We start from the raw sequence: 56263 nt of genomic DNA, 5'->3' as shown, positions 1-56263 counted from the left end.
CTTCCAGCGCGCGTGCGCGGCCTGGCGCTGCTGTGCCCATTTGGTGACGGATCGCTGAACCTGCCCGAGCATCGAGCGGTGCAGCAGGACGCCGACGCATATGAAGACCTCGAACCCGAGCATCGAGACGGATTCGACGGCTACTTCGTCGTCAGGACGCGCGCCATGGCCCGCCGGTATCGAGACCACGTGGCACCCGGCGCCGCGCTCGTCGACCAGACGGCTCTCGAGCGCATCTTTGGTCGATGGAGCGTCGACGTCAGAACGGAACCCTTCCACGTTCCAACCCTGATCGTCGCGGGTCGACAGGACGCGACAGCGGGCTACGCGCACGCGACAGCCCTGATGGAGAGGTACCCGCGGGCCACTCTGGCGGTCATCGACGGCGCAGGCCACGCCCTGATGCACGAGCGCCCGCAACTCCTCGGAGTACTCATCGAAGACTGGCTGGACCGCGTCTCACGTCGCGACGCCTGAGGCATCCGTGGAATGAACGAGCACCCGCCTACCACAACCTCGCGCGGGTTACCCAGGGGGCCTCGTTCTCTGGACTCCCTCAGTGACCGAACAATAGACTCGCACCGTACCTCCAACCCCAACCGAAGGTGAGCCGATGCGGGCACGCTCGATCTGGGGCGCTGTGACACTCGCGGTCGCCGTCGTCCTTGGAACCCCAGCTCTTGCGTCTGCAGCTGAGCCCGTCATCCTCGGTGATTCGCGGGTCGTCGATGACTCGGGCGTTCTCGATTCGAGCGGAACCCAGTCGATCGAGACTGCAATCGACACACTGCGCTCCGAAACGGGCGCCGACCTCTGGGTCGTCTACGTCGACACCTTCGAAGACCCGAGCGACGCCGCCGAGTGGGCCAACACCACGGCGGAAAACAACGGGCTCGGTCCGAACCAGTACATCCTCGCGGTCGCCACAGAGGCCCGTGTGTACTACCTCTCCGGTGACTCCGGTGGACCGGTCACCGACGAACAGCTGGGTGAGATCGAACAGCGCCTCGTCCTCCCCGAGCTCTCCGACGGCAACTGGGCAGGCGCGGGCGTTGCCGCCGCCCAGGGGCTCACCAACGCGATCAACGGAGATGCCGTGACGGATGCCGTTGGCACCGGTGGTGGCGGCGGCCTGTCCGGCGGCACCGTCTGGATCATCCTTCTCGTCATTGCAGCGATCGCTGTGGTCCTGGTCATAGTCCTGATGCGGCGCCGTAAGAAGACCCCGGCCGTCGATCCGCGCGCTGGTGAGCCAGCCGAACTCGCGGCGATCTCCACCGAGGACCTCGATCGCCAGGCCGGCAGCGCCCTGATCGAAACCGACGACGCCGTGCGTACAAGCGAACAGGAACTCGGCTTCGCCATCGCCCAGTACGGCGAAGAGTCGGCGGCTAAGTTCCGTGAGGCCATCGCGACGGCAAAGACCACCCTCTCGCAGGCCTTCACGATCAAGCAGCGTCTCGACGACGCCGAGCCCGACACGGAGCAACAGGTTCGCGCCTGGAACGCCGAGATCATCCGCCTCTGCGCGAGCGCCAACGACGCCCTCGATCGCGAGGCTGCCGCATTCGACGAACTGAGGCAGATCGAAAAGACTGCACCGGATGCCGTCAAGCGGCTTCGCTCCGAACTCGAGCGTGTCTCTCAGCGCAGGCCCGCTGCAGAGGCAACGCTTTCCACGCTCTCGGGCCGCTATAGTCCCGCCGCTCTCTCGGCTGTCGCCGACAACGTGGAAGAGGCCGACGAGCGGCTGCGGTTCGCAGCGACAGGACTCGATGCCGCGGATCAGGACCTGACGGAAGGCGACCTCTCAACCGCAGCCGTCGGCATCCGTGCTGCCGAAGAATCGATCGAGCAGGCGGGAATCCTCCTCGACGCCATCGACCACGCTGCGGCTGACCTGGCTAAGGCGGAGGAATCGATCCGCGCCCTGGTCACCGAGCTCGAGAACGACCTGCAGCTTGCCCGCTCGCAGCCCGACCCGGAGGGTTCTCTCGCGAACGTCATCGGGGCAACAGAGGGAATCCTCGCCGAGCTCGGTGCCGATCGTTCGGCGGGCCCATACTCGCCTCACGAGCTCGTCCAGCGACTCGAAGCAGCGGATTCGACCATAGACAGCGTGCTCACCCAGGTCCGTGACGCGGAAGGCCAGCGCCGGCGCACGCAGTCGATGCTCCTGCACTCCCTGACGAGTGCACAGGATCAGGTCGCGGCAGCGCAGGAGTACATCACGACCCGGCGTGGCGCGGTCGGTGCCGAGGCCCGCACGCGCCTCGCGGAGGCGGAACGCAACCTCGGCCTCGCCATGCAGTCACGGGAATCCGACAGCGAATCTGCCCTCATCTACGCGCAACGAGCCAACGAACTCGCCCGGCAGTCGATGCAGTACGCCCAGAACGACGTCAGTGGCTACGGCACAGGTTTCGGTGACGTGATGGGTGGTGGCGGCAGAGGCTCGAGCGACGGCTCGATGGGTGCGATTCTCGGCGGCATCCTCATCGGTCAGGTGCTCGGCGGTGGCGGCGGCGGAATGTTCGGCGGCGGCGGCGGCGGCATGTTCGGCGGGGGCGGCGGAAGCTCGCGCGGCCGTTCCGGTGGTGGCGGGTTCGGTGGCGGCGGCTTTGGCGGCGGACGCTCGAGCGGTCGCAGCGCGGGAAGTTTCGGCGGGAGCGGTTCACGCTCCCGACGAGGAGGCGGCCGGTTCTAACGGCTCGCTTCATGACATCAATCGATCGGAAGGAAGAACTATGACCAAGCAGTCAATCTTCGGGCGCATCGCCCAGCTGGCGAAAGCGAACATCAACGCTCTCATCGACCAGGCAGAAGACCCGCAGCTCATGCTCGACCAGATGGTGCGCGACTACACCAACAGCATCGCTGAGGCCGAGAGCGCCATCGCCGAGACGATCGGAAACCTGCGCCTCCTCGAGGAGGACCACGCCGAAGACGTGCGTGCGGCAGGCGACTGGGGCAACAAGGCACTCGCCGCGAGCCGCAAGGCAGACGAGTACCGTGCGGCGGGCAACAGCGCAGACGCCGACAAGTTCGACAACCTCGCGAAGGTGGCCCTGCAGCGCCAGATCACCTCTGAGAACGAGGCGAGGATGGCCGAGCCGCAGATCGCGTCGCAGACCCAGGTCGTCGACCAGCTCAAGAACGGCCTCAATGGCATGAAGGGCAAGCTCGAGCAGCTCAAGTCGAAGCGCAGCGAGCTCATCGCCCGCTCGAAGACCGCCGAGGCCCAGAAGAAGGTCGCGGATGCCGTCAAGAGCATCGACATCATGGACCCGACCAGCGAGGTCAGCCGGTTCGAAGACAAGATCCGTCGCGAGGAAGCCAAGGTCCGTGGCCAGCAGGAACTCGCGGCCTCCAGCCTCGACGCCCAGTTCGAGTCGCTCGAGGACATCGGCGAAATGACCGAGGTCGAGGCGCGGCTCGCCGAACTGAAGTCCGGCGGCTCGCGCGCCGTCTCGGGCAACTCAAGCACACCCGCCGTCACACAGGGCGCGCCGTACACCCCGGGTGAGTAGCACGTCACCCGCCGCGTAGCTCGCGGGATTGACAGGTAATCGCACGGTTATCAGGCCGGTTCTCAACGACTGGTCCTGATAATCGTGCGATTTCCTGTTAACCGTGCGCTGCGGCATCCGTCGTCGCCAGCCACCGCTTGCAGAAGAACCCGGTGAGCGGATACCGGGACGCGCGAGGTCAGGAACGCTGCAGTTGAACGCGGGTCTCGGCCGCGAGGCCGTCGAGCAGGACGCGGAGCTGCCCGGTGGGCGCGAGGAGGCCCTCTGGATGCCACTGCACACCGGTGATGGGCAGCGACTCGTGTTCGATGGCCTCGATGTGGCCGTCGTGCGCCCAGCCCACAGCGGTCAGGCCATCGCCGAGCCGGTCGGCGACCTGGTGGTGCGCGCTCTGCACGAGGATGTGCTCGCGACCGAAGCGCTCGGCGATCCTGGACCCGCGCTCAAGGCGGACCGGGTGCTCGACCAGGGCGTACTCCACCGGAAGATCGGTGACGCGGTGTCCCGGCGCTTCAACGTGCTGCAACAGAGTGCCGCCGAGCGCGACGTTGATGACCTGGTGCCCGCGGCAGATGCCAAGCACCGGCGTCCGCGTTGCGGCGGCGCGACGAACAAGTTCGATCTGTGCGGCATCCGCAATTTCGAAGTGATGGCTTTCGCCCTCGTAACCGCGTTCGCCGTCGTAGAACTGGGGATCGATGTCTTCGCCGCCCATGACGATGATGGCGTCCGCGGAGTCGGCCGCATCGAGCAGCCCGGTGACTCCGAGGTCGGCGGCGGACAGCTGCGTGACATCCCAACCGGTCTCGCGTGCCTCGTGGGCCGCCCGGTCGATCATGGTCCGCACGTAGGCGTCGTACTCGGGAGCGTTCTCGCGGCGAGTGGTGACCTCGACGACAACGAGGCGCGCAGCGGCGTCAGACACGGCGGCCTCCTTCGGGTTGTGGTTCCATTCTGCCCTCTCCCCGAGAGAAATACCGTATGCCGGTGCAACACCGCGCAACACACCGGTAAGCGCAGGGGTCTCGGCAAAACCCGATCCGCTGCCGGATACTAAGAAAATGGCGACTTTCATGGTGGTGCCCGCGTGGCAGGGTTCCGGTTCTTCCCGAGCGATGCGACTCATCGATGGTGCTGACGCAATCGGCGGCGACCTGCCATCCACGGCGACGGTTCGAGTCGAGGTTCCCGTCGAAGCCGGCGAATCGCTCGACACCGGAGTACACCGGCTCTCATCGCTCCTCGTCATCCGTGAACACCAGCTTGCCGCCCTCCGCGAGGCGACGGGCCCCGTGATCACGATCGGCGGAGGGTGCGCTGTTGCCCTCGCCTCGATCGAATACGCGGCAGCGGACGGCGATGTCTGCGTCCTGTGGATCGACGCCCATTCCGACCTCAATGACGCCGTGTCGTCACCATCCGGTTCGTTTGACGGCATGGTGCTGCGCTCGCTGCTCGGCGAAGGTATTCCCGAGCTGGCATCAACCGCTCCGCTGGACCCCTCACAGGTCGTCATTCTCGGCGCACGCTCAATGGACGATGCCGAGCAGGTCGTGATCGACGAACGCGCGATCCGGATGCTGTCTGTCGACGACTGGACGCCGGAATCCGTGATCGAGGCGGTTTCGGCATCCGGAGCATCGAAGGTCTTCATTCACATCGACCTCGACGTGCTCGACCCCGCTGACATCGCGGGCACATCGTGGGCTGAGCCGTTCGGCCTCCCTGCGGCACACCTCGTTGACCTCATCGGCGCCGTCCGCGGTTCGTTCGAGCTCGCGGGTGCCACGATCTGCGGCTTCGCGCCGTCAAGCCCGGAACGAGCGGTCGACGACCTGCCCACAATCCTGCGAATCATTGGAGCACTCGCGCGCTGACATTCCGCAGCGCGGGTGGTGACCGGTAGCCTCGGGTCATGACTGAGAAGCAGTACGACCTCATCGTCCTCGGGGCAGGACCGGTGGGTGAGAATGTCGCTGACTACGCGACGAAAGCTGGCCTCACGTGCGTGATCGTCGAGCGCGAACTTGTCGGCGGGGATTGCTCATTCTGGGCGTGTATCCCCTCGAAGGCGCTGCTGCGGCCGCCGTCGGCCCGTGACGCTGCACTGCGGGTGGCCGGGTCGAAGCAGTCCGTCACCGGACCACTCGATGTCGCTGCGGTGCTCGCACGCCGCGACTCGTTCGTGAGCGACTGGGACGACACCGGCTCACTGCCCTGGCTCGAGAGTGCGGGGATCGACCTCGTTCGTGGGCACGGCCGGCTCACGGGAGTGCGCACCGTCGAAGTGACGACGGATGCCGGCGAGACCGTCGTTCTCGAGGCCAGGCAAGCCGTCGCTGTGTGCACCGGGTCCGACGCGCTGATCCCCCACATTCCCGGCCTTGCCGAGGCGAAACCGTGGACGAGCCGCAACGCGACAAGCGTGAAGGACGTGCCGGAGTCGCTCGCCATCATCGGCGGCGGAGTGGTTGCCGCAGAGATGGCTACCGCGTTCATCGCGCTCGGGTCGACGGTGACCGTTATCGCCAGAAGCGGCTTGTTGTCCGGACTCGAACCGTTCGCGGGCGAAGCGGTGACGATGCGGCTTCGCGCCGACGGCGCCACCGTGCTCCACGGTGCACCCGTCGGGGTCAGCCGCGACGACGACGGCCGGGCGGTCATCGAGTTGGACTCCGGCGAAACCGTGACGGCCGCCGAGGTTCTCGTCGCGACGGGCCGCACGCCACGAACGACAGAAATCGGGCTCGAGACCGTCGGGCTCACCCCGGGTGATTGGATCGGCGTCGACGATTCGCTCCGTGTCGACGGTGTGGATGGCGGCTGGCTGTACGCGGCGGGTGACGTCAACCACCGCGTGCTCCTCACCCACCAGGGCAAGTACCAGGGCCGGGCTGCCGGGAAGGCGATCGCCGCCCGCGTTCGCGCGCCGGAAACGCAGGCCGAACCGTGGGGCGACCTGGCGGCATCCGCTGATCACGAACGTGTGCCGTCGGTGATCTTCAGCGAGCCGCAGGTGGCGACCGTTGGACTCACCGCTGCCGCGGCGGAGAAGGCCGGCTACCGCACGCGCGTCGTCGACTACGACCTCGGTGCTGTGTCAGGCTCGGGTCTCCACGCGGACGGGTACGAGGGCCACGCGCGGATGGTCGTGGACGAGAACCGAGGCGTTGCGCTCGGGGTGACCTTTGTGGGGCAGGATGTCGCGGAGCTGCTGCACGCAGCCACCATCGCTGTGGTCGGCGAGGTGCCGCTCACCCGGTTGTGGCACGCGGTGCCCGCGTTCCCGACGATGAGTGAGATCTGGCTTCGGCTGCTCGAGACCTACCGGGCCGGAGAGTGACGGGCGTGGGTTCGAATTCGCTGTTCAGCCGCGCCGGTTATCTGTACGCGACCACCGTCGGCTTCGTCTGGGGCTCGATTTGGTCGACGGGAAAGATCACGCGCCGCAATGGGCTCTTCGTCTTCACCGGGATGCCGAAATGGACCTTTGGCCGAGGCGGCTCGTGTGTCGGCGGGTGTTACCTCACCGACCGAAACGTGTCGGCCGATGTGCTCGAGCACGAGGCGGTGCACAAGGAGCAGTGGCAGCGATACGGGATGGTCTTCCCGATCCTGTATTTCTTCGCCGGGCGGGATCCACTCAAGAACCGGTTCGAGATCGAGGCAGGGCTCGAGAAGGGCGGTTACATCCGGCGCCCTTCGGCCGGGCGTACCGCCGCTGGACGCGTGGCCGCGGGGAATCCCGCCGGTTCTCGTACCGGGCAACCCGCTGCTGGCCGCCCTGCCGCCAAGGGAAAGTGAGGTGCTGGAAGTGATCGTGGCTGAGCCGACGCCCGTGGTCGTGCTCGTGCTTGCGGCGGTTGCCTCGCACGCGGTTGCGTCGCAGGCAGAAGGATCGTGAGCATGGAGCTGGGCGTCTATACCTTCGGGGACATTCCGCTGAACCCCGAATCCGGGCAGCTGGAGTCCGCCGAACAACAGCTCAGGAACACGATCGACCGCATCAGACTGGCCGATGAGCTCGGCCTCGACTGGTTCGGAATCGGCGAGCATCACCGCCCGGAATACTCGATCACATCGCCGGCGACGGTGCTCGCGGCGGCGGCATCCGTGACGAAGAACATCAGGCTCTCGAGCGCCGTGACCGTACTCTCCACGGAAGACCCGGTTCGGGTGTTCCAGCAGTACTCGACGATCGATCTCCTCACGGGAGGCCGGGTGGAGATCGCGGCCGGTCGCGGGTCGTTCATCGAGTCATTTCCGTTGTTCGGTGCCGACCTTGCCGACTACGACGAACTCTACGAGGAGAAGCTCGGGCTCCTTCTCGAGATCAACGCTCACGAGCGAGTGACCTGGCACGGCAAGTACCGGCCAGCACTCACCGATGCGCTCATCCTGCCTCGGCCTCATTCGGGCAAGCTCGACATCTGGATCGCCACTGGTGGAAACCCCGAGTCGTCGATGCGTGCCGGGTACCTCGGGCTCCCGATCAACTACGCCATCATCGGCGGTTCACCCGAGCAGTTCGCGCCACGTGCCCGGCTGTATCGCGAGGCGGGAGCGGCGGCCGGCCACGCGGCATCCGACCTCAAAGTCGCCGTCTCAGGCCCGGGATTTGTGGCGAAGTCGAGCCAGGAGGCGAAGGATACGTTCTTCCCGTACTGGCACAGATCGATGACGGCGATCGCGGCTGAGCGCGGTTTCACGGCGCCGAGCAGGCTGGGGTTCGACACCCAGACGGCGCGCCGTGGCGCGATTTTCGCGGGAAGTCCGAACGAGGTGGCCGACAAGATCATTGCGCTTCACGGTCACCTGGCGCACGATCGGCACGCGCTGCAGATGGACTGGTCTGGTCTCCCTCACCCTCTGGTGATGGCCTCGATCGAGTTGCTCGCGACCGAGGTGCTCCCGCAGGTGCGGGCCGAGCTGGGGTAACGCGTCGTTGGCGGGTGGGTCGCCTGAGGTTGTTGTCGCGCGCGTCAGTCCAGGTCGTCGGGGTCGCGACCGGTGCGCTCGCCCGACTCGAGGGTCGCGATGCTCGCGAGGTCTTCGCCGTCGAGTTCGAAGCCGAACAGCTCGATGTTTTCGGCTATCCGCTCGGGAGTGACAGACTTCGGAATGACGACGTTTCCGAGTTGCACGTGCCACCGAAGCACGACCTGCGCGGCAGTGACGCCGTGCTTGTCGGCGATGGCGTCGAGGGTCGGGTTCCCGATCACGCGACCGCGCGCGAGCGGCGACCATGCCTCGGTGAGGATGCCGTGGGCCGCGTTGAATTCACGCGTCGCCTGCTGCGGGAGCCACGGATGCAGCTCGATCTGGTTGACCGCGGGGACGACATCCGTTTCTGCGAAGAGCCGCTCCAGGTGGTGCGGGTGGAAATTGCTGACGCCGATGGACCGAACCCGGCCGTCGGCCTGGAGGCGCTCGAGTGCGCGCCAGGTGTCCACGTAGCGGTCCTGGGTCGGCGCGGGCCAATGGATGAGGTAGAGGTCGAGGACGTCCAGTCCGAGCAGGCTCATGCTGGTGTCGAACGCCCGGAGTGTTTCGTCGAAGCCCTGGTCGGTGTTCCAGACCTTGGTGGTGACGAAGATCTCATCGCGGGCAATTCCCGAGCGGCGAACGCCCTCCCCCACCTCGGCTTCGTTGGCGTAGAGAGTGGCGGTATCGATGTGCCGATAGCCGTCTTCAATGGCGGTCACGACGGCATCCGCTGTTCGTTCACGAGGAACCTTGTACACCCCGAAGCCCACCTGGGGGATGCGGCGGCCATCATTGAGCGTGAGGGCGGGGACTGTGCGGGGATCCATGGGTCCATTATGGTCGCGCCGGTGGGAGGGTGGGCAGTGGAGTGAGATTCTGCGGGGAGCCTTTTGTTCTATTTTTGTCGGTCTTGATTTGAAATATCTTCGAACGTATCTTCCAATTTGGCGGATCGCTTGGTAAAATTGAGCATGGTTCAGATCTCGGGGCAGGTTCGCCAGGTCGCACTCGACGTGTGCGATCGAATCGCTTCGCTTGAGGCCACTCTCACGCCTCGGTCGGTTAGTGCGGTGTCTGACGCTGGCCCTTCCGGTGTCCCCCGCTCGGCGTTGACTGGTGCTGCGCTGCCCGGTACGGCGCTACCCAATACGGCGCTGCCCGGTACGGCGCCATCGAACGATGATTCCCTGACCGCCGCTGCCCGCCGGTCAGGTTGCGATGAACCCGCACCATTGTCGATCCTCATTGACCGGGCCAGCGACGCCGAACTCCAGGATCTTCTGCGTGATGCGTCACGGTTGCGGTCCGAGGCGGATGCCGTGGTCGCCGCGACCGCCGGGGTGGTCGCGAAGCGTTCCGCTCGTGAGCTCGGTTACTCCGGGTTGGCCAAACGTAACGGCGATCACAATGCCGTCGACATGGTGCAACGACTGACCGGATCCACCCGGGTTGAAGCGGTCCGCCAGGTGAAGCTCGGTGAAGCGATGGGCGAGGCGGATGCCGCCACCCATCCGATCGGCAGCGGCGGCTCGGGCGATGGCCTTTTCGATGGCCTCGGTGGGCTTGATGGCGGCCCGGGCACAGGTGACGGCATCGACGGCGGACGAGATGGTTCCGTCGGTCGCGATGGTGTGGACGCAGGGCCCGCGGCCACGCGACCGGCACCCGAGGTGCCGTGGCATGAGCCCCTCACCCGTGCGGTCCGCGACCGGATCCTCAAGCCTGAAGCGGTCACGATCATCATGCGAGGCCTGGGTGAACCCAACGAACGGGTCAGCGCCGACGACCTCCGGATCTCGGCGGAACAGATCCTCACCGACGCCGTCGGCACCAACGCCGACGAGCTCGGCCGGCGGGCCCGGTTCCTCCGTGACCAGATCGACCCGGTTGGCGTCCGACTCCGCTGGGATCAACACTTCGAGAACCGCAAATGGCGCTTCTCCCGCTCCGCCGACGGCGTGAGGACCGCGTGGGTCGAGTTCGACGACGAATCAGCGGCATACATCGACCAACTCGTCGGCGCTGGAATGCGACCCCGCCGTGGCGGCCCCCGCATGATCGACCCCGCCGACGCCGAACGCGCGCAGCGTCTCATCGACGACCCCCGCAGCAACGACCAGCTCGTGTTCGACCTCCTGATGGCGACCCTCAAAGCCGGTGCCGAAGCCGACCCGAACACAGCATTCGGCAACCGCCAGCCCGGAGTCCGGATCGTGATCACCCAGGACCAACTCGACACCCGCGACGCCGACGGCCACCTCACCGGCACCGGATTCAACGAAGACACCGGAGAAGCCATCCCCGGCAACATCATCGAGCGACACATCTGTACCACCGGCACCCGCCCGGTCCTCGTCGACCAGAACAACAACCCCCTCGACGTCGGCCGCGAACAACGTCGCTTCACCACCAAGCAACGCATCGCCCTCGCCATCCGTGACGGCGGCTGCGTCTTCGAAGACTGCACGAGACCCCCGTCGTACACCGAAGCCCATCACATCAACGAATGGGCCGCCGACCACGGACTCACCAACATTGCCGACGGAATCCTCATGTGCCGCGAAGACCACATGCTCATCCACAACACCGGCTGGAAAATCATCCGCAACGGCACCACCTACTCCGCCATTCCACCCAAAACCCTCGACCCCGAGCAAAAAGCACGCCCCCTCCGCAGCCGTTCCGCCCTCAAACAACCCCCGCCCCGCGCACTCGAACAACGAAAACAACGCGCCATCGAGGCCGGGCAAGCGGCGAGTAATGACGGCAGCGCAGACGACAGTGTGAGCGCCACGGGAGGTGCGGGACACACGGGAGGCACGGCCGACCGGATCAGCTCGAACCGGAGCGTCGGTGCTTCGCCGCCACCACCGACCCCATCACCACCGCCCCCATCACCACCGCCATCAACCCCGTCGGCATCGGCATCGGCATCGGCATCGGCATCGGCATCGGCATCGGCATCGGCATCGCCATCGCCATCGCCATCGCCATCGCCATCGCCATCGCCATCGCCATCGCCATCGCCAGAGTCTGCCCAGTCCAAGACACCATCGGTTGCCACGTCGCCCCAGCCTCGCGAACGACCACCGATTCCACCCATTCCACCGGCGGCACCATCCCGGCAGGCACCGGGATCACCTGCGGGGCCCATGTCTCCTTCGGGCTCGTCGCGGCCCGCGAACCGAGACCGAACGGCTGATCAATCCCAATCCCCACGCCGCCGCGAATCGAGTCAACGGGCTATGGAGACCTGGTATGTGCCACCGGACTAGACCAATCGTCGGCCGCAGCCATCGACCGAACGCGCTCGAGGCTCTGACCCAGAGCAGGCCAAGCCGAGCAAGCCACGCCGGATTGGAGCAGACGTGACCAAAGCAGACGGACCAAAGCAGACGGACCGGACCAGACAAAAGCGGACGGCCAGAACCCACTCCACTCCGACGCAGACCGGCAGGACCGGGCCGGACCGGACCGGACCGGACCGGACCGGGGATGTTAGCGCGAAACGCCCAGGCGGTACGCGGGTGGCGTCTGAATCACGTCGGCCGCAACACCAAGAGAGGTCGTAAGGTACTCGTGAGCTTCCGCAACACCGCGATAGTGGCCACCGAGCCAAATCTGCGCCTCTTCGGGATCGCTGCACAGCATCTCGCCAGCCCACGCCCGAACGGCCCGCGAAAAGGCCTCACCCTGAGCACAACCGGCGCCAGATCCGGGAACACCCGAACGACGCGACCGGGGCAACCACGTCACTGTCATCCGCGGCGGAACATCCAGCGAACCGATCTGATCTTCGGATTCGACCTCAACGAACACCCGACCGGTTGCACACAGCGGAAGAGTCGACAGGACCGCCTCAAGCTCGGGAAGGGACGATTCGTCACCGGCAATCAGAAACTGAACACGGTGCTTATGGTTCGATTCGTTCACCTTGTGACCGGCGTGGTCGGTGCGGCGCTGTACTGTCATGTCCCTCTCAGTATAGGCAAGCCTTACCTTAACCACCAGACAGTGCAGCGCCTCCCCAGCCGGTTCTCAGTGGGCTCCGGCGTGAGTGTCGGGCCCTCCGGCCTGACTCCGTTCCGGAGCGGGTTGGGTTGCGGGTGCTTCGCGGGGATTGTCGGGTGAACCAGAGTGAGCCGAGCCCGCCGATTCGGCAGACACCGGATCGACGAGGTAACGACTCGTCACTGCAATTCGGTTGAACGCATTGATCGACACGATCACCCAGGAGAGTGCAGCAAATTCCTTCTCGGAAAACACAGCTCTCGCTGCTTCGTACACCTCATCGGGAACATGACCATCCGAAATCAGCGTCATCGCTTCGCACAGGGCAAGCCCAGCACGCTCACGCTCGGAATACAGGCCAGCCTCCCGCCAGGCGGAAAGAACGGTGAGCCGTTCGGTCGTCTCACCGAGCGCGAGGGCCTTCTTCGTGTGCACCCGAAGGCAATACGCACACCCCGTGATTTGGGATGCGCGCATCTGCACGAGTTCTGACAACAGCGGCTCGATCCCATTGTCCCGAGCGACCTGGCCCACCTCCGTGGACAGCGCCGCCAGCTTTTCGTACACAGACGGAAACGTCTTGGAGAGGTGAACCCGCGCAGCTTTAGTCATCTGTCCATCATGATGCAGGAACGCTGGAGTGTCACAAATGTCACACAAACACCTACCCGCAGCCGTAGGAGCTGCGCACCGCACGTTCCGGCCACGGAGTGCACAAGCGAAGGCGTGGCCAGCGGCTCACCGGTTCGCGAAAGCTGGACTCCGGTGCTGCCACCGGATCCGGCGCTCCAACTGGGCTCCGATCGACAGCAGTGTCGCCTCACCGCCGGGCCGTCCGATCACCTGCACTCCCATCGGAAGCCCTTCACTGGTCTCCGAGATCGGAAGAGTAATCGCGGGCAACCCGGCTACATTGACGAATGACGTGAACGGCGAGTACTCCACCTGCTGCCAGAAGTTCTCGTCAGGATCCTCCAGATCATACGAACCAACCGGCCTCGGCAGCTGACCGAGCGCGGGCGAGATCACTGCATCAAACTGCGAGAACTGCGCAATGACCGAACGCTCGAATCCGCTCATGATCGACAACGTCTCCATCACCTCCCTGGCCCCGATCTGACGACCGCCGCGCACCAGCTCGGCCGTCACGGGCTCGAGCAACTCGAGACTGTCGTCGGACACCGGGATCGTCGCGGCCGAAATCTGCCACAGACGCCGGAACGCATCGGCGTAAACGCCACCGTGTGAAAGAACAACCTCTTCCATGCCGTGTCCGATGGACGACAATTGCGCCAGCGCAATATCGAGGGCTGCGGATGCCTCCGGCGCGATGACGATGTCCCTCGCGTCGTCAAACGGGCTGTTTCGAAGCACGCCGATATTGAATCTGCCCTCACCCCGCACCGCAGCACCGAGCAGATCACCGTCGTTGTCGTCGGGCGCCCGCAGGGTGAAATGGTGATCGATGCGGCCATTGCGACGCGCGATCATGGCGTCAAGCAGGAGCGCAGCATCCGCGACGCTGCGGGCGATCGGCCCCTTGACGGCCAGCCCGCCGACAGAATCGATACCGGAACCCGCCGGAACAAGACCGCGAGACGGCTTGATTCCGACCAGACCACAGGCCGCAGCGGGAATCCGAATGGACCCTCCCCCATCACTCCCCGGCGCAAAGGGCAGCAGCCGGGCAGACACCGCTGCAGCAGCCCCTCCGCTGGACCCGCCGGCACCGAGCGACAGGTCCCACGGGTTCCGTGCGGGCGGGGCAACACGGGACTCCGTGTAGCCGTACATGCCGAACTCCGGGGTATTCGTCTTGCCGAGACTGATCGCTCCCGCGTCGTCGAGCACCTCAACGATCTCGTCGGATCGGTGAGAGATAGTCCCCGTGAACGCCTTGGAGCCAAAGCCCGTTTGTACCCCGCGGCGCTGGGTCAGGTCTTTATCAGCGGTCGGCAGGCCCCACAGCGGACTGGTCCGTGACACGACAGACTCGAGGGTCTCTGCCCGCCGGATCGCGGCATCCGCTGTCACCGTAACGAACGCGCCCAGGTCGGGGTTGAGCCGCTCGATCCGTTCGAGGTAGTGATTCACCAGCTCGCGCGGTGAGAACTCCCCCCGCTGCAGGGCCAGCCACTGGTCGAGCGCACTCATTTCATGAAGTTCGGTCACCCAACGAGCTTAATCCGCCATTGTTCTCGAATTTGCTTGACAAACCGAAAGAAAGGATGTTGGTTAGTTAGTGAAGTAACTAACCGAGCAACCCCGGAGGCGCCGTGATCGACGAAGGCAAACCCATATTCGTGCAGATCGCGGAACAGATCGAAGACGACATCATCGCCGGCTCTCTTCCTGAGGAGAGCCAGGTGCCGTCGACGAACGAATTCGCCGCGTTCTATCGCATCAACCCAGCAACCGCCGGAAAGGGCGTCAACCGCCTCGTCGACGACGGAATTCTCTACAAAAAGAGAGGCATCGGCATGTTCGTAGCCGAGGGCGCCCGCGCCCGACTCATCCAGGTTCGAAAGGACCGTTTCCGCGATGAATTCGTACGACCCCTCATCGCCGAGGCAGCAAAACTCGGGATCGATCCCGACCAGCTCAGCGAAATGATCTCTACGGAAGGCGTCTCAGCATGACTCACACATCAGACTCTCGATCCGACGCTGTCGTCAGCGTGCGGAACCTCACCAAGCGATTCGGCAAGGTCACCGCGGTGAACAACGTCGACTTCGACATCACCCCCAACACGATCACCGGCCTCCTGGGCCGGAACGGAGCGGGAAAGACCACGATCATGCAGGTACTTACCGGACAGGAGTTCGCGACATCGGGCGACGTCCGCGTGTTCGGTGAGCCTCCCGCCGAGAACGCACGGGTGCTCAGCCGCATCTCGTTCATCAAGGAGAGCCAGCGCTACCCGGACGACTTCCAGGCGAAGCACGTGTTTGCGAGCGCGCCATGGTTCTTCGAGAACTGGGATGCCGAGTTCGCCGAACAGCTCGTCGAGGAGTTCCGACTCCCCGTCGACCGCCGCATCAAGAAACTCTCCCGCGGCCAGCTGTCTGCGGTTGGCGTCATCGTCGGCCTCGCGTCGCGCGCCCCGCTGACGTTCTTCGACGAGCCTTACCTGGGACTGGATGCTGTCGCTCGCCAGCTCTTCTACGACCGGCTTCTCGCGGACTACGCGGAGCACCCCCGCACCGTCGTGCTCTCCACTCACCTGATCGACGAGGTGGCGCAGCTCCTCGAGCACGTCCTCGTGATCGACCAGGGCTCGATCATCATCGACGAAGCCGCTGAGGCTCTCCGGGGTTCAGCGACAACCGTCGTCGGCATGCGGGGCGCCGTTGACGCGTTCGTCGCCGACCGCGAGGTCCTCTCCCGCGAGGGAATCGGGGGGCTGGCATCCGTCACCGTCGGCCCGCTCAGCGCCGACGACAGGCGAGAGGCCGCGAGCGCGGGCCTTGAACTCTCCCCTGTCTCTCTCCAACAACTCATCGTTCGACGCACCAACGTCACCGAGAAGGAATTCGAGATCCAATCATGACAACAGCATCCTCAACGCAAGGCACACAACGGACCCGACAGGTGGCCGGTACTCCCTCGAACCCGGTGACAGCGGGCAACCCCCAGCCCCTCAACCGGATCTGGAACGCCGCTCGGCTGAACCTCATCAACAAGTGGACGGTGTACTGGATCCCCCTGATGATCCTGGCGTTCATCTGGCTGATCAACATGCTGATCTGGTGGATCATCGCAGCGAACGTCACAGGCGGCGACCGGCAGGACGCCCTGGACGGCACGCAGTGGAGTGGCGCATCCTTCTACATCTTCGTGTACATGCTCGTCGTCGGCGCCCAGGCCATGAATATGACGTTCGCCTATGCGCTTGGACTCAGCCTCACCCGCCGCGAGTTCTACCTCGGCTCGACACTGGCGTTCCTCCTGCTCTCGGTGTCGTACGGCGTGATCCTCACAGTGCTCTCCTACGTGGAGGAATGGACGAACGGGTGGGGTTTCGGTGGCCACATGTTCACCTCGGTGTACTTCGGTTCGGGTGAGGTCTGGCAGCGACTCTTCGTGTTCACCGTCGCCATGATGTTCTTCGCCTTCATCGGCACGGTGAGCGGAACGATCTTCATGCGCTGGCGCACGAACGGGCTCCTGGTCGCAGGCGCGATCACCATCATCCTGATTGTCGGTGCTGTGGCACTGGTTACCCTGACGCAGACCTGGCACCTCGTCGGCGAATGGTTCGTCGCCTCAGGACCGCAGGGGGTCGTTGCCTGGTTGCTCGTACCGACGGTGCTCTCGGCACTCGCGGGATACTTCATCCTCAGCCGGGCGACCTCCCGCGGATAGGAACCGCACACGTCGAACGCACGGTGACCGCGGGCGTTCGGTGCAGGAACTCAGCACACAGGCCGGTGGGGCGACAGCTCCACCGGCCTTTGTCGCGTGTGAACCGCCGCCGCGCCCGGGCGACGGCGTACGTTCGCGTGTCACTTTCAGCGCGGCGAGTTCGACTGTCGCAAATGCACGGTTCGGCGACGTTGGCCGTGCACTCGCGACAGTCGAGCGCGGAAGCAGTTGAGTACCGCGGTTCAACTGTCGCAAATGCACGGTTTCGAGACTTTTGCCGTGCACTCGTGACAGTCGAACGCCGAAGCAGTTCACTACCGTCGTTCAACTGTCGCAAATGGCGGGTTTCAGCGTGTTTGCCGTGCACTCGCGACAGTCGAGCGCGGAAGTGGTTCAGTACCGTCGTTCAACCGTCGCAAATGCACGGTTCGGCGGCGTTTGCCCTGCACTCGTGACAGTCGAGCGAGGAAGCGGTTCAGTACCGCGGTTCAACTGTCGCAAATGCACGGTTCCGGGACATTTGCCGTGCACTCGTGACAGTCGGGCGCGGAAGCAGTTCGCTACCGTCGTACAACTGTCGCAAATGGCGGGTTTCAGCGCGTTTGCCGGGCACTCGTGACAGTCGAACGCCCAAGCAGTTCAGTGGGCGAGCCGCGGAGACGCAACGAGTCGGCGGGACACCCCGACTCAGCGCTCGAGCTCGGCAGCCAGCTCGGTCAGGAGTCGCCCGAAGGCGGCTGGCGAGTCCGCGAGCACCGCGCGTCCGGCCAGCGGCCCGGCCCAGTGCACCCTCGGCGCAACGTTGAGCAGCTCGTGCTCGATACGAGCGCCGTCATCGGATGCCATCACCCGGTATTCAGCCCGGTACCACCAGTTGCCCTGCACTGCGATGAAACGCGCGGCGCTGTCGACGGCGGGCGAGACTTCGGTCGAGCTCTCACGCAACCGCCGCTCGAGAGCCGCGAAGACGGCATCCGGGGCCGCATGGATCTCCCCGGCGTACGCACGAAGCGGCGTGCTCCTGGCCGGGCGCTCAAGTGGCGCAGATTCAGTCATCGCGCGCCTACTTCAGCGACTTCTGCAGCAAAACGGTGCCGAGCCAGCGCTCGAACTTGAACCCGACCCGCCCCATCCGGCCGATCTCCACGAACCCGAAGGACTCGTGCAGCGCGATCGAGCCCTCTGCGCCCTTGTCGCTGATCACGGCGAGAATTTCCTTCAGACCGGCCTTCTTCGAGCGCTCGATCAGTTCACCGAGCAGCACACGACCGAGTCCCTTGCCCGTCGACGCCGGGCCCAGGTAGATCGAGTTCTCGACGGTGAAGCGGTACGCCCGCTTGTCCTTCCACGGCGACACCAGCGCGTAGCCGAGGATCACCCCGTTCGGCGACTCGGCGACGATGAACGGCAGGCCGAGCTTCTGCAGCTGGGCGAACTTCGCCTTCCACTTCGCGAGCGACATCTTGTCTTCGTCGAAGGTCACGACACTGTTGGCGACGTAGTAGTTATAGATCTCGCGAATGTGCGGCAGGTCCTCCGGCCGCGCCTCGCGAATCGTGTAACTGAACGGCGTCTCTGGCTCGGGTTTTTTGCGCAGGTGCGGCGGCAATCGGCGTCGGGGCTGGTATTCCTCTTCAAGCACGGTTCAAGAGTAGATGACCCGTGTGTCGATCCCGTTTCGTCTTCCGGAATCATCTCTGCGGACCGGCATCTCTGCGGGCGACGGAGACTGCCGTCGGAGGGCGTCTCACCAGAGGGTCGTCGAGTCCAGCCGCCAGTCGATGGGCTCAGCGCCCTGCTCGACGAGCAGTTCGTTGGCCCGGGAGAACGGCCGTGAGCCGAAGAACCCGCGCGAGGCCGAGAGCGGGCTCGGGTGCACGCTCTCTATCCGTGGGGTCGTGCCGAGCAGGGGCGCGAGAGCCTGAGCGTCCTTTCCCCAGAGGATCGAGACGAGCGGCTTGTCCCTCGCCGCGATGGCACGGATGGCGCACTCCGTCACCGCCTCCCAGCCCTTCCGCCGGTGTGAGCCCGCCTCCCCCGGCGACACGGTGAGCACACGGTTCAGGAGCAGCACTCCGCGATCGGTCCACGGGCTCAGGTCGCCGGACTCGGCGGGCGCGATGCCCAGATCGTCGTTCAGCTCTCGGTAGATGTTGACGAGGCTTCGCGGAAGCGGCCTGACGTGCGGATCCGCAGCGAATGACAGGCCGATCGGATGCCCCGGTGACGGGTACGGATCCTGCCCGACGATGAGCACCCGGATGCCGTCGAGCGGCGACCGAAAAGCGCGCAGCACATTCTCCGGTGCGGGCAGAAATCCCCTGCCCGACTCCGTCTCAGCGTCAAGGAACGCAGAAAGGGCATTCAGCTCGGGCTGCACAGGCTCGAGCGCGCTCGCCCAGCCCGGATCGATCAGACCCTGGGCGGCGAGCTCGGTGAGGGTGAAATTCATCCAGCGGCGAGTGAGGAGACGCGGACACCACCGTCAGTGGACAGGACCTGCCACACGCTGCCGGCGCCGACGACGCGAAGAGCGCCCTCGCCGACGACAAAGGCTGTGTTCTCATCGATCGCGACGCCGCCGTCGACGAGGCCCGCTTCGGTTGCCGCGATGAGTCGCGACAGGTTGCCCCACTGCACGGCGTGCACGTCGACCGAGATATCGAGGAGGCCGATGCCGTTCTCAACGGTGACCTCATCCAGGTGTTCAGAACCCGCCTCGGGGCTGACCTCGACGCCACCGATCCGCCAGCCGCCGACGAGAGCACGCTCGGATGCGATCGAGGCCCCAGCGGAGAAGCCGAGGTACGGTACGCCGGATGCGACGAGCCGCCTGATTTCGCCAAAGATCGGCGTGAGGCTCGCGAGGTACGCGGGCGTCAACCCGCCGCCGACGATAATCCCGTGCACGCCGGCCAGTGCAGCGGGCGTCGCGGTCTCGCCGAACGCGAGTGAGGTGACCACAGGTTCGAACGCCCCGGCTGCTGACGCGGCATCGACCAGCTTCGCCGCGTGTGCATCACCGTCTTCATCGCGGACCACGATCACGGCGATGCGCGGCGCACCATCGAAGGACTCGGACTCCGCGCGTTCAGCAGCCTCCGCAACGAACAGGTCATAGACCGCGGAACTCTTCGATTCGGACCAACCGCCGCCAACCAGGTGCACACTCATACGTCGAGCCTACGGTGCGTCGGCGGTCACCGGCGGCAACGCCGACCACGGGAAGGTGATCCACCTGTCTGTCCTGCGCCAGACGAAGTCGGGTTCGAGGACCGTCCGGGGCTTGGAGTAGAGGGTCACCGTGCGCACCGTCGCGCCGTGCCCGCGCAACAGGTCGACCACCATCGCGAGCGTGCGACCGGAGTCAGAGACGTCGTCGACGAGCAGCACATTCTGGCCGAGGAGCGCGGGAGCATCGAGAAGCGGCGGCAGGAGCACGGGTTCCGGCAGTCGCTCGTCGACACCCGTATAGAACTCGACGTTGATGCTGCCGCAGTTCTTTGTGCCGAGGGCGTACGAGATCGACCCGGCAAGAAGCAGGCCACCGCGCGCAATGGCAACGACGATATCGGCGGTGAAACCCGAAGTGAGAATGGCCTTCGCCAGCTCGCGTGAGGCCGAACCGAACTCGTCCCAGCTGAGGACCTCGCGGTCTGGAACGGGGGCTGGGGAGCTGGTCTCGGCCGCGGGTGTCATGGGTTCACGGTACCCCTCCGGAACTCCTCCTCAGAACACCAAGGTACGGTTAAGCAGTGAGCAAACACGAGAAGGAATACGAACTCCACGTCTTCGGCGCGGCCGCACCGACCGACGACAACTTCGCCGAGACGGTGGGTTGGATCCAGATCGAGAACCAGGCGTTCCACTACCCCCGCATGACCGACGAGGCCGTCGCCAGGGCAGCCGTCCGCCTGAGGACGGACGACCAGGTCCTCACCGGTGCGTACCCGGTCACGCGCCGCGCGTCCTCGCTTCCGCCCGAATACCCCGTCGCCACCTTCGCCTCGTTCGAGAAGACCGTCAACGTCGGTGGCGGTCACCTCGTGCCCACTCACCTGATTTCGTCCGTCACCGTGCGTCCGACCCACCGCCGCAAGGGCCTCCTCCGCCGCATGATGACGGACAGCCTGACTCGCGCTCACGAAGCGGGAATGGCGATTGCCGCACTGACGGCAACCGAAGCCACCATCTACCGCCGGTTCGGGTTCGGTCCCGCCACCTGGGCCAACAACATCTCCGTCGCCACCGACGCGCGCTTCCGTCTGCTCACGACACCGACCGGAACCGCCGAGTGGGTCGACGCCCGCGATCTCATCGACATCGCCCCCGCCGTGTTCGACCGGTTCCACGCCAGCCAGACCGGCTCCGTCGGCAGGCACGCCGGCATCTGGGGTCGGATCTCGGGACAGGCCGACGAGGCGAAGGACGAAGACCGCGCGATCCGCGCGGCGCTGCACTACGACACCGATGGCGAGATCGACGGTTACGTCTCCTACCGGTTCGGCGGCAAGGGAACAGACGCGCGGTCGGTCGAGGTCCTCGACCTCGTCGCGGCCGACGACAACGCCTACCTGGGCCTCTGGTACTACCTCGCGTCGATCGAACTGTGCGACTCGGTGACCTGGCGGGCAGGTCGGCTCGACGACCCACTGTCCTGGGCACTCGCCGACCCGAGGGCGATCACCGTCACCGCCAACGAGGACTGGGTCTGGCTGCGTATCCTCGACCCGATCGCCGCGCTCGAGGCGCGCCCGTACGTCACCGACGGCGACATCGTCCTCCGCGTCATCGATGACCTCGGATTCGCCGACGGCGTGTTCCGGATCTCGGTAACGGATGCCACGGCGCGGGTGGAACGCGCGGATTCCGCGACCCCCGACATCGAGCTCGACGCGTGGGTGCTCAGCTCGCTCTACCTCGGCGGCGCCGATCCCGTTGTGCTGCGCGCCGCAGGACAGCTCATCGAGCACACCGACGGCGCGGCTCGGCGACTCAAGGGCCTGCTGGCATCAGACGGCCCGGTCTACGGCATCACGCACTTCTAGGCGGACGCCCGGAGAACCGACGCGAGGTATTCGGCGTCACGGTCGTAGGCGAGAGCCTCCGCCCTGAGTTCCGGTTTGAACAGTTCCTCCGCCTTCTCCCGCGACAATTCCGCCAGATCCCACAGCCGGGTCGCCGCAACGCGCAGAACATCGCGCCAGGTGGCATCCGACCCATACGCCTCGAGAATCAGCTCAACGCGTCGCCTGGCGTCGTCGGCACCGGGAGCGCCGGCGGGCGGATGCCGGGTGAGCGGGCAGGCGCGGGTGGCGAAATAGGCCAGGTCCCAGAGCCTGGGGCCCGGCGAGGCCTGGTCGAAGTCGATCGCACCCACGATTGAACCGTCGGTGGCGAAGGCGAGGTTGTGCGGCGCGAAGTCGTTGTGGCAGATCACCTCTGAGGGAATCTTCGTCGGCGACTGCCAGATTGCCGTGTCGACGCCGAATCCGATCGACGCGTCATGCAGTTGTCTGAGCTTCTTCGCGCCGTCGATGAGCACCGCATCGTCCCAGATCCAGGTGGGAAGCGGATAGACCGGCACATCCCCGTGGATGAAGCTCAACACCTCGTTGTCGTCATCGCACCGGATCGGCTGCGGCGCCCAGTCGATGCCGTTGCGCTCGAGGTAGCGAAGGTACCGGTGCACCGTCGGCGTCCACGGCCCCGCTGTTCTCCGAACCGTGTTCCCGATCCTGGTGACGGCATTCATGTTTCCGCCAGCGAGCGCGCCATCGGTATTCGTCATGCCGAAGAACCTACACGCGAGTCAGGCCGTTCAGCTCCGCTTCATCGCGAGTTCGCCACGGATCACCTTGTGCAGGGCTGCCTGGGCGACCGGCTTCACGACGATCGAGTCGATGTTGACGCGCGCGGGCAGTTCGACGGCGTGCACGATGGCCTCGGCGATGTCATCGGCAACGAGCGGGTCTGGCACGTCGTCGTAGACCGCGTCGGCGCGGGCCTGGTCACCGCCGAATCGCACGAGCGAGAACTCCTCGGTGTGCACCATGCCCGGAGCTACGTCGATGACGCGGATCGGCTCACCGGCGAGTTCCAGCCTGAGCACGGCGAAGAGCGCCCGCTCAGCGAACTTGGCGGCGTTGTACCCTCCGCCTCCCTCGTAAGCGATGAAACCGGCGACCGATGTAACGCCGACGATCGACGCGGCATCCGGAACTTCGACCGTGTCGCGCAGAACGGGAAGCAGCGCGGAAATCACTCGTTTGGTGCCGAGCACGTTGACGTCGAACATCCTTGCCCAGTCATCGGGGTCGCTGGCCTCGACGGAGTCCATGCCGAAAGCACCGCCGGCGTTGCAGACCAGGACATCAGCACCACCGGATGCCGCCACCTCGTCCCGCAGGCGGTCGACGTCGGCCTGCACCGTGACGTCGGCGACAACGACGTGGGCACCGGTTTCCGCGGCGAGCGCCTCCAGCCGGTCCCGACGGCGGGCGACGCCGACGACGTCCCAGCCACGGCTCGCGAACAGGCGAACTGTCGCCTCACCGATTCCTGAACTTGCCCCTGTCACCACTGCGCGTCTTCTCGTCATTGCTCCAGAGTAGCGGCGGGTCCACACGGGACCGGAGATCCGCTCGACCGCCGTGTTTTGGGGGCTCGACTACGCCGTGTCGCGGTGGGCCCGATTACGTCATGTTGCGGTGGGATTGTGTGCCTGCTGTCACGGTGCTTAGTCTCGAATGAGGGCCAAGCCCCAGCCCGCGTGTCCCCCGCCCCCTCACCCGAAAAGAGCTCATCATGGCCGATTCAGCTTCCTGGCAGTTCGAAACCAAGCAGATCCACTCGGGTGCTGCGCCCGACCCGACAACAAAGGCTCGCGCGACGCCGATCTACCAGACCACGAGCTATGTGTTCGACAGCGCAGACCACGCGAAGAACCTCTTCTCCCTCGCCGAGTTCGGCAACATCTACACCCGAATCCAGAACCCGACGCAGGCCGTCGTCGAAGAGCGGGTCGCCGCTCTCGAAGGGGGCAGCGGCGCCCTCCTTCTCGCGTCCGGCCAGGCCGCGTCGACGGCCTCGATCCTCAACATCGCCCAGGCGGGCGACCACATCGTCTCCTCGTCGTCGATCTACGGCGGTACGTACAACCTGTTCAAGTACACGCTCGCGAAGCTCGGCATCGAGACGACGTTCGTCGAGGACCAGGACGACGCTGACGAGTGGCACCGCGCCATCCGCCCGAACACGAAGCTGTTCTTCGCCGAAACGATCGGCAACCCACGCATCAACATCCTCGATATCGCGCTGGTGTCGAGCATCGCGCACGAGGCAGGCATCCCGCTCATCGTCGACAACACGATTGCGACGCCGTACCTGATCCGGCCGTTCGAGCACGGCGCGGACATCATCGTGCATTCGGCGACGAAGTTCCTCGGTGGCCACGGCACGGTGATCGGCGGCGTCATCGTCGATGGCGGCACGTTCGAGTGGTCGAAGAACGTGGAGAAGTTCCCCGGCCTCACCGAGCCGGACCCGTCTTACCACGGTGCAAGCTACACGACGGCTGTCGGTGATGGCCTCGCGTACATCATCAAGGCGCGCGTCCAGCTGCTCCGCGATCTCGGTGCGGCCATCGCCCCGGCGAGCGCCTGGCAGCTCATCCAGGGAATCGAAACCCTGTCCCTCCGGATCGAGCGTCACGTACAAAACGCGCAGGAAATCGCGGAGTGGCTCGACAGCCACCCGGACATCGCGAGCGTGAACTACTCGGGACTGCCGTCGAGCCCCTGGTACGCGGCGGCAAACAAGTACGCGCCGAAGGGTGTCGGAGCCGTGCTGAGCTTCGAGCTCAAGGGCGGCGTCGACGCCGGAAGTGAACTCGTCAACTCGCTGAGCCTGTTCTCCCATCTCGCCAACATCGGTGACGTTCGCTCTCTCGTTATCCACCCGGCGTCGACGACGCACTCCCAGCTCACCCCGGAGCAGCAGCTCACCACCGGGGTCACGCCCGGCCTCGTGCGCCTGTCGGTCGGCCTCGAGAACGTCGCTGACCTCAAGGCAGACCTCGAGCAGGGTCTCGCCGCTGCCCGAAAGGTCGTCGAGGCCGCGCGGGCGTAGCCGGGTCAGAAACCCCTGAGCGGATGCCGGGGCGCCGGACGATCGCCGCAACTGTCGATCGCCGGAGCTGCCGGCGACCGGACGGTCGGCGCGCTCCCAGCAGCCGGAGCTATCCTCGCCCGATGACGAGGCTGGCCGACGCGTGGAAGTCGCATCTCCTGAGCACACTCTCCGGCTCGAGCGAAGGTCGACCCGCCTGGGTGGACCGGCTCGAGGCCGGTGATGACGCCGGCTTCTTCGGTCCGGGCTCGGCGTCGTGGCTGGTGCACGGTGAACTCCCGACGATGGTCGCTGGCATCCGATCGCTCCTGATGCAGGCACTCCATCCGGGCGCGCTGGCCGGCGTGCACGACTGGTCGAGGTATCGGGAAGACCCGCTCGGCCGCCTGTCCGGCACTATCCGCTGGCTGATGACCGTCACCTTCGGTGACACGGCCACCGCCGTCACCGAGTCGCAGCGCGTTGGCCGGTTCCACGAACGCGTCACGGGAACGTACCTCGACGCGAACGGCGATGAGCGCGAGTACGCGGCCGGCGATCCGGAACTCCTCGACTGGGTGCACTCGGTCTTCACCGATTCGTTCCTGGCCTGCCAGCTTCTCTGGGGTTCAGCGATTCCCGGCGGCGCAGACGCCTATGTCAGCGAGTGGGCAAGGGCCGGCGAGCTCATCGGCGTCGAGCAGCCACCCCGATCGGCCGCTGAGCTGGAGGAACATCTGCACTCGGTGTATGCGGCAGGCACCCTGAAACATGACGAGCGAGTGGCCGAGATCGTGCACTTCATCCGCAATCCTCCGCTGTCACGAGGGGTCATTCCGGCCTACCGGGTGCTCTTCGCCGGCGCGGTGGCGTCGATCCCCCGCGAGTACCGTGAGCTCCTCGGTCTTCGTCGACCGCTGTGGCCCGCCGTCACGACCACCCGGGTGGTTCTCGGCGGCGTCCGACGCATTCTTGGCCGCCGGTCAACCTCCGAGGATGCCGCGCTTCGCAGAATCGCGCGAATCTCGGCATCCGTCTGAGCGAATCAAGCCGCCAGTCGTAACACGACGGCGGCCTGGACTCCGGTTGGGCACAATGGACGCATGGACTGGCAGACACCCGAAGACACGGTCCCGTCTCGCTTTATCACCGAGGCGGACACCAGGCACGTGCTCGGCAAGCCCCCGGCAACGGGAGCGTGGCGTGACGGCGACCCGCGTGGATTCCGCCTGTTCGCCGACCTCGGTCCGCTGGAGTTCGAGAGCGGACAGAGCCTGCCACACGTCCGCATCGCCTTCGAGACTTACGGCACCCTCTCCCCCGAGAAAGACAACGCGATTCTGATCGCCCACGCGCTCACCGGCGACAGCCACGTCATGGGCCCGGCCGGTCCCGGTCACCCCACGGCCGGCTGGTGGCAGGAGATCGTCGGGCCTGGACTCGCGATCGACACCGACGTCTGGTTCGTCGTCACTCCCAACATGCTCGGCGGTTGCCAGGGCTCGACCGGGCCAGCCTCCTTCTCGCCCGACGGGTTCGAATGGGCGTCACGGTTCCCGTTCACCACGATCCGCGATCAGGTCAGAGCGCAGGTTGCCCTCGCCGATTCGCTCGGCATTGAGCGCTGGGCGGCGGTCATCGGCGGCTCGATGGGCGGAATGCACGCGCTGGAGTGGGCCGTCGGCTTTCCGGAGCGGGTTGGCCGTCTCGCCGTCCTCGCCGCACCTCCCCTGACGACGGCAGACCAGATCGCGCTCAATTCGGTGCAGATCGAGGCGATCAAGACCGATCCTCTGTTCGCCGGCGGTGACTTCTACGACGCACGCGACGGTGAGGGTCCGCATCGGGGGCTCGCCCTCGCGAGACGGATGGCACTGCTCAACTACCGCAGCCCGACCGAACTCAACGACAGGTTCGAACGCAGCTGGCAGTCCCCGATCAGCCCCCTCGGTGACGGCGGCAAGTACGCGGTCGAGTCCTACATCGACTTCCACGGCAACAAGTTCACTCGCCGCTTCGACGCCAACAGCTACATCACGCTCGTCGAGGCGATGAACTCGCACGATGTCGGTCGCGACCGCGGCGGGATCGAGGAAGCCCTCGGTCGGGTGCGTGCCCCAACGCTCGTGCTTGGAATCGATTCTGACCGGCTATTCCCGGTCGAAGGCCAGGAACGCATCGCCGCGGGCATCCGCACCGGTATCGACGGAACCACCCCGGCGGTCATCGAATCCGAGTACGGGCACGACGGATTCCTGATCGAACACGTCGCCGTGAGCTTCCACCTCTCGCGCCTGCTGGAATCGCCTGCCGCCTGAGCGGCAGAACCGGCCGCGTCGACGTTCGCGAACACCGGGCTGGCAATATACTGCCGAACATGGCTGGCACCCTCGATGACGCGCAACCGCTCCTCCAGCGCCCGTTCGGTGCTTTCACGGGCGAAGGATGAGCCCGAAACGACTGAGTGCCGAAGAGCGGGATCGCTTCAGCTGGCAACTCGCGCGACTGCTGTACCGCACCACCAGGCTCTTCGGCCTCACGGGTACAGTCACCGCTCTGATCTGCCTGTCACTTCCCGGCGCCATGGAGTTTCCGAATTACCTGACCTGTGTGCTCCTTCTCGCTGCCCTGGCCGCCGCGCAAATCATCATGACCTACCGGCCCGACCCGCTCTGGATGATCCTCACCTACAGCATCGGGCTCTCCACCATCGCCGCGATCTACATCCCCGCAGACGGTCAGCTCAACATGGGAACGGGGAGCGCCATCTCGGCCATCGGCGCCTGGGGAATCGGGTCGATGGCCACGATCCTCGTTTCCACCTGGGGGCAGCTCGCCTGCCTTGCTCTCGCGTTCATCAGCACGATAGGAACCATCCTCGCCCTCAGCACCGGCGTGAACCCCCGCACTCTCCCGCTTCTCGTCTTCATCTCCGTCGGCTGGGGTGTTTCGACGATGTTCGGCCTGTGGCTCCGGTCCAGCTTCCCGCGCATCATGGCCCGCGTTGCGAGCATCGGCCGGGCACACAACGTGGAGCGCCGGGCCACCGAGACGGAAACCCAGCGGCACAGGGACGCCCGGTTGCTGCACGACACAGTACTCGCGACCCTCACGCTGCTCGCTCACTCCGGCGTCGGAGTTGCCCCCGAGGCGCTCAGGGCCCAGGCCGAATCCGACGGGGCCCTGCTCACCAGACTGCGCCTCGGCGAATCCCCCCAGCCCAAGTCGAGCGGTGAGTACACCCTGACCAACACCGCCGAACTCGCCCTCGGCGGCACCCTCGAGGCGCTCAAGAGACGGTTCGGCTCAATCGGGCTCGACATCAACTGGCACGGCTCTGGCCAGCTCGGTCTCCCCGGCACCAAACTCGAGGCTTTCGTCCTCGCGCTCAGTGAGTGCCTCGAGAACGTGCGACGGCACTCGGGACAAACGGTCGCCCACGTCACCCTCAGCGATGACGGTGAGGTTGTCCGCGGTGTCGTGACGGATGCCGGGGTCGGCTTCGATCCGCAGGCGGTCGAAGGCGGGCGGCTCGGTTTCGCCGAGTCCGTGGTCGCGCGGGTGCGCGACGCGGGCGGAAGCGTCCGTGTCTTCAGCGCTCCCGACGCCGGGACGACGGTCGTACTGGAGGTTCCCAAGTGACCAGAACTGCCCGCAGGCCGAACCGGACCGCCGCAGCGCGAGCCTCGCTCGGGACCCACCAGCTCGGCACGGGACTCGCGGTCGCCGGAGCGATGATCATCCTGAGCTGCCTGTGGCGCTTCTCGCTCCACGTGTCCGAATACCCGAACCTGCCCCTGAATGTCGCCGCCTGGCTGCTCCTCATCGGAGCGTCTGTTGCGACCATCATCGTGGTGCGCGCCAACGGTTTCATCCTCGGCAACTTCGCCTTTGTCATGCTCAGCATCGGGCTCGCCGCTGTCGTGGTGCTCGATCTGGCGGCTGTATGGGGCCTCAGCGACCTCGGGCTCTTCCCGACCGCCGCTATCGCGGTCGGCGGCGTGCTCCTCGGAATCGCCAGCATCCGTCCGGTTCGCGACCTGATTATCGTCACAACAGCACTCGCCGTGGCGCTTGCGGTGAACTATGCCGTGAATCCCGGGCCGGACACCCTCGCTCTCGGATCGGACATCCTGCTCTGGACCCTCGCGATCATGCCACCGCTCATTGGCGCGGCCATCGTGGGCTCGTACCGGCGAATGGTGATGATGACCCTTGACCGCGTGCTCATCCAGTCAACGGTTACAGCGCCCGCGTTCGGCGTGAGCATGCTCGAATCCGAGGAACTCGCGTCCATCGACCTCGAGATCGAGCGGCTCTTCGACGATATCGCGAGCGGCCGCGAGCCACTCCCGCTCGAGGACGAGCGTGCGGCCCGCGCCGGAGCGCTCGCCACCGAACTGCGACTCCACCTCATCGCTGGCCGGCGACACACCTGGCTGCACCACGCCATCAGCGAGTCCGATTTCCTGTCGGGGGCTGTCGACCTGCGCGACCCGGAATCGCTTGCCGGGCTGCTGAACCAGCGCCAGCGCGACGGCCTGCTGTCGGCACTCTGGCTGCTGATGTACGGGGAACAGCGCACGACGCGGGAAGCGATAGTGACCCTCGGTCCTGCGGCTGCCCAGGGCACGGATCGCTCGGGCGGTATCCGCTTCCCGATCCGGATTGAGGCGAAGGGGATGCGGCGCGTTGACGTGGAACCGGCCACATGGCAGCATCTTGGCCGTGCAGGACGGTATGTTGATAGCACTACGCCCGGCGCGCTGATGGTTGTCATAGAGTGCACCGTGGACAATCCGATTGACCACTAGGCCAACGGATGCTTAGAGGGGGAGACAGATGAGCAGTGCAGAGGCACCCATTCGGCTTGCGATCGTCGATGATCACAAAATGCTTCTTGGAGCGTTGACCGAGTGGATTCGCGGCGCAGCGGACGACATCACCATGGTCGCCGCCGTCCCAACCTGGCCGGAGCTGCTCACCCACCCCGAGTTCCCCGTCGATGTCGTGCTTCTCGACCTCGACCTCAAGGACAACATCCCCGTGTCGCTCAAGCTCTCGACGCTCAAGACGACGGGCGTGAAGACGGTGCTCATGAGCACGTACTCGGATCCCGCCGTCGTCCGCGAGGCACTGGCCTCCGGCGCGCTCGGGTACCTCGTGAAGACCGAAGACCCCTCGATGATCGTCGAGGCGATCCGGTCGGCGATGATCGGTGAGTCGTTCATCTCGCACGAGCTCGACATCGCGCTCAACGCCAATAAGAGCGGATCTCCCAAGCTCAGCGCCCAGGAGCGCAGGGTCATGGCGCTCTACGCCGCGGGCGAACCGGTGAAGAGCGTCGCCTACGAACTCGGTATCTCTGAGGAGACGGCGAAGAGCTACCTCAAGCGCATCCGCGAGAAGTACCGCGCGTCAGGCTTCGACGTCGGAACCAAGGTCGCGCTTCGCAAGCGCGCGATCCTCGACGGCATCATCCTCGACTGACCAGCACACGAACCGCTGCAGCGGTTCATTTCCGGTGCCCGGCCCCAAGGCCGGGTGACCGGGTCACTCCGACGCGTTTTCCTCGAGCGCGCGTTCCAGCCGCTCGACCTTGCCGGTGAGTTCACCGGTGTGCCCCGGGCGGATATCGGCCTTCAGCACGAGTGACACGCGCGGTCCGAACCGCGAGACGGCATCCGTCGCGCGCTTGATGACGTCGAAGACCTCGTCCCACTCCCCCTCGATCGTCGTGAACATCGAGTCAGTCGAGTTGGGCAGCCCGGACTCCCGCACGATCTTCACGGCCGCGGCGACGGCATCGTGCAGTGACGCATCGGGGTTGGTGCCGCCGGACGGTGCGACACTGAAGGCGACGAGCATGACTACTCCCTGGCTAGTTCAGCGGTGTGCGGTCTCGTTCTCCATGCTAACTCCGTCGGTTGCACCGGTGACAGGGCCTCTCGGCGGAACGCGTCGGCCCGCCCGAACAACGGCCGTGATCGCCCAGCCGAGCAGAACCGCGTAACCGAGGTTTCGCACCGTGAGGATCGCGACCAGAACCGGGTCAGCCCGAAGAAGGTGCCCGTAGAGGTAGGGGTAGACCAGATGCGTGAGCGCAGCGATGATCAGGGCGATGACCGCCGGAACGAGAAAGCGGCGCCCCCGCCAGACGACACCGAGCACGACGGGCGCGATCAGCCACGTCACGAACTGTGGCGACCCGACCTTGTTCACGAGCAGGAGCGTGACAACGAGCGCCAGCGCGAGCGGCGGCAGAACGCGGACCACCGGGGCGCCCCTCCTGACCGCCACGACGCCCGCGAACGCCACACCCGCCGCCACGACGGCGCTCAGGGGCGTCAGAACGGCTGCGACCGTGTCGACGTGCGGCCCAGTCACCTGGAAGGTGAGAATCTCGGTGCTGTAGTAGATGGCGCTCGACCCTGATCCCAGCGCCGCGAGCCAGAGATACCAGGATGCCGCGGGAGCTTCGATCTGCAACCCACGATCGGCCTGCTCGGTGACGAAACCGAAGAGGAACTCTGCCCCGCCGGCAGCGACAACGAGAAGTGCGATCACGGCACTCGTGGCCAGCCCGGCGGCGACGATGTCCCACCGGCGGCGCGACGCGATCACGATGGCCGCAATGATCGCCGCGGGCCACACCTTGATCCAGGTGGCGAGTGCCAGCAGGGTGCCGGCCATACGCGGATGCTTCGCCAGAACCAGGAGGGCGATGATCGCGAGCGGCACGGTGATCGAGTCGATGCGAGCGAGGGCGATCGGTCCGAGGGCTGCGGTGAACGCGATCCACCACCACGCCGCAGCGACGCGGCGCGGAGAGCTGTGACGCCCGAGCAGCACGGCGAGCGCGGCGGCATTGAGCACGGTCACGAGGGCAAGCCACGTGAGCCCGTAATTCCCTGGGCCCGCGGCCATCGCGGCGAACAGCGGCAGGAGCGCCGCAGCCGGGTACACCCACCGCTCGTCGATGCCCGGAATTCCGTCTCCGGCGAGCGCCTGCTCGACCCAGCGCTGGTACACGAGGGTCACGTCGCCCAGCGGGAGCCCGATCGCGTACGCGCCGATACCGGTGCCGGGCATGCCGAGGCAGATCCAGCCGAGGGTGACGTGCACGAGGACGAACGCGCCCCACACCCCGATCGACCTGCTCACCGCATCATCCTAGGCCGCGACACGCTCACACAGTCGCCAATGCACCCCGTGTAACGCTTCGAGTGACGGTTGGTGCGGGTGCCAGGCGAGCACACCCACAGCAGGGGTCACCCGAACGCGCGACACCGGGCGGCCAGGCACCCACCGGCGAGCTAGTACCCCGAGAAGTAATCCTTGTGAATGCGGCGCACTCCGAGGGCGCGGAGGATCGGCCGGATGCCGTCGACGAACGCGGGCGGCCCCGACACCCATGCCTCCCGCGACCCGGCGTCGGGAACGGCTGCGGCGAGGCGATCGCGATCGAGGCGGCCGGCCCCCAGATAGCTGACACCGTCGGCCAGACGGGCGGGAGGCTCCGGCGCGAGCACCAGAACGCGCACGCCCGACAGGTCGAGGCCGTCGAGAACAGCCAGCTCAGCGGCATCCGCGACGGTGTAAACGAGCACGATGTCGCGCCCGCTCCCACCGGCAGCGGCCAGCTGGCTCAGGAACGGTGTGACCCCGATACCGGCGCCGACAAGCAGCACCGGGCGTGCGGCATCCCGCGGCAGCAGGAAGTCACCCCAGATCCCGGTCGCCCGCACGCGGTCGCCAGGCTCGAGGTTGCCGAGCGCGGTCTTGAAACTGCTCGCGCTGTCCCGGTACGCGATCGATACGTCCTCGGATGCCGGCGGTGACGCGATGCTGAACACCCTCCGCTGCCCACGCGCATCGGCAGGGCGGTGCGGCACCTGCAACTCGAGGTACTGCCCTGGCTCGAATCTCACCGGCGCGGCCGGCCGGAACGTCATCTCGACGATCGACGGGCCGATCCGGCGACGCGACACCATTTCGAGGCGGATGCCGCGGCGCTGGGTCACGACGAAGGCGAGGACGTTACCGACGACAAGCGCGAGTTCAGGCGTCGAGTAGAGCGGTCCGATTGAGTACGGCAGGGCGAACAGCACTCCGACCACCGCCGCCTCGGCGAGCTGCTGCCAGCGCTTCGGCGGTAGGGTCAACGGTTCGCTCAGCATGAACCCGGCGAGAAAGACGACCGGATACGAGGTGAACGGCGTGAGCAGTGCCGCACCGACCGACATGCCACCCCCGACCAGCCCAGCGGCGATGACGCCAACGCTCACGCCGACAAAGACACCGGCCATCGCGAGGCGACGCGTGCGATACAGCACGAGGAACGCGGCGACGAGCACGACCGGGAGGAGAACCTGGCTTCCCGCCCACCACCACGACACGCCGAGTCCGGTTACCCCGACGACCACGGCGCCGAAAGCGGCCGGATTGACGATGTGCCTGCCCCGAACGGCGAGGAGGTACTTCGACAGCGTGGCTGCGAGCGCAGCGGCCGCAGTGGCGACGAGCTCACCGGGTTCGGTACTCGGGCGGAAGATGAAGAACAGCAGGAGGCCGGTGATGATCGCCGATTCGGCGTGCGGAACCACCCGGAACAGCCGGGCGACCACGGCGTTGGACAGGTAACTGACGCCGACAGCGACGAGGAGGCCGCACACCAGTTCCAGCGGGGTGAAGAAGAGCAGTCCGGTCGCGCTCAACAGCATGCTCACCCCGGCAAGCAGGACGAGGAGGACGACGACCTGCCGGTACGTCGTGACGCGGCCCAGCGCGGTGTCGAACGCGCCTCTCAGCGACGCAGCTCTCTTCGGCACATCTCTCACCGGAACATCTCGCATCGGGACACCTTTCGTCGCGGAACTCTCATCGGACAGCCCTCACCGGAACAGCCGCTCACCGGAACAGCTCGGCGGAGAACCCCGAAGAATACTCGACCGATCCGTCGGTGAACATGCGGAGCCCTTCGATACCGGGCGCTTCGATACCGGGCACCTCGATACCGGGCGCGTCGATATTGGGCCCCTCACCATCGGGAATTGCAGCGCCGAGCGAAGCACGCAACGCTGCAGGACTCGTGAAGAACAACGCCGTCGCCGCACCGTCGGCCGTGGCCGCATCCTCTGCGGTCGCCCAGGTGGCAACGACCTCACGCACCGGTTCTCCGGTACGGCCATCGATCACGTGGTGCAGCCCGTTCCCCCATGCCCTCCGGTTCGTTGCGGATGCGGCGAGCGCTCCCCCGGCGAGAGTCAGCACTCCGATGGCGAGGTGAGGGTCGAACGGATGCTCGAGCGCGATCCGTATGGGCGGGCCGCTGTGCACCAGGTCGCCTGACGCGTCGACAGTGAACGAGCTGTGGCCGCCGGCCAGGAGAAGCTCGGCCACGCGGTCGACGAGGTAGCCCTTGCCGGCAGCGCCGATGTCGATCGATACCGGACGGCTCACGGTGAGCACCGTGCCGTCCAGCGTGGCGACGTCGGTCATCGCCGGCGCCGGCTCCTGGACGCCGTTCGGGCGAAAAGAGTACGACGCGTCGTAGCCGAGCGCGGCGAGCGCATCGCCGACGAGCGGCGAGACAGCGCCACCTGTTGCCTCGCCGAGGCGCCGGTACAGGCTGAACAGTGCGGGAGCATCCGGCCCCAGGTCCCAGGTCCCGCCGACCGTCGAAATCCTCGTCACCGTCGAGTCGTCGCGGAACCGTGACCAGACGCGGTCGAAGTCGTCGATCCGCTTCGTGATCTCTCTCACCAGGCCGGCAGAGATCGGCCGGTCCGAGTCGATCTGCCAGCGGGTGCCTATCGCGTCGAATTCGACAGAGCCCGCCGCTCCCGCGGCCGGGGGCCCGACACCGGGTCCGGCGGACTCATCGTCGATCACGAGCGCGTCAGGGTCACGCGGCATCGCCCTTGATCTCATCGATCGCCGCGTTGAATCCGCCGCTGGTCAGGGACGAGCCGGCGACCTTGGAGACCTTCAACTCGTCGATCCGCTGGCCGACGACGATGTCAGAGATGTTGTCGATGAACTCGCCCTGGAACTTCTTGCCGTTCGGGGTGTGTCCGCTCCCCACCACGTCGAGCGCGGTCACGACACTGTCCTCGAGCGAGAGCGTCACGGTGACCGTTTCCTCACCGCCCGGCGAGGTGTAATCGCCCGTCGCCGTGTACTCGCCGTCGGCGTATTCCGTGCCGGCCTCCGGCGCTGCCTTGGTCTTGCCATCGTCGTTCGCTGCCTGGCCGGACGGCGCCGAGCAGCCGGCCAGTCCGCCGATGACGGCGAGTCCTGCCAGGGCTGCTGCCGCCTGGGATCTGGTGCTTACCTGCATGGCTGATTCCGTTCTCGCGGTTGTCCTAAATTAGTTGTAGCTAAAACTAATGCTAGCGAGAAGCGACGAAATCCTGCGCACCGTGGGGCTGGGACATCCCTGTGAGAAGTGCGCGGATGCCGTCAGTCGACGCGGAGGGCCAGCACCTGCCTGACCGCATCGGGCAGCGCCTCAGCGATGTCGAGCGCAACGATCGGACCGCCGCGTGAGGCGAGGTGCGCCGCGGTCGCGTGCAGCACCTGCGCCGATGCCGCCAGCCGTGCGAGCGTTCCGGGCTCGAACGCCCCGTCTGCGTGCGTCGCGACGAGCGCACCGAGCACACCGCCGAGCACGTCGCCTGCGCCGGCGGTCGCCGTCCAGCCGGGCGCACCGGAGACGGCGATTCTCGCTCCGAGCGGCTCGGCGATGAAGGTGGTGCTGCCCTTGAGCAGCACGGTGACGCGGAGGATGTCAGCGGCGCGACTGGCCCAGACCGACGGCGTTGTCGCGATGGTCTGGGCCGAGACGTTCTCCCCGACGTGCGCGAGCATGCGCGCCAGTTCCCGGTAGTGGGGTGTGACGATCACCCCGGCCCTCGGCGCTTCTGCCGCCATCTCGAGCGCACCGCCGTCGGCAACGACAGGTTCGTCTGACGCGAGGGCATCGGAGAACAGGGTCCCGAGCAGTCCCAGCTCCCCCGAATCGGTGCCCGACCCGATGAGCCACGCCTGCACCCGGCCGGGAAGGGTCACCACCTCGGGGCGTCGCGACAGCACGAGCTTCGTCGCGTCGCCGAGATACCTGATCATCCCAAGCCCGGTCCGCGCTGCCCCCTCGACGCCGAGGACCCCGGCACCGGGATACTCGGCAGACCCGGTGACGACCCCCAGTACGCCGCGGCTGTACTTATCATCGCGCTCAGTGGGAACCGCAACGTATGCTGCTGCATCGCGCTCGGCCCACGGCATCCATTCGCTCTCCATACCCTCACGATAGAGGCCTGTGGGATAGGTTGAACAGCCGTGGTGCGCACACAGCACACCGCTCGAAGGAGATCGATGCCCGCCCTGTTCACTCCGCTCACCCTGAGGAACCTCACGATCCGCAATCGCGTCTGGACCCCGGCCATGTGCCAGTACTCGGTCGAGGCGAGGGACGGCATCCCGACCGACTGGCACCTCGTGCACCTCGGCCAGTTCGCCGTCGGCGGCGCAGGCCTCGTGATCTCCGAGGCCACCGCGGTGAGTCCCGAAGGCAGGATCAGCGACCGCGACACAGGGATCTGGACCGACGAACAAGCGGATGCCTGGGCGCGCGTGGTTCGATTCGTCGAGTCGCACGGTGCTGCAGCGGGTATCCAGCTCGCCCATGCCGGGCGTAAGGCCTCGACCTTCGCCCCGTGGGGCAGCGACGGGCGTCGTGGCAGCCTGCCCATCGCGGACGGCGGCTGGGAGACCGTCGGCCCGACAACCGAGGCATTCGACGGCTTTGCAGCCCCGCGCGAACTCGACGAGGCTGGCATCGACAGCGTGGTTGCCGACTTCGCCGCTGCAGCTCGCCGCGCCGTTACGGCGGGTTTCAGCGTGCTCGAAATTCACGCCGCGCACGGGTACCTGCTGCACCAGTTCCTGAGCCCGCTCGTCAACACTCGCACCGACAGCTACGGCGGATCGCTCGAGAACCGCGCACGATTGCTGCTCAGGGTCGTCAACGCGGTCAGGGAGAACGCCGGTGACACCGTGGTGTTCGTCAGGTTCTCAGCCACCGACTGGGCGCAGGGCGGTTGGGACGGGACCCAGACGGCAACAGTGGCCCGCTGGGCGGCGGATGCCGGAGCGGACTTTTTCGACATCTCGACGGGAGGCGCGATCGCCGGCGTCGATATCCCGCTCTCGCCCGGCTACCAGGTGCCGTTCGCTGCCTCGGTGAGGGCTGCTGCCGGCGTCGGTGTCGCCGCGGTCGGCCTGATCACCGAGGCCAGGCAGGCCGAGGAGATTGTCGCGTCGGGCAGCGCCGACGCGGTCCTGATCGGCCGCGAAGCGCTCCGTGACCCACACTTCCCCCTGCGCGCGGCGGCCGAACTCGGCGCGAGCATCGACTACCTGCCCGGTCAGTACGAGCGGGCGCCGTACCCTGTTCCGAACACGGCGCCGGCCGACCGCTAGTGCCGCCTCGTGGCATCCTGAACTTCGCCGACGAGTTCCTCGATGATGTCCTCGAGGAACAGCACGCCGGTGTTGTCGCCCTCGCTGTTGAACGCGCGGGCGAGGTGGGCGCCTGACCGTCGCATGATCGCGAGGGCGTCTTCCAGGTCGGTGTCCTCGAAAATCGACACGAGATGGCGGATGCGCTTGGCGGGAACCGGCTTGTCCGACTCGTCCTCGTCGTCATCCGACTCCAGGCTGAGGACGTCCTTGAGGTGGAGGTAGCCGGACGGCAACCCGTTCTCATCGACGATCACGTAACGCGAGAAGCCGTGCTTGGCGACCGCGCGCTCAACGTCGGTCGGTGTCGCGTTCTCGGGGAGCGTGATCAGGTTCTCGAGGGGAATTGCGACGTCGATGACCTTCTTGTTGGTGAACTCGAAAGCCGCAACGAGTGCGCCGGTCGAGTCGAGCAGCAGGCCCTCACGCGTCGACTGGGAGACGATGTTCGCCACCTCGTCGAGGGTGAACGTCGACGTGGCCTCGTCTTTCGGCTCGACCCCGAACAGCCTGAGCACCGCGTTGGCGGCCCCGTTGAGCGCCCAGATCACCGGCTTGAAGACGCGGCCGACGAAGACCAGCGGTGGCGCGAGAAGCAGCACCGCACGGTCGGGCACCGAGAACGAGAGGTTCTTCGGCACCATTTCGCCGAACACCACGTGCAGGTAGGAGACGAGCAGCAGTGTCACGATGAATGCGACGGTTCCGACCATTTCCTCGGGGAGCCCGGTGATCGCGAGCGGGACCTCGAGCAGGTGATGGATCGCGGGTTCGGACACGTTGAGGATCAGCAGAGAACACACCGTGATACCCAGCTGGCTGGTCGCGAGCATGAGCGTCGCGTGTTCCATCGCCCACAGGGCGGTGATGGCACTGCGCTTGCCCTGTTCGGCCAGCGGTTCGATCTGCGACCGCTTGGCCGAGATGACGGCGAACTCGGCACCAACGAAGAAGGCGTTGCCGGCGAGCAGGACGACGAGCCAGGCGATTCCAGCCCAGTCACTCATGGTCGGCTCCTTCCTCGAGCGGGTGGGGTGTGTAACGGATGCGATCGATACGGCGGCCGTCGAGTCGATCGACCCGCAACGTGCCGGAGTCGATCTCTACGGTGTCGCCCACCACGGGCAGCCTGCCGAGCTCGCTCATCACGAATCCTGCGACGGTCTCGTACGGTCCGTCCTCTGGAACCGTGATCGCCGTGCGTTCGAGCAGTTCGTCTGGACGGAGGTCGCCGGGGAAGGCGATCGAGCCGAGCGTGCGGACGACTCCCGCTCGCGTGCGGTCGTGTTCGTCGGCGACCTCACCGACGAGTTCCTCGACCAGGTCCTCGAGGGTGGCAATTCCGGCGGTTCCGCCGTACTCATCGACGACGACAGCCATCTGGAAACCGCGGCCGCGCAGTTCGCTGAGCAGAGCGTCGAGGCGCATGGTCTCGGGAACACGCACGATCTCGGACTGAAGCGCAGACACCGGCACGTCCCCACGCTTGGCGCGCGGCACCGCGATGGCCTGCTTGACGTGCACGAGGCCGACGACGTCATCGGCATCCTCATCGATGACGGGGAACCGGGAGTAACCGGTCGTTCGCGCCAGCTCAACCACAAGCCTGGCGGAATCCCCCCTGCGCACCGCCTCGACGCGCGGTCGTGGCGTCATGACATCCGCTGCGGTGTGGCTCGCGAACAGCAGAGTGCGGTTCAACAGCGTTGCCGTGTCCCTTTCCAGGGTGCCTGCTCCGGCGCTTCGACGCACGAGGCTCGAGAGCTCCTCGGCGGTGCGCGCTCCGGACAGCTCTTCCTTCGGCTCGATCCCGATCGATCGCAGGAGTCCGTTCGCGCTTCCGTTGAGCAGCACAACCGCTGGCTTGAAGACAGCGGTGAATACCGACTGGAACGGGATGACGAGCTTGGCGGTCTGGACCGGCAGTGCGAGGGCGAAGTTCTTCGGAACGAGTTCACCGATGATCATCGACAGCAGGGTGGCGACGACGATCGCGACGGTCGTCGCTACGGGGACCACGGCGACCTCAGGAAGCCCGACGGAGACGAGCGGCTCGGAGAGCAGGGTCGTGATCGCCGGTTCCATCGTGTACCCGGTGAGCAGAGTGGTGAGGGTGATGCCGAGCTGGGCGCTCGACAGGTGCGTTGACGTGATCCTCAGCGCGGCGATCGTCATGCCCAGCCGGGACTCGCCGCGCTCCTGGCGCGCCTCGAGTTCTGAGCGGTCGAGGTTCACGAGCGCGAACTCGCTGGCGACGAAGAGGCCGGTGCCGACGGTCAGAAGCAACCCGACGCCGAGCATGATCCACTCAAACACCGGTCACCTCCCACACGAGAGGGGCAGATTGTGAGAAGGCGGGCGATTCAGCAGAAGGGGGGTCGTCCATTGTGCTCGCAATTATACGCAGGCGGCCATCGCTCCCGCCGCGAAGTATCTGAGACGGCGGGGCTGAAAACCAGGCCGAGCGGCGAACCGGGTCGTTACCAGGACACCGGCAGCGCCTTGCCCTCGTCGTATCCCGCGGCCGACTGCACACCGACAAGGGCGCGCTCCCGGAACTCCTCGACGCTCGATGCCCCGGCGTAGGTGAACGACGACCGAACTCCCGAGGTGATCATGTCGAGCAGATCCTCAACGCTCGGGCGGCCGGGGTCGAGGTAGATCTTCGACGACGAGATGCCCTCCGCGAACAGTGTCTTGCGAGCCAGCTCATACGGGTCGAGTCGTCCGAACCGTTCCTGGACAGCCTTGGTGGATGCCATCCCCCAGCTTTCCTTGTACAGCCGCCCGTCAGTATCCGTGTGCAGGGTTCCGGGTGCTTCGACGGTTCCGGCAAACCAGGACCCGATCATCACGCTCGACGCTCCGGCGGCGAGAGCGAGGGCGACATCGCGCGGGTAGCGCACCCCTCCGTCTGCCCACACGTGGGCACCGAGGTCACGAGCGGCCTCGGAGGTTTCCAGTACCGCGGAGAACTGCGGCCTGCCGACGGCCGTCATCATCCGGGTCGTGCACATGGCACCGGGGCCCACTCCGACCTTGAGAATGTCGGCCCCGGCTTCGACGAGGTCGTTGACGCCGACCGGTGTCACGACGTTGCCTGCGACGAGCGGGAGTCCGAGTCCGAGTGCCTTGACCGTTGCGAGAGCTCTGAGCATCCCCTCCTGGTGTCCGTGGGCGGTGTCGAGCACGAGCACGTCGACACCGGCGGCGGCGAGGGCACGCGCCTTGGCCGCCACGTCGCCGTTGATGCCGATCGCTGCCGCGACAACCAGACGGCCGGAGGCGTCGAGTGCTGGCTCGTACAAGGTTGCCCTCAACGCGCTCGTGCGCGACAGGGTGCCGATCAACTTTCCGTGCCGCAGCACAGGGGCAAAGTCGAGGTCGGCCGCGACGAGCAGGTCGAAGGCGCTCCGCGGGTCGGTCACGTCCTCCGCATCGATCGACGTGAGCCTTTCGTGCAGCAAATCACCGAGCTTCGCGTCGCGACGCGTCGAGCCGAGTGCGGTCGCCGGCAGGCATCCGAGGTACTCCCCGGTCGATGACCTTAGAACGATGCCGTGTCCGGCCAGCGCCGGGGTCATGAGCAGCGCGTCGGCGACTGTGGCGTCAGCGGAGAACTCGATCGGCGTGTCGTATTCGACGGGCTGGTCCTTGACCCACCGGATCGCCGAATCGAGATCCTGAAGCGGCATGTCCTGGGGCAGCACACCCAGCCCGCCGCGCCGCGCGAGCGTTGCGGCCAGGCGGGGTCCCGTCACCGAGTTCATGTTGGCGGAGACAATCGGAATGCGCGCGGCCGTGCCGTCTCCCGGCGCGAGGGAGACGTCGAGCCTCGAGGTCACCGCCGACCGCGATGGGACGAGAAAAACGTCCGAATAGGTGAGATCGAAATCTGGTTTCTGCCCATAGAACTCCATGAACTCCACGGTACCTCCCGATGAAGGGCCGCAGCATCCGGCCAAAGGGATTAGGCTTGAGAACTGGATCTGACAGCGCTTCCCACGGATGTCGCTGTTGTGCTCAATTCAATGGAGAGAGTGGTGGTCTGGCGGTGTCAAGCCAGTTGACCGGTGTGGGAACTGACGACGGTTCGTCGGGTGAATTTGGAGCTAACGAGTGGCTCGTCGATGAGATGTACGAACAGTACATTGTCGACAAGAATTCCGTTGATCAGTCGTGGTGGCCGATTCTCGAGAATTACTCGCCAGTGAAGGGCGACGCTGCTACGCGCCCTGCCCCTCCCTCGCACCCGCTCACCGCCCCGATCCCTGTCATCGGATCGCAGCCGGAAGCGAAGACGACGTCTGTGCAGCCGAAAGCCGCGCCGATCCCGGCGGATGCCCCGCGCACCGCTCCGACGAAACCGGCAGCGCCCGATGCCTCTGACGCCGAACGCGAAGAGCCGCAGGACACCGTGCAGCCGCTGCGCGGCATGGCGAAGTCGCTCGCGACCAACATGGAAACCAGCCTGACGGTTCCGACGGCGACGAGCGTGCGGACTATCCCCGCCAAGCTCATGATCGACAACCGAATCGTCATCAACAACCACCTCAAGCGCGCTCGTGGCGGCAAGGTCAGCTTCACCCACCTCATCGGCTGGGCCCTGATCCAGACCCTCAAGGACTTCCGCAGCCAGAACGTCTACTACGACGTCGTTGACGGCAAGCCCAGTGTTGTCGCACCGGCACACGTCGGGCTCGGTATTGCCGTCGACATCCCCAAGCCGGACGGCAGCCGCGCGCTGCTCGTTCCCGCGATCAAGAAGGCAGACACGCTGACCTTCGGTGAGTACCTCGCCGCGTACGAGGACCTCGTGACCCGTGCGCGCGGCAACAAGCTGACCGCCGATGACTTCAAGGGCGCGTCGGTGTCGCTGACGAACCCCGGTGGTATCGGTACGGAGCACTCCGTGCCGCGCCTCATGAAGGGGCAGGGCTGCATCATCGGCGCCGGTGCCCTCGACTACCCGGCGGAGTTCCAGGGCGCGAGCGAGCACACGCTCGTCGAGCTCGCCATCGGCAAGACGATCACCCTCACGTCGACCTATGACCACCGCGTCATCCAGGGCGCAGGCTCCGGCGAGTTCCTCAAGAAGGTCCACGAGCTCCTCACCGGTCAGAAGTCGTTCTACCAGGACATCTTCGCCGCCCTCCGCATCCCGTACGACCCGGTGCACTGGGCTCCGGACATCTCGGTCGACCTCAGCGACACGGTCAACAAGACCGCTCGCGTTCAGGAGCTCATCAACTCGTTCCGGGTGCGCGGCCACCTCATGGCCGATGTCGACCCGCTCGAATACGTGCAGCGGTCGCACCCAGACCTCGACATCCTCAACCACGGCCTGACCTTCTGGGACCTCGACCGCGAGTTCGTCACCGGCGGCTTCGGCGACAGGCGCCAGGCCAAGCTCCGCGACATTCTCGGCCTGCTCCGTGACTCGTACTGCCGCACCATCGGCCTCGAGTACATGCACATCCAGGACCCGGCACAGCGCAAGTGGATCCAGGAGAAGGTGGAGCGACCGTACGCCAAGCCGACCCACGACGAGCAGATGCGCATCCTCGGCAAGCTCAACGAGGCAGAGGCATTCGAGACCTTCCTGCAGACCAAGTACGTCGGCCAGAAGCGCTTCAGCCTCGAGGGCGGCGAATCGACCATCGCCCTTCTCGACGCAATCCTGCAGGGCGCTGCCGAAGCGGGACTCGACGGTGCCGCCATCGGAATGGCCCACCGCGGACGCCTCAACGTCCTCACCAACATCGCAGGCAAGACCTACGGCCAGGTCTTCCAGGAGTTCGAGGGAACGACCAAGAAGGCATCGGGCTCCGGCGACGTCAAGTACCACCTCGGCACCGAGGGAACCTTCAGCGCCTCCGACGGCAGCGAGCTCCCGGTATACCTCGCCGCCAACCCGTCACACCTCGAAGCTGTCGACGGTGTCCTCGAGGGCATCGTCCGCGCGAAGCAGGATCGCCAGCCGATCGGCTCTTACTCAACGCTCCCCATCCTCGTCCACGGTGACGCAGCGATGGCTGGCCAGGGAATCGTGCTCGAGACGATGCAGCTGTCTCAGTTGCGCGGCTACCGCACGGGCGGAACAATCCACCTCGTCGTCAACAACCAGGTCGGCTTCACGACGACCCCGGGTGAAGGCCGCTCGTCGGTGTACTCGACCGATGTCGCCAAGACGATCCAGGCCCCGATCTGGCACGTGAACGGTGACGACCCCGAGAGCGTCGTCCGTGTTGCGCGACTGGCCCTCGAGTACCGCCAGGAATTCAAGAAGGACGTCGTCATCGACCTCATCTGTTACCGCAGGCGCGGTCACAACGAGGGCGACGACCCGTCGATGACGCAGCCGCTGATGTACAACCTCATCGAGCAGAAGCGCAGCGTGCGCAAGCTCTACACGGAGGCTCTCGTCGGTCGTGGCGACATCACCGAAGACGAGTACGAGGCATCCCACCGCGACTTCCAGGACCGCCTCGAGCGGGCGTTCATGGAAACCCACGCCTCCCAGACGGCGTCGACGCCCATCATCCTCGATGACATGGCCGATGACGACGGCTACTCGGGAGAGCCGGAGACCACGGGCGTGCCCGAGGCCGTCGTGCAGCTCATCGGAGACGCTTTCAACAACAAGCCAGCCGGGTTCACTGTGCACCCGAAACTGCAGCAGCTGCTGCAGAAGCGGCTCGACATGAGCCGCAACGGCAACATCGACTGGGCATTCGGCGAGCTCCTCGCTCTCGGTTCCCTCCTCGTCGAGGGCACACCGGTGCGCATGAGCGGCCAGGACAGCCGACGCGGCACCTTCGTGCAGCGCCACGCCGTCCTCCACGACCGCGTGAACGGTCAGGAGTGGCTCCCGCTCGCCAACCTCGCCGACAACCAGGCACGGTTCTGGATCTACGACTCGCTGCTGTCGGAGTACGCGGTCATGGGCTTCGAATACGGATACTCCGTGGAACGCCCCGACGCGCTCGTGCTGTGGGAAGCCCAGTTCGGTGACTTCGCCAACGGTGGCCAGACCATCGTCGACGAGTTCATCTCGAGTGCCGAGCAGAAGTGGGGACAGCGTTCGAGCGTCGTGCTCCTGCTGCCCCACGGCTACGAGGGACAGGGACCAGACCACTCGTCCGCGAGGATCGAGCGTTACCTGCAGCTGTGCGCCGAGAACAACATGACGGTGGCCCGCCCATCGACTCCAGCGTCGTACTTCCACCTGCTGCGCCGCCAGGCGTACGCGAGGCCCCGCCGTCCGCTCGTTGTCTTCACGCCGAAAGCCATGCTCCGCCTCCGCGGTGCGTCGTCGAGTGTCGAGGACTTCACGAGCGGCAGGTTCGAGCCCGTCATCGACGATGCCCGGATCACCGACAAGGCCGCGGTGAAGCGTGTTCTGCTGCACTCGGGCAAGATCCACTGGGACCTCGTCTCCGAACTCGCCAAGCAGCCGAACGATGAGGTCGCCCTCGTGCGGCTCGAGCAGTACTACCCGCTGCCGAAGGACGACCTCACCGCGGTGATCGCCCAGTACCCGAACGCCGAACTGGTGTGGGTACAGGACGAGCCGGAGAACCAGGGCGCATGGCCGTTCATCGCACTCGAGGCGTCGAAGCACGTCGGAGAACGCAGCATCCGCGTTGTCTCCCGCGCCGCATCAGCGTCGCCCGCAACGGGTTCGGCGAAGCGCCACGCGTCCGAGCAGGCCGACCTGCTGTCGAGGGCACTCACCCTCTAGGCCTGTCGCAAGCGATCGAGAGGGGTGTCGGCTTCGGCCGACACCCCTCTCGTGTTTCCCGATTCAGGCCGCGTACCACCGCGGACGCCGGCCAGCAAGCACTCCACGCATGACGGCATCCGACCTACTCTTGGGCAATGGAATACGCCATCCTCGCGCTCTTCGGAGTCCTGGCCATCGTCGTGGTCGCGCGCTTCGCCCCCAGGCTCGGAGTGGCGAGTCCGCTCCTCCTCGTCGTCGTCGGGATCGGCGCGAGCTTCGTGCCGGGCGTCCCCGAGATCGTCGTACCGCCCGAGCTGATTCTCTCGGTTGTCCTGCCGCCGATCCTCTATGCGGCAGCGGTCAACGTCCCCCTCGTCGATTTCCGCCGTAACCTCAAGGCGATCACCGGACTCTCGGTCCTGCTCGTGATTGTGTCGGCGTTCATCACGGGTTTCGCCCTCTACCTCATCCTCCCCGACCTCAGCCTGCCCGCCGCGATTGCCCTCGGGGCTGTGATCAGCCCGCCGGATGCCGTTGCCGCGACGTCGATCGGAAAGCGGCTCGGTCTCCCCCCGCGACTGGTCACCGTACTCGAGGGCGAGGGGCTGGTGAACGACGCGACGGCACTCGTGCTGCTGCGCTCAGCGATTGCCGCGTCTGCCGGGGCGGTTTCGCTCGCGGAGGTGGCCGGGGAGTTCGCTTACGCGGTCGCTGCCGCCATCGTCATCGGAACCGCTGTCGGTTACGCGATGGTCTGGGTCAGGTCGAAGTTCGACGACCCGATCCTCAACACCACGCTGTCGTTCACCGTGCCATTCCTGGCCTTCCTGCCCGCGGAAGAGCTCAACGCGTCTGGTGTCCTCGCTGTGGTCGTCGCCGGACTGATCACCGGCCACAACAGCGCCAGGTACTTCAGCTCCCGTGACCGGATCGCCGAGCGCCTGAACTGGCGCACAGCGCAGTTCGTGTTGGAGAACGGCGTTTTCCTCCTGATGGGCGTCGAGCTCCGCACGCTCATCGACCAGGTGGAGGCAGACGACCTCAGCGTGACCGCAGCCATCGGCCTCGGCATCCTCGCCAGCATTCTCCTTATGCTCGTTCGCACCCTCTTTGTGATCCCGCTCATCGCGATACTGCGCCGCGACCAGCGACGCGCCAAGGGTCAGGAGCAGTACCTTGACTCGGCGCTCCGGAGACTCGACGACCGGGAGCCCGATGAGACCTCCTCACCGGGGAACACGAAGCGGGTCCGCCGGTTCCTCACCCGCCGGCGGGCCGACGTGACCTTCCTCACCTCGGAGGGGCTCGGCTGGAGAGGTGGAGCGGTGCTCGCCTGGTCGGGGATGCGTGGCGTCGTCACTCTCGCGGCGGCGCAGTCACTGCCAACCGACATCCCGTACCGACCGCAACTGATCCTCATCGCATTCACTGTCGCCGTTGTCACACTGCTCGCCAACGGCGGTACGCTGCCAATCCTCATCCGCAAACTGGGGATCGTCGGCACCGATCCCGCCGCAGACCGGGCGGAGCTGGCCGGGCTTATCAACGAGATCAGCGACGTCGGACTGGCCAGCCTCGACAACCCCGACCTGCTCGCCGAGAACGGGGGCGAATTCTCCCCCGACGTCATCGAGCGGGTGCGGGAGGACAGCATCATGCGCAGCGAGTCAGTCGCCGAAGCCCGGTCGGGTCAACCGGGGCCACACCAGCAGCACCGGATTCTTCGGTTGCGGGTGCTGCAGGCGGAGCGTGACGCGCTGCTCGACGCCCGGGCTACCGGCGCGTACAGCTCGAGGGTGATGGAACGGGCGCAGAACATTCTCGACCTCGAGGAGTCCCGGCTCGCCCAGCTGAGTGGCCGCGTCGGGCGGCAGTGACACACACAGACACGAAGGCGGTGAACCGATGCCGTGGCATCCGTTCACCGCCTTCTCCCCCCGTGCCCTGGCTCTTCCCCGTGCCCCGGTTCTTCCCCGTGCCCCTGTGCCCCCGTTCCCGGGCCCCGCTTCTTCCCAGCCCTCTGGCTAGCTTGTGCGCCCAGCGGCCACGGGCTCATCCACGGCAGCGGCGGGCTGCCGCTCAGTCGAATGGATGCCACGCGCGAGCTTGCTCGGCCACCAGATGGCGCGCCCGATGTCGTAGCTCAACGCGGGTACGAGCAGGGTGCGCACCAGGAACGTGTCGAGGAGCACACCGAATGCGACAATGAACGCGATCTGGAGCAGGAACAGGATCGGAATGACGCTCAGCGCCGCGAACGTGGCGGCGAGAACCAGTCCCGCAGAGGTGATGACACCACCTGTGACGGCGAGCCCGCGCAGAATCCCCTGCTTTGTGCCGTGGTTCTTCGACTCCTCGCGCACCCTCGTCATGAGGAAGATGTTGTAATCCACCCCGAGGGCCACCAGGAAGACGAAGCCGAACAGCGGGACTGACGGGTCTGCTCCTGGGAAGTCGAAGATGCCGTTGAATACCCACGCAGACACCCCGAGCGCCGCACCGAACGACAGCACAACGCTGGCGATCAGCAGCAACGGAGCAACGATCGACCGGAGCAGAAGCATCAGGATGAGAGTGATCGCCGCGAGGATCAACGGGATCAGCAGGTTGCGGTCGTGAATCGCCGTCGTGTTCGAGTCGAGCGCGATGGCCGTCGTGCCGCCGACCAGGACCGGCGCATCCTCCGTCGAGATGTCCGCGAGCGCCTCGCGGAGTTCCACGACGACATTCTCGGCGGCGATCGAGTCGCCGGCGTCGGAGAGGGTGGCCGAGAGCAGCACGTTGCCGTCAACAACTGTGGGCTCCGGGACCGGGGTGCCAGGAGGGCCAAGCGGCTGGACACCGTCTTCGGTGACGGGGAGCGATCCCGACGGCGAGTCCTCTGCGAGCACGGTGAGCGAATCGACGCCGTCGGTGCCGAGGACGATGTCGGAGACGGCTTCGAGCTCGTCCTCTGGGGCGATGATGACCGTCGGCGAACCGGATCCTGCCGGGAAGTGGTCGGCGAGAACGGCCTGTCCGTCCCGGGCCTGTGACTCGCCGAGCACGAACTCGCTCTGAGCGACGCCGTCGGCCTTGAGCTGGAACATGCCGAGGCAGAGCACAGCGAGGAGCATCACGCTCGAGATCCAGATCACGCGCGGGCGCTTTGCGATGAGGCGCGCGAGGCCGGGCCAGAGCCCCTTCTTGTCATCGCCGATCGGGTTGACGTCCGCGGCCTCGGCCTTCGGCTTGATCGGCCAGAATGCGACCTTCCCCGCCCAGAACAGCAGTGCCGGGAGGAGGGTCAGTGAGGCGAGCAGGGCAAACACGATCCCGATGGATGCGACGGGGCCGAGCGACTTGTTCGAGTTCAGGTCGGAGAAGAGCAGCAGGAGAAGCGCGGCGATCACCGTTCCGCCCGAGGCGAGAATCGGCTCCCACGATCCCTTGAGCGCCGCCCATGTGGCCTTCCATTTCGTCGGCTGGGTGACGAGGGACTCCCGGAACCGCGCGATGTAGAGCAGCGAGTAGTCCGTCGCTGCACCGATCACGAGGATGAAGAGAATGCCCTGGGTCTGGCCGCTCAACAGCAGGATGTCGGCGCGGGCCAACTGCACAACGACAAGGATCGAGGCGCAGAGCGCCGAGAGGCTCGAGAACAGGACGAGAACCGGGAGGAGCGGTGACCGGTAGACGACGACAAGAATCACGAAGACCGCGCCAAGCGCGACGAGCAGCAACAGCCCGTCGATTCCGGCGAACGCATCAGTGAGGTCGGCGGCAAGTCCTGCCGGGCCGGTGATCTGCGCGGTGACGCCCTCGATGGGGTCGTCGGTGAGGACTGTCCTCAGGGCTTCGACCGTGTCCGCCGTCTTCACGTCTGTGTCGAGCACCATCACGACCTGCGCGGCATCGCCGTCATCGGACACGATAGGCGGTGAGCTCTCCTCGGCGAAAACGCCATCCACGTCGGCAAACTCGGCGACGGTGGCGTCGATCTCGGCCAGGTCGGTCTCGGTCAGACCGCCGTCGCGTTCGAAGACCACGATTGCCGGGATGACATCGTCATCGCGAAACTCCGCCTGAAGGTCCTGGACTTTCGTTGCCTCTGCGCTCGCCGGCAGTTGCTGCGACTGGTCGTTGGTGCTGACCTCGCTGATCTGACCGAAACTCGCACCGCCTGCTCCGAAGAGTCCGAACCAGACGAGGATGAGAGCGGCGGGGATGAGAACGCGCAGCCAGACAGGAACGCGCGAGTCTCGACGAGAGGCAGAAGTCTTGATCACACACTCAACGTTACGATCGCAGCCAGGGCGACCGCGTCGATCAAAAGTTGGAAATCGGAAGTATCAGTTCCGCAGACGGTTGAGGGTCGACGTCACGGAGACTGGATTGCCTGAGTGAGGGCTGCCGCCGTGCCTGAGGCTTCGCCTCAGGCGTGCGACGCCTGCACAGTACGGAGCTTCGCCAGCACCTGCAGCTTGAGGTCTTCCGGCGCTGTCTCCTTGCACGCCCTTTGGACGGCATCCGTCAGCGTGCGCGCGAGCAGAGCTTCTTCCTGGCACGACGCGCAGTGCTCGAGGTGCTCCCTGATGTCGGCGGCGTTCGCCTGGCAGACCTCATTCCGGAGGTACTCCTCAAGGTCGCGCTTGGCCTGGTCGCATCCGCAATCTGTCATTTTCGAGCTCCTGTCGGGCGCGTGTCGATGCCGCGCTCCGTTGCGTAATCAGCCAAAAGGTCCCGCAGCATCCGCCTGCCTCTATGCAGTCGGCTCATAACGGTCCCGATCGGGGTTTTCATGATGTCGGCGATCTCCTGGTACGCAAAACCTTCCACGTCTGCCAGGTAGACCGCGAGTCGGAAGTCCTCAGGAATGGCCTGGAGGGCATCCTTCACCGCACTGTCAGGCATGTGGTCGATGGCCTCCGCCTCGGCCGATCGGGACGACGTCGCCGTTGTCGACTCCGCGCCACCCATCTGCCAGTCTTCGAGGTCATCGATCGTGCCCTGGTACGGCTCGCGCTGCTTCTTGCGATAGATGTTGATGTACGTGTTTGTGAGGATGCGGTACAGCCACGCCTTGAGATTTGTGCCCTGCGTGTACTGCCCAAAAGCCGCGTACGCCTTCACAAACGTCTCCTGGACGAGGTCCTGCGCGTCAGACGGGTTCTTCGTCATGCGCATGGCCGCGCCGTACAGCTGGTCGATGAAGGGCAGGGCCTGTTCTTCAAACAGTGCTCGCGGGTCTTCGACCGGTTCAGGGGCTGGGTTATCGTCCACGGTGGTCATCACAGGCAAGTCTACGACCGCTTTGACGAGACCGCCCGTGAGGTCGGGAACTAGCCCGGCGGCGACAGGCATGCTCACCTGTCGTTCAAGGACGCGAACTGTCATTGCCGAAATGCCTCCAAAGCTCTAATGGCCGATACATTAGATAAACAATGCTTGAGTCTCAATATTCCGCACCGGAGTTCGACATCTACGGCGACCGCTCCCAGCCCGCCGGCGATAAGCCGTGGCCTGCACCCGTCGCCCCCGGGCCGATCGAGGCGGTTGTCTCTCTCCCCGGCTCGAAGTCGCTGACGAACCGGGAACTTGTGCTTGCCGCCCTGGCCGAGTCGCCGTCGCTGCTGCGTGCACCCCTGCACTCGCGCGACAGCCAGAACATGATTGAGGCCCTGCGGTCCCTCGGCACAACGATTACCGAGACGGATGCCACCGGCGAGTTCGGCCCTGACCTTCTGGTGACGCCCGGCGAACTGACCGGTTCGACCACCGTTGATTGCGGCCTCGCCGGCACCGTGATGCGATTCGTTCCTCCCGTTGCCGCCCTTGCCCTGGGCCCGACCACGTTCGATGCCGACGACTCAGCACGCGGTCGCCCCATGAAGACACTGATCTCCTCCCTCCGCGAGCTCGGCGTCGACATCAATGACGACGGACGCGGATCGCTGCCGTTCACCGTTCACGGCACCGGCCGGGTCGGTGGCGGGGAACTCACCATCGACGCATCGAGCTCAAGCCAGTTCGTCTCGGCACTCCTCCTCGCCGCCGCGCGATTCGACGAGGGGCTCACCCTCACGCACGCGGGCGAGCGTCTGCCGAGCCTGCCGCACATCGACATGACGATCGCCGCCCTCGCCGCTCGCGGGGTGACGGTGACTTCGCCCGCCCCTGGCACCTGGCGGGTCGAACCCGGCCCGATCGCCGGTCTCGCCATCGACATCGAACCCGACCTCTCCAATGCGGCACCGTTCCTCGTTGCGGCCCTCGTCACCGGCGGCAGCGTCACCATTCCGCGCTGGCCCGCCGAGACCACTCAGGTCGGCGCCGAACTGCTCGACATCCTCCCCCGCTTCGGCGCGACAGTCTCCATCGACGGTGACCGCGTCACCGTGACCGGAACCGGCCGCATCCTCGGGGTGGACCTCGACCTCACCACGGCGGGTGAACTTGCGCCGCCGCTCGTCGCACTCGCCGCCCTCGCGGAGTCGCCGTCGACGATCACCGGAATCGGTCACATCCGTCACCACGAAACAGACCGGCTTGCCGCTCTCGCCACCGAGATCAACCAGCTTGGCGGCGACGTCACCGAGCTCGACGACGGCCTCTCGATTGTGCCGAAGCCGCTCTCGGGCGGCGTCTGGTCGAGCTACCACGATCACCGAATGGCGACGGCGGGCGCAATCATCGGCCTCGTCGTCGATGGTGTGTCGATCGAGAACATCGCGACAACAGCGAAGACCCTCCCCCAGTTCCCCGAACTGTGGACGACGATGCTCTCGAAAGCGGTCAGCGCATGAGCTGGTGGGACACCGGCGACGACGACGAGCCCGAATTCGACGAGTCATCGATCCGCGTTCGGCCGAACCGCAAGGGCAACCGGCCGCGCACGAAAACCCGGCCAGAGCACAACGACGCGCAGACCGCACGCGTCCTCGCCGTCGACCGCGGCCGGTACACGGTGCTGCTCGATGAGGGCACGAAGAAGGAACGCCGGATCACCGCGTCACGGGCATCCGAACTCCGCAAGCACGCGGTCGTCAACGGCGATCGTGTCGACGTGGTCGGTGACCTTTCCGGTGAGCCAGGTACCCTCGCCCGCATCGTTCGGATCGTTCCGCGCACGACGCTGCTCCGCCGAAGCGCCGACGACTCCGACGAGGTCGAGCGCGTCATCGTCGCGAATGCTGACCAGATGCTCGTCGTCGTCGCTGCCGCGGATCCTGAACCACGCGAGCGCCTCGTCGACAGGTACCTCATCGCCGCCCTCGACGCCGGCATCCGCCCCATTCTCTGCATCACGAAGACGGACCTGGCCGACCCTTCTGACTTCCTGAAGAACTTTGCCGGGCTCGACCTGCTCGTGTTCACGAGCGCGGAGGACCGGATGCCGCTCGCCGAGATCACCGACGCCCTAATCGGCCACGACACGGTCTTCGTCGGCCACTCCGGTGTCGGCAAGTCCACCCTGGTGAACGCGCTGGTGCCGAGCGCGCAGCGGGCGACGGGCCACGTCAACGTCGTCACCGGGCGCGGGAGGCACACGTCCTCGTCGACGGTGTCCTACCGGATCGAGAATGAGAACGGCACAGGGTGGGTCATCGACACACCCGGTGTCCGATCCTTCGGGCTCGGACACATCGACCCCGCCAACATCCTCAAGGCATTCACCGACCTCGCGGAGGCGGCCGAGCGGTGCCCCCGGGGCTGCACCCACCTGCCGGATGCGCCGGACTGCGCCATCATCGAGGCCGTTGAGTCCGGCGAACTCGGCGAGACGGGCCCCGCGCGACTCGACTCGCTGCAGCGGCTGCTGGCTACCTTCGCGACCCGCGCTGCCACAAGAGATGCTTAGGCTGGAACCATGACAGATTCACCGACCACCACCGCTCCCGACGCTCCGCTGCGGCTGCAGCCGGGCGAGACCGCTCCATCGTTCACTCTCCCGAGCTCGGCGGGAACACCGGTCTCGCTTGCGGACTTCGCCGGATCAAAGGTCATCCTCTACTTCTACCCGGCGGCCATGACGCCCGGGTGCACCACCCAGGCCTGTGACTTCCGCGACAGCCTGAGTTCACTTCAGGCTGCGGGATACACGGTTCTCGGCATCTCCAAGGACTCGCCAGACAAGCTCGCCGCCTTTGCCGAGCGTGACGCGCTCACCTTCCCGCTGCTCAGTGACGAGGACCTCTCCGTCCACAAGGCGTATGGCGCGTACGGCGAGAAGAACTCGTACGGCAGGATCATCACCGGGGTGCTCCGCTCGACCTTTGTGGTCGACGAGAAGGGCGCGATCGAGCTCGCCCTCTACAACGTCAAGGCGACGGGGCACGTTGCCTCGCTGCGGAAGAAGCTCGGCGTAGCCTGACCCGCGCTGCATCCGCAGCCCGCGAGCGCTACACATCCATGCCCGCGCGGCAGATACTTCTGCAGCGCGGGCATGCAACTGCAGCGCTCGACGCCCGGGGTGGCGGGGCGCGCGTGACCGGGCACCCATCCCGGCCCGGGTGGCTCAGGGCGATCGGGTAGCTCGGGGCACGCGTCGCAGCCCGGGCCGCCCGGGCCGCCCGGGTGGCGAGGGTGGCTCGCGTGGCTCGCGCGGCTCGCGCGACAGCTCACACCCCCTGCCGACGGCATCCGCTGCGGAAGAAGCTCGGCGTAGCCTGACACGCGCGCCGCATCCGCCGTCCGCGAGCGGTACACATCCATGCCCGCGCGGCAGATACTTCTGCAGCGCGGGCATGCAACTGCAGCGCGCGACGCCGCGGGTGTGCCGGGCTACTCGACCTCGGGGCGCCGGAGCGCTTCCATCACGCTCTTCGTAAAGAGCAGCACGAGCGCGACAAGAGTCGGTGCCAGGATCGCCCAGCCCCACGCCGGTTGCGCTGTCGCACCCTGGAAGGCACCGACCGCGATCGCGAGCTGCACGAGCTGCCAGACCAGAGCGGCTCCACGGCTCCACGGTGAGCGCCTCGCCAGAGCGACGGCGACGGCCGACACGAAGGCAGCGGCGATGCCGGCAAGCACGGTGAGGGCGAGCGCGCTGGCGAAGGATGCCGCCGGCTGGGTGAGGACGTCGAAGACGAGAACAACCACGACACAAATCATGGCCAAAGCCTCGATGAACAAAAGGCCGGTGAGCAGGCGAATCGCGAGAGATCCTCGCGTCTCGGGTGAAAAACTGGAAATTGTAGACCTTTCGTGTGTCCGTTTTGTGTCGGGAGCGTTATTCACAGGTATATCGCACCCAAATCTATTGATTTGACTGAGCCCTTATGGGAACATAATTGAGGCCTCGATCTGCGGTTCACAAAGAGGTGAGCGGATCCCATCGTGTGATCGCCCTCTCAGATCCGGGCCCGTTTCCATTTTCGACCACAGAGGTCGCATACCCGCAATTCAAAGGAGTACCCCCATGGACTGGCGCGACAAAGCCGCTTGCCTCACCGCAGATCCTGAACTATTTTTCCCGGTGGGAAACACAGGCCCGGCAGTCGACCAGATCGACAAGGCGAAAGCCGTGTGCGGTCGGTGCACTGTGACCGAAATCTGCCTCCAGTACGCCCTCGAGACCGGTCAGGACTCGGGAGTCTGGGGTGGCCTCTCCGAAGACGAGCGTCGCGCGCTCAAGCGCCGCGCCGCCCGCGCCCGCCGCGCTTCCTGAGCCGACGGGCCTGAGGCACCGCGCCCAGGCGCCAGACCTCAGGCACTGACAACGAAAAGACCGTTGCCCACTCTCTCCGGAGAGTGGGCAACGGTCTTTTCTGCACTCGTCATTGAGAAGACAGCGGATGCTACGTGCGAGAGATCCAGCGCAGTGGCACCTCGATCGTGACCTCGGTTCCAGAGCCGACGACCGTGTGCCAGTCGATCGTTCCACTGAGCTCACCCTGGATCAGCGTGCGGACGATCTGGGTCCCGAGTCCCGAACCGACCTTGCCTTCCTGGAGCCCGACACCGTTATCGCGGACGAGGACAGTGAGCTCGTCGCCCGACCGGTCAGCGACGATCTCGACCTCTCCGTCGCGGCCCGCGAGTCCGTGTTCCACGGCATTCGTGACGAGTTCGGTGAGAGCAAGTGCGAGCGGCGTCGCGTATGCACTGGGGAGCACCCCGAACTCACCGGTCTTGTGGGGATGCACTGTCGTGTTGTGACTGGATGCCACTTCGGCGATGAGCATGAGCACGCGCTCGAACACCTCATCGAAGTTGACGTCCTGGGTCAGCCCCTCTGACAGGGTGTCGTGCACGACGGCAATGGCAGCCACCCGCCTCATCGCCTGCGACAGCGCCTCGCGAGCCTCATCGTTGTGCGCCCGCCGCGCCTGGATCCGCAGCAGGGATGCCACGGTCTGCAGGTTGTTCTTGACCCGGTGATGGATCTCGCGGATCGTGGCATCCTTCGTAATGAGCTCACGTTCCTGGTGGCGAAGTTCGGACACATCGCGGCAGAGCACGATCGCTCCGGCGCGTTCGCCGCGGTGACGAAGGGGAATCGCGCGAAGCGACACCGTCACTCCCCTGGCCTCGATGTCCGTGCGCCAGGGCGCGCGACCGGTGACGACGAGGGGCAGTGATTCGTCGATGACCTGCTTGCTCGGCAGGATCTTGGTGGTCACTTCGGCGAGCGACTCCCCCTCGAGCTCCTCGGCGAATCCCATCCGGTTGAAGGCCGACAGGGCGTTCGGGCTCGCAAAAGTCGTGATCCCGTCGACGTCGAGGCGGATCAGCCCGTCGGAGGCGCGAGGCGCACCCCTGCGCGGTCCGGTGGGGGCCGAGAGGTCGGGGAAGTCGCCTGTTGCCACCATCTCGAACAGGTCGTCAGCGCACTCGTTGAACGTGAGCTCCTGCCGGCTCGGAGTACGGGCCTCACCGAGGTTGGTGTGGCGGGTGAGCACAGCGATCGGCGTCGGTGAGTTTTCGGGCGAACTCGAGCTGAGCCTCCGCATGACCGGAACGGCACGGACCCGTGTCGGTGTTTCCTCGTACCAGTCGGGGGCTGTGGAGTCGGCGATGCGCGCGTTCT

Annotated in this window: 50 protein-coding genes and 1 pseudogene (2 of these 51 cut by a window edge); 25 read left to right on the top strand and 26 right to left on the bottom strand. The window is 66.0% G+C overall.

The window, feature by feature from the left end:
• From AC1C2N_RS03670 to AC1C2N_RS03660, 3 genes are all read left to right on the top strand, one after another.
• Positions 1-477, top strand: the 3' portion of a protein-coding gene (locus AC1C2N_RS03670) for an alpha/beta fold hydrolase (RefSeq protein ID WP_495432918.1). Its footprint begins 315 nt before the window's first position; only the last 477 of its 792 coding nucleotides appear in the window; its start codon lies off the left edge, out of view; it ends in the stop codon at positions 475-477.
• Between the two features lie 136 nt (positions 478-613).
• A complete protein-coding gene (locus tag AC1C2N_RS03665) occupies positions 614-2707 on the top strand; it encodes a TPM domain-containing protein (RefSeq protein ID WP_483405661.1) in 2094 nt (697 codons plus the stop codon).
• A gap of 40 nt (positions 2708-2747) precedes the next feature.
• Positions 2748-3530: a PspA/IM30 family protein gene (locus tag AC1C2N_RS03660; protein WP_495432917.1), complete on the top strand. Its 783-nt coding sequence runs from the start codon at positions 2748-2750 to the stop codon at positions 3528-3530.
• Positions 3531-3708: 178 nt separating this feature from the next.
• Here the strand turns inward: AC1C2N_RS03660 and AC1C2N_RS03655 are convergent, their stop codons facing one another.
• The gene (locus AC1C2N_RS03655) at positions 3709-4455 is read right to left on the bottom strand and encodes a gamma-glutamyl-gamma-aminobutyrate hydrolase family protein (protein WP_495432916.1); all 747 of its coding nucleotides are present in this window, start codon (positions 4453-4455) and stop codon (positions 3709-3711) included.
• 136 nt (positions 4456-4591) lie between these two features.
• Here AC1C2N_RS03655 and AC1C2N_RS03650 point away from each other — a divergent pair, with 136 nt between their 5' ends.
• The 4 genes and pseudogenes from AC1C2N_RS03650 (at position 4592) to AC1C2N_RS03635 (ending at position 8468) form a co-directional block, all read left to right on the top strand.
• Positions 4592-5407 carry an arginase family protein gene (locus AC1C2N_RS03650; RefSeq protein ID WP_495432914.1) on the top strand — a complete coding sequence of 272 codons (816 nt, stop codon included), beginning with the start codon at positions 4592-4594 and terminating at the stop codon, positions 5405-5407.
• 38 nt (positions 5408-5445) lie between these two features.
• The gene (locus AC1C2N_RS03645; RefSeq protein ID WP_495432913.1) at positions 5446-6873 is read left to right on the top strand and encodes a dihydrolipoyl dehydrogenase family protein; all 1428 of its coding nucleotides are present in this window, start codon (positions 5446-5448) and stop codon (positions 6871-6873) included.
• Positions 6834-7229, top strand: a pseudogene (locus tag AC1C2N_RS03640) (Fe-S oxidoreductase); the annotation flags it as partial. The gene AC1C2N_RS03645 and the pseudogene AC1C2N_RS03640, both read left to right, overlap by 40 nt.
• Positions 7230-7436: 207 nt before the next feature.
• Positions 7437-8468 (top strand): LLM class flavin-dependent oxidoreductase, encoded by a 1032-nt coding sequence (locus AC1C2N_RS03635; protein WP_495433075.1) that lies wholly within the window; start codon positions 7437-7439, stop codon positions 8466-8468.
• Positions 8469-8512: 44 nt separating this feature from the next.
• On the opposite strand, the gene AC1C2N_RS03630 is transcribed toward AC1C2N_RS03635, so the two are convergent.
• Positions 8513-9343 (bottom strand): aldo/keto reductase, encoded by an 831-nt coding sequence (locus tag AC1C2N_RS03630; RefSeq protein WP_495432911.1) that lies wholly within the window; start codon positions 9341-9343, stop codon positions 8513-8515.
• Positions 9344-9487: 144 nt separating this feature from the next.
• On the opposite strand from AC1C2N_RS03630, the gene AC1C2N_RS03625 reads away from it, so the two are divergent.
• A complete protein-coding gene (locus tag AC1C2N_RS03625; protein ID WP_495432909.1) occupies positions 9488-11791 on the top strand; it encodes a hypothetical protein in 2304 nt (767 codons plus the stop codon).
• A gap of 223 nt (positions 11792-12014) precedes the next feature.
• Here AC1C2N_RS03625 and AC1C2N_RS03620 read toward each other — a convergent pair whose 3' ends face one another.
• From AC1C2N_RS03620 to AC1C2N_RS03610, 3 genes are all read right to left on the bottom strand, one after another.
• Entirely contained in the window at positions 12015-12488 is a 474-nt protein-coding gene (locus AC1C2N_RS03620) for an SIP domain-containing protein (protein ID WP_495432908.1), read from the bottom strand.
• A gap of 66 nt (positions 12489-12554) precedes the next feature.
• Positions 12555-13139: a carboxymuconolactone decarboxylase family protein gene (locus AC1C2N_RS03615; protein ID WP_495432907.1), complete on the bottom strand. Its 585-nt coding sequence runs from the start codon at positions 13137-13139 to the stop codon at positions 12555-12557.
• Between the two features lie 126 nt (positions 13140-13265).
• Positions 13266-14699 carry an amidase gene (locus AC1C2N_RS03610; protein ID WP_495432906.1) on the bottom strand — a complete coding sequence of 478 codons (1434 nt, stop codon included), beginning with the start codon at positions 14697-14699 and terminating at the stop codon, positions 13266-13268.
• Positions 14700-14803: 104 nt separating this feature from the next.
• Between AC1C2N_RS03610 and AC1C2N_RS03605 the strand changes: the two genes are divergently transcribed.
• Genes AC1C2N_RS03605 through AC1C2N_RS03595 form a run of 3 tightly spaced genes read left to right on the top strand, consistent with a single transcriptional unit; the run spans position 14804 to position 16892 of the window.
• Entirely contained in the window at positions 14804-15166 is a 363-nt protein-coding gene (locus AC1C2N_RS03605) for a GntR family transcriptional regulator (RefSeq protein WP_483405651.1), read from the top strand.
• The gene (locus AC1C2N_RS03600; RefSeq protein ID WP_483405650.1) at positions 15163-16077 is read left to right on the top strand and encodes an ABC transporter ATP-binding protein; all 915 of its coding nucleotides are present in this window, start codon (positions 15163-15165) and stop codon (positions 16075-16077) included. Before AC1C2N_RS03605 ends, AC1C2N_RS03600 begins: the two co-directional genes overlap by 4 nt.
• Positions 16074-16892 carry a hypothetical protein gene (locus AC1C2N_RS03595; protein WP_483405649.1) on the top strand — a complete coding sequence of 273 codons (819 nt, stop codon included), beginning with the start codon at positions 16074-16076 and terminating at the stop codon, positions 16890-16892. The genes AC1C2N_RS03600 and AC1C2N_RS03595 overlap by 4 nt, the downstream gene beginning before the upstream one ends.
• Positions 16893-17579: 687 nt before the next feature.
• Here AC1C2N_RS03595 and AC1C2N_RS03590 read toward each other — a convergent pair.
• From AC1C2N_RS03590 to AC1C2N_RS03570, 5 genes are all read right to left on the bottom strand, one after another.
• Positions 17580-17948, bottom strand: coding sequence for a hypothetical protein (locus AC1C2N_RS03590; RefSeq protein WP_495432905.1), 369 nt, complete (start codon positions 17946-17948; stop codon positions 17580-17582).
• A 7-nt stretch (positions 17949-17955) separates the two neighbouring features.
• The gene (locus AC1C2N_RS03585; protein ID WP_495432904.1) at positions 17956-18534 is read right to left on the bottom strand and encodes a GNAT family N-acetyltransferase; all 579 of its coding nucleotides are present in this window, start codon (positions 18532-18534) and stop codon (positions 17956-17958) included.
• A 105-nt stretch (positions 18535-18639) separates the two neighbouring features.
• Complete coding sequence (locus AC1C2N_RS03580; RefSeq protein WP_495432903.1) at positions 18640-19344, bottom strand: uracil-DNA glycosylase; 705 nt, start codon at positions 19342-19344, stop codon at positions 18640-18642.
• The gene (locus tag AC1C2N_RS03575) at positions 19341-20066 is read right to left on the bottom strand and encodes a type 1 glutamine amidotransferase family protein (RefSeq protein ID WP_483405645.1); all 726 of its coding nucleotides are present in this window, start codon (positions 20064-20066) and stop codon (positions 19341-19343) included. Before AC1C2N_RS03575 ends, AC1C2N_RS03580 begins: the two co-directional genes overlap by 4 nt.
• Before the next feature lie 9 nt (positions 20067-20075).
• The gene (locus AC1C2N_RS03570; protein ID WP_483405644.1) at positions 20076-20591 is read right to left on the bottom strand and encodes a phosphoribosyltransferase; all 516 of its coding nucleotides are present in this window, start codon (positions 20589-20591) and stop codon (positions 20076-20078) included.
• Between the two features lie 56 nt (positions 20592-20647).
• Here AC1C2N_RS03570 and AC1C2N_RS03565 point away from each other — a divergent pair, with 56 nt between their 5' ends.
• Positions 20648-21940: a GNAT family N-acetyltransferase gene (locus AC1C2N_RS03565; protein ID WP_483405643.1), complete on the top strand. Its 1293-nt coding sequence runs from the start codon at positions 20648-20650 to the stop codon at positions 21938-21940.
• Here the strand turns inward: AC1C2N_RS03565 and AC1C2N_RS03560 are convergent.
• A complete protein-coding gene (locus AC1C2N_RS03560) occupies positions 21937-22683 on the bottom strand; it encodes a phosphotransferase (protein WP_483405642.1) in 747 nt (248 codons plus the stop codon). The genes AC1C2N_RS03565 and AC1C2N_RS03560 overlap by 4 nt on opposite strands.
• A gap of 30 nt (positions 22684-22713) precedes the next feature.
• A complete protein-coding gene (locus AC1C2N_RS03555) occupies positions 22714-23493 on the bottom strand; it encodes an SDR family NAD(P)-dependent oxidoreductase (RefSeq protein WP_483405641.1) in 780 nt (259 codons plus the stop codon).
• Between the two features lie 206 nt (positions 23494-23699).
• Here AC1C2N_RS03555 and AC1C2N_RS03550 point away from each other — a divergent pair, with 206 nt between their 5' ends.
• From AC1C2N_RS03550 to AC1C2N_RS03525, 6 genes are all read left to right on the top strand, one after another.
• Positions 23700-25022, top strand: coding sequence for a bifunctional o-acetylhomoserine/o-acetylserine sulfhydrylase (locus tag AC1C2N_RS03550; RefSeq protein ID WP_483405640.1), 1323 nt, complete (start codon positions 23700-23702; stop codon positions 25020-25022).
• Between the two features lie 122 nt (positions 25023-25144).
• The gene (locus AC1C2N_RS03545; protein ID WP_495432902.1) at positions 25145-26041 is read left to right on the top strand and encodes an oxygenase MpaB family protein; all 897 of its coding nucleotides are present in this window, start codon (positions 25145-25147) and stop codon (positions 26039-26041) included.
• 63 nt (positions 26042-26104) lie between these two features.
• Positions 26105-27319 (top strand): homoserine O-acetyltransferase MetX, encoded by a 1215-nt coding sequence (gene metX / locus AC1C2N_RS03540; RefSeq protein ID WP_495432901.1) that lies wholly within the window; start codon positions 26105-26107, stop codon positions 27317-27319.
• Positions 27320-27446: 127 nt separating this feature from the next.
• Complete coding sequence (locus AC1C2N_RS03535; RefSeq protein WP_495432900.1) at positions 27447-28643, top strand: sensor histidine kinase; 1197 nt, start codon at positions 27447-27449, stop codon at positions 28641-28643.
• Positions 28640-29815, top strand: a complete 1176-nt coding sequence (locus tag AC1C2N_RS03530) for a hypothetical protein (protein WP_483405636.1) — start codon at positions 28640-28642, stop codon at positions 29813-29815. The genes AC1C2N_RS03535 and AC1C2N_RS03530 overlap by 4 nt, the downstream gene beginning before the upstream one ends.
• Positions 29816-29843: 28 nt before the next feature.
• Complete coding sequence (locus AC1C2N_RS03525; RefSeq protein ID WP_108390437.1) at positions 29844-30491, top strand: response regulator transcription factor; 648 nt, start codon at positions 29844-29846, stop codon at positions 30489-30491.
• Positions 30492-30554: 63 nt separating this feature from the next.
• On the opposite strand, the gene AC1C2N_RS03520 is transcribed toward AC1C2N_RS03525, so the two are convergent.
• The 6 genes from AC1C2N_RS03520 to AC1C2N_RS03495 all read right to left on the bottom strand — a co-directional run bounded on the left by AC1C2N_RS03520 (position 30555) and on the right by AC1C2N_RS03495 (position 36305).
• Positions 30555-30869, bottom strand: a complete 315-nt coding sequence (locus AC1C2N_RS03520) for a thiamine-binding protein (RefSeq protein ID WP_495432898.1) — start codon at positions 30867-30869, stop codon at positions 30555-30557.
• 18 nt (positions 30870-30887) lie between these two features.
• Entirely contained in the window at positions 30888-32165 is a 1278-nt protein-coding gene (locus tag AC1C2N_RS03515) for a glycosyltransferase 87 family protein (RefSeq protein WP_495432897.1), read from the bottom strand.
• 152 nt (positions 32166-32317) lie between these two features.
• Positions 32318-33856: a ferredoxin--NADP reductase gene (locus AC1C2N_RS03510; RefSeq protein ID WP_495432896.1), complete on the bottom strand. Its 1539-nt coding sequence runs from the start codon at positions 33854-33856 to the stop codon at positions 32318-32320.
• Positions 33857-33911: 55 nt separating this feature from the next.
• Positions 33912-34934 carry an FAD:protein FMN transferase gene (locus AC1C2N_RS03505; RefSeq protein ID WP_495432895.1) on the bottom strand — a complete coding sequence of 341 codons (1023 nt, stop codon included), beginning with the start codon at positions 34932-34934 and terminating at the stop codon, positions 33912-33914.
• Positions 34909-35343 carry an FMN-binding protein gene (locus tag AC1C2N_RS03500; protein WP_495432894.1) on the bottom strand — a complete coding sequence of 145 codons (435 nt, stop codon included), beginning with the start codon at positions 35341-35343 and terminating at the stop codon, positions 34909-34911. Before AC1C2N_RS03500 ends, AC1C2N_RS03505 begins: the two co-directional genes overlap by 26 nt.
• 122 nt (positions 35344-35465) lie before the next feature.
• Complete coding sequence (locus AC1C2N_RS03495; protein WP_483405630.1) at positions 35466-36305, bottom strand: ADP-dependent NAD(P)H-hydrate dehydratase; 840 nt, start codon at positions 36303-36305, stop codon at positions 35466-35468.
• A 75-nt stretch (positions 36306-36380) separates the two neighbouring features.
• Here AC1C2N_RS03495 and AC1C2N_RS03490 point away from each other — a divergent pair, with 75 nt between their 5' ends.
• The gene (locus tag AC1C2N_RS03490) at positions 36381-37487 is read left to right on the top strand and encodes an NADH:flavin oxidoreductase/NADH oxidase (RefSeq protein ID WP_495432893.1); all 1107 of its coding nucleotides are present in this window, start codon (positions 36381-36383) and stop codon (positions 37485-37487) included.
• On the opposite strand, the gene AC1C2N_RS03485 is transcribed toward AC1C2N_RS03490, so the two are convergent.
• The 3 genes from AC1C2N_RS03485 to guaB1 form a co-directional block, all read right to left on the bottom strand.
• Entirely contained in the window at positions 37484-38533 is a 1050-nt protein-coding gene (locus tag AC1C2N_RS03485) for a hemolysin family protein (RefSeq protein WP_483405628.1), read from the bottom strand. The two genes, AC1C2N_RS03490 and AC1C2N_RS03485, sit on opposite strands and share 4 nt — an antisense overlap.
• On the bottom strand, positions 38526-39827 hold the full coding sequence (locus AC1C2N_RS03480; RefSeq protein WP_483405897.1) for a hemolysin family protein: 1302 nt from the start codon (positions 39825-39827) through the stop codon (positions 38526-38528). The genes AC1C2N_RS03485 and AC1C2N_RS03480 overlap by 8 nt, the downstream gene beginning before the upstream one ends.
• Positions 39828-40006: 179 nt before the next feature.
• Positions 40007-41446 carry a GMP reductase gene (gene guaB1 / locus AC1C2N_RS03475; protein WP_495432892.1) on the bottom strand — a complete coding sequence of 480 codons (1440 nt, stop codon included), beginning with the start codon at positions 41444-41446 and terminating at the stop codon, positions 40007-40009.
• A gap of 134 nt (positions 41447-41580) precedes the next feature.
• Here guaB1 and AC1C2N_RS03470 point away from each other — a divergent pair, with 134 nt between their 5' ends.
• Both AC1C2N_RS03470 and AC1C2N_RS03465 read left to right on the top strand, forming a co-directional pair.
• Entirely contained in the window at positions 41581-45270 is a 3690-nt protein-coding gene (locus AC1C2N_RS03470; protein WP_495432891.1) for a multifunctional oxoglutarate decarboxylase/oxoglutarate dehydrogenase thiamine pyrophosphate-binding subunit/dihydrolipoyllysine-residue succinyltransferase subunit, read from the top strand.
• A 137-nt stretch (positions 45271-45407) separates the two neighbouring features.
• Positions 45408-47129, top strand: a complete 1722-nt coding sequence (locus AC1C2N_RS03465) for a cation:proton antiporter (protein ID WP_495432889.1) — start codon at positions 45408-45410, stop codon at positions 47127-47129.
• A gap of 147 nt (positions 47130-47276) precedes the next feature.
• Here AC1C2N_RS03465 and AC1C2N_RS03460 read toward each other — a convergent pair whose 3' ends face one another.
• The 3 genes from AC1C2N_RS03460 to AC1C2N_RS03450 all read right to left on the bottom strand — a co-directional run bounded on the left by AC1C2N_RS03460 (position 47277) and on the right by AC1C2N_RS03450 (position 50523).
• Positions 47277-49520: an MMPL family transporter gene (locus AC1C2N_RS03460; RefSeq protein ID WP_495432888.1), complete on the bottom strand. Its 2244-nt coding sequence runs from the start codon at positions 49518-49520 to the stop codon at positions 47277-47279.
• Positions 49521-49666: 146 nt separating this feature from the next.
• The gene (locus AC1C2N_RS03455) at positions 49667-49912 is read right to left on the bottom strand and encodes an anti-sigma factor family protein (RefSeq protein ID WP_495432887.1); all 246 of its coding nucleotides are present in this window, start codon (positions 49910-49912) and stop codon (positions 49667-49669) included.
• The gene (locus AC1C2N_RS03450; protein ID WP_483405896.1) at positions 49909-50523 is read right to left on the bottom strand and encodes a sigma-70 family RNA polymerase sigma factor; all 615 of its coding nucleotides are present in this window, start codon (positions 50521-50523) and stop codon (positions 49909-49911) included. The genes AC1C2N_RS03455 and AC1C2N_RS03450 overlap by 4 nt, the downstream gene beginning before the upstream one ends.
• Positions 50524-50675: 152 nt before the next feature.
• Between AC1C2N_RS03450 and aroA the strand changes: the two genes are divergently transcribed.
• The 3 genes from aroA to bcp are packed head-to-tail and all read left to right on the top strand — an operon-like array spanning position 50676 to position 53605.
• On the top strand, positions 50676-52037 hold the full coding sequence (aroA, locus tag AC1C2N_RS03445) for a 3-phosphoshikimate 1-carboxyvinyltransferase (RefSeq protein ID WP_495432886.1): 1362 nt from the start codon (positions 50676-50678) through the stop codon (positions 52035-52037).
• On the top strand, positions 52034-53092 hold the full coding sequence (rsgA, locus tag AC1C2N_RS03440) for a ribosome small subunit-dependent GTPase A (protein WP_483405621.1): 1059 nt from the start codon (positions 52034-52036) through the stop codon (positions 53090-53092). The genes aroA and rsgA overlap by 4 nt, the downstream gene beginning before the upstream one ends.
• Positions 53093-53101: 9 nt before the next feature.
• A complete protein-coding gene (gene bcp, locus AC1C2N_RS03435; RefSeq protein WP_495432885.1) occupies positions 53102-53605 on the top strand; it encodes a thioredoxin-dependent thiol peroxidase in 504 nt (167 codons plus the stop codon).
• A gap of 410 nt (positions 53606-54015) precedes the next feature.
• On the opposite strand, the gene AC1C2N_RS03430 is transcribed toward bcp, so the two are convergent.
• Positions 54016-54345 carry a hypothetical protein gene (locus AC1C2N_RS03430; protein WP_483405619.1) on the bottom strand — a complete coding sequence of 110 codons (330 nt, stop codon included), beginning with the start codon at positions 54343-54345 and terminating at the stop codon, positions 54016-54018.
• A gap of 307 nt (positions 54346-54652) precedes the next feature.
• Between AC1C2N_RS03430 and AC1C2N_RS03425 the strand changes: the two genes are divergently transcribed.
• Positions 54653-54901 (top strand): WhiB family transcriptional regulator, encoded by a 249-nt coding sequence (locus tag AC1C2N_RS03425; protein ID WP_090711166.1) that lies wholly within the window; start codon positions 54653-54655, stop codon positions 54899-54901.
• Positions 54902-55031: 130 nt separating this feature from the next.
• Here the strand turns inward: AC1C2N_RS03425 and AC1C2N_RS03420 are convergent, their stop codons facing one another.
• Positions 55032-56263, bottom strand: partial view of a sensor histidine kinase gene (locus AC1C2N_RS03420; protein WP_108390421.1) — the 3' portion only. The gene runs 262 nt beyond the window's last position; 1232 of the gene's 1494 nt are visible here — the last part of the coding sequence; its start codon lies off the right edge, out of view; it ends in the stop codon at positions 55032-55034.

Source organism: Mycetocola sp. Y791 (assembly GCF_059445325.1).
The sequence above is the reverse complement of the archived record's forward strand: the minus strand, read 5'-3'. Positions and strand labels throughout refer to the sequence as shown.

What these genes read in the sequence shown, in the direction of transcription:
- AC1C2N_RS03590 (WP_495432905.1), bottom strand. Translation starts at nt 17,948, where the DNA reads ATGACTGAATCTGCGCCACTTGAGCGCCCGGCCAGGAGCACGCCGCTT.
- metX (WP_495432901.1), top strand. Translation starts at nt 26,105, where the DNA reads ATGGACTGGCAGACACCCGAAGACACGGTCCCGTCTCGCTTTATCACC.
- AC1C2N_RS03545 (WP_495432902.1), top strand. Translation starts at nt 25,145, where the DNA reads ATGACGAGGCTGGCCGACGCGTGGAAGTCGCATCTCCTGAGCACACTC.
- AC1C2N_RS03570 (WP_483405644.1), bottom strand. Translation starts at nt 20,591, where the DNA reads ATGACACCCGCGGCCGAGACCAGCTCCCCAGCCCCCGTTCCAGACCGC.
- AC1C2N_RS03615 (WP_495432907.1), bottom strand. Translation starts at nt 13,139, where the DNA reads ATGACTAAAGCTGCGCGGGTTCACCTCTCCAAGACGTTTCCGTCTGTG.
- AC1C2N_RS03560 (WP_483405642.1), bottom strand. Translation starts at nt 22,683, where the DNA reads ATGACGAATACCGATGGCGCGCTCGCTGGCGGAAACATGAATGCCGTC.
- AC1C2N_RS03455 (WP_495432887.1), bottom strand. Translation starts at nt 49,912, where the DNA reads ATGACAGATTGCGGATGCGACCAGGCCAAGCGCGACCTTGAGGAGTAC.
- AC1C2N_RS03550 (WP_483405640.1), top strand. Translation starts at nt 23,700, where the DNA reads ATGGCCGATTCAGCTTCCTGGCAGTTCGAAACCAAGCAGATCCACTCG.
- AC1C2N_RS03620 (WP_495432908.1), bottom strand. Translation starts at nt 12,488, where the DNA reads ATGACAGTACAGCGCCGCACCGACCACGCCGGTCACAAGGTGAACGAA.
- AC1C2N_RS03665 (WP_483405661.1), top strand. Translation starts at nt 614, where the DNA reads ATGCGGGCACGCTCGATCTGGGGCGCTGTGACACTCGCGGTCGCCGTC.
- AC1C2N_RS03635 (WP_495433075.1), top strand. Translation starts at nt 7,437, where the DNA reads ATGGAGCTGGGCGTCTATACCTTCGGGGACATTCCGCTGAACCCCGAA.
- AC1C2N_RS03495 (WP_483405630.1), bottom strand. Translation starts at nt 36,305, where the DNA reads ATGGAGAGCGAATGGATGCCGTGGGCCGAGCGCGATGCAGCAGCATAC.
- AC1C2N_RS03630 (WP_495432911.1), bottom strand. Translation starts at nt 9,343, where the DNA reads ATGGATCCCCGCACAGTCCCCGCCCTCACGCTCAATGATGGCCGCCGC.
- AC1C2N_RS03490 (WP_495432893.1), top strand. Translation starts at nt 36,381, where the DNA reads ATGCCCGCCCTGTTCACTCCGCTCACCCTGAGGAACCTCACGATCCGC.
- guaB1 (WP_495432892.1), bottom strand. Translation starts at nt 41,446, where the DNA reads ATGGAGTTCTATGGGCAGAAACCAGATTTCGATCTCACCTATTCGGAC.
- AC1C2N_RS03465 (WP_495432889.1), top strand. Translation starts at nt 45,408, where the DNA reads ATGGAATACGCCATCCTCGCGCTCTTCGGAGTCCTGGCCATCGTCGTG.
- AC1C2N_RS03645 (WP_495432913.1), top strand. Translation starts at nt 5,446, where the DNA reads ATGACTGAGAAGCAGTACGACCTCATCGTCCTCGGGGCAGGACCGGTG.
- AC1C2N_RS03485 (WP_483405628.1), bottom strand. Translation starts at nt 38,533, where the DNA reads ATGAGTGACTGGGCTGGAATCGCCTGGCTCGTCGTCCTGCTCGCCGGC.
- AC1C2N_RS03650 (WP_495432914.1), top strand. Translation starts at nt 4,592, where the DNA reads ATGGCGACTTTCATGGTGGTGCCCGCGTGGCAGGGTTCCGGTTCTTCC.
- AC1C2N_RS03555 (WP_483405641.1), bottom strand. Translation starts at nt 23,493, where the DNA reads ATGACGAGAAGACGCGCAGTGGTGACAGGGGCAAGTTCAGGAATCGGT.
- AC1C2N_RS03425 (WP_090711166.1), top strand. Translation starts at nt 54,653, where the DNA reads ATGGACTGGCGCGACAAAGCCGCTTGCCTCACCGCAGATCCTGAACTA.
- AC1C2N_RS03600 (WP_483405650.1), top strand. Translation starts at nt 15,163, where the DNA reads ATGACTCACACATCAGACTCTCGATCCGACGCTGTCGTCAGCGTGCGG.
- AC1C2N_RS03535 (WP_495432900.1), top strand. Translation starts at nt 27,447, where the DNA reads ATGAGCCCGAAACGACTGAGTGCCGAAGAGCGGGATCGCTTCAGCTGG.
- AC1C2N_RS03510 (WP_495432896.1), bottom strand. Translation starts at nt 33,856, where the DNA reads ATGCGAGATGTTCCGGTGAGAGATGTGCCGAAGAGAGCTGCGTCGCTG.
- AC1C2N_RS03430 (WP_483405619.1), bottom strand. Translation starts at nt 54,345, where the DNA reads ATGATTTGTGTCGTGGTTGTTCTCGTCTTCGACGTCCTCACCCAGCCG.
- AC1C2N_RS03520 (WP_495432898.1), bottom strand. Translation starts at nt 30,869, where the DNA reads ATGCTCGTCGCCTTCAGTGTCGCACCGTCCGGCGGCACCAACCCCGAT.
- AC1C2N_RS03480 (WP_483405897.1), bottom strand. Translation starts at nt 39,827, where the DNA reads ATGCTCGGCGTCGGGTTGCTTCTGACCGTCGGCACCGGCCTCTTCGTC.
- AC1C2N_RS03500 (WP_495432894.1), bottom strand. Translation starts at nt 35,343, where the DNA reads ATGCAGGTAAGCACCAGATCCCAGGCGGCAGCAGCCCTGGCAGGACTC.
- bcp (WP_495432885.1), top strand. Translation starts at nt 53,102, where the DNA reads ATGACAGATTCACCGACCACCACCGCTCCCGACGCTCCGCTGCGGCTG.
- AC1C2N_RS03505 (WP_495432895.1), bottom strand. Translation starts at nt 34,934, where the DNA reads ATGAGATCAAGGGCGATGCCGCGTGACCCTGACGCGCTCGTGATCGAC.
- AC1C2N_RS03525 (WP_108390437.1), top strand. Translation starts at nt 29,844, where the DNA reads ATGAGCAGTGCAGAGGCACCCATTCGGCTTGCGATCGTCGATGATCAC.
- aroA (WP_495432886.1), top strand. Translation starts at nt 50,676, where the DNA reads ATGCTTGAGTCTCAATATTCCGCACCGGAGTTCGACATCTACGGCGAC.
- AC1C2N_RS03580 (WP_495432903.1), bottom strand. Translation starts at nt 19,344, where the DNA reads ATGAATTTCACCCTCACCGAGCTCGCCGCCCAGGGTCTGATCGATCCG.
- AC1C2N_RS03625 (WP_495432909.1), top strand. Translation starts at nt 9,488, where the DNA reads ATGGTTCAGATCTCGGGGCAGGTTCGCCAGGTCGCACTCGACGTGTGC.
- AC1C2N_RS03660 (WP_495432917.1), top strand. Translation starts at nt 2,748, where the DNA reads ATGACCAAGCAGTCAATCTTCGGGCGCATCGCCCAGCTGGCGAAAGCG.
- rsgA (WP_483405621.1), top strand. Translation starts at nt 52,034, where the DNA reads ATGAGCTGGTGGGACACCGGCGACGACGACGAGCCCGAATTCGACGAG.
- AC1C2N_RS03595 (WP_483405649.1), top strand. Translation starts at nt 16,074, where the DNA reads ATGACAACAGCATCCTCAACGCAAGGCACACAACGGACCCGACAGGTG.
- AC1C2N_RS03450 (WP_483405896.1), bottom strand. Translation starts at nt 50,523, where the DNA reads ATGACCACCGTGGACGATAACCCAGCCCCTGAACCGGTCGAAGACCCG.
- AC1C2N_RS03575 (WP_483405645.1), bottom strand. Translation starts at nt 20,066, where the DNA reads ATGAGTGTGCACCTGGTTGGCGGCGGTTGGTCCGAATCGAAGAGTTCC.